The sequence below is a fragment of the Micromonospora sp. NBRC 110038 genome, assembly GCF_020884815.1.
GTDB lineage: Bacteria > Actinomycetota > Actinomycetes > Mycobacteriales > Micromonosporaceae > Micromonospora > Micromonospora haikouensis.
The window spans coordinates 1-57671 of the sequence record NZ_BBOL01000008.1 but is presented as its reverse complement, the minus strand read 5'-3'; the positions used below and the strand labels follow the sequence as shown (position 1 = coordinate 57671).

Annotated in this window: 40 protein-coding genes and 1 pseudogene (1 of these 41 running past the window's edge); 32 read left to right on the top strand and 9 right to left on the bottom strand. The window is 74.4% G+C overall.

Annotated elements, in window-relative coordinates; translation table 11 throughout:
* The 8 genes and pseudogenes from LPU61_RS24475 to LPU61_RS24435 all read left to right on the top strand — a co-directional run.
* On the top strand, positions 1-4739 hold the 3' portion of the coding sequence (locus tag LPU61_RS24475) for an SDR family NAD(P)-dependent oxidoreductase (protein WP_255700204.1). Its footprint begins 4459 nt before the window's first position; only the last 4739 of its 9198 coding nucleotides appear in the window; its start codon lies off the left edge, out of view; the stop codon is at positions 4737-4739.
* 37 nt (positions 4740-4776) lie between these two features.
* Positions 4777-11181, top strand: a complete 6405-nt coding sequence (locus tag LPU61_RS24465; protein ID WP_229406277.1) for a type I polyketide synthase — start codon at positions 4777-4779, stop codon at positions 11179-11181.
* Positions 11178-12299: a DNA alkylation repair protein gene (locus LPU61_RS24460; protein WP_043963496.1), complete on the top strand. Its 1122-nt coding sequence runs from the start codon at positions 11178-11180 to the stop codon at positions 12297-12299. Before LPU61_RS24465 ends, LPU61_RS24460 begins: the two co-directional genes overlap by 4 nt.
* Positions 12296-16258: a bifunctional SDR family oxidoreductase/pyridoxal phosphate-dependent aminotransferase family protein gene (locus LPU61_RS24455; protein WP_229406276.1), complete on the top strand. Its 3963-nt coding sequence runs from the start codon at positions 12296-12298 to the stop codon at positions 16256-16258. The genes LPU61_RS24460 and LPU61_RS24455 overlap by 4 nt, the downstream gene beginning before the upstream one ends.
* A 96-nt stretch (positions 16259-16354) precedes the next feature.
* Entirely contained in the window at positions 16355-16660 is a 306-nt protein-coding gene (locus LPU61_RS24450) for a hypothetical protein (RefSeq protein ID WP_229406275.1), read from the top strand.
* Positions 16661-16757: 97 nt separating this feature from the next.
* On the top strand, positions 16758-17855 hold the full coding sequence (locus tag LPU61_RS24445) for a class II histone deacetylase (RefSeq protein ID WP_043963499.1): 1098 nt from the start codon (positions 16758-16760) through the stop codon (positions 17853-17855).
* 14 nt (positions 17856-17869) lie between these two features.
* Positions 17870-18604, top strand: a pseudogene (locus tag LPU61_RS24440) (thioesterase II family protein); the annotation flags it as partial.
* Between the two features lie 154 nt (positions 18605-18758).
* The gene (locus LPU61_RS24435) at positions 18759-20210 is read left to right on the top strand and encodes an MFS transporter (protein ID WP_199486080.1); all 1452 of its coding nucleotides are present in this window, start codon (positions 18759-18761) and stop codon (positions 20208-20210) included.
* A 39-nt stretch (positions 20211-20249) separates the two neighbouring features.
* Here LPU61_RS24435 and LPU61_RS24430 read toward each other — a convergent pair whose 3' ends face one another.
* Both LPU61_RS24430 and LPU61_RS24425 read right to left on the bottom strand, forming a co-directional pair.
* Complete coding sequence (locus tag LPU61_RS24430; RefSeq protein WP_229406274.1) at positions 20250-21197, bottom strand: family 43 glycosylhydrolase; 948 nt, start codon at positions 21195-21197, stop codon at positions 20250-20252.
* 66 nt (positions 21198-21263) lie between these two features.
* On the bottom strand, positions 21264-22319 hold the full coding sequence (locus LPU61_RS24425) for a LacI family DNA-binding transcriptional regulator (RefSeq protein ID WP_043963502.1): 1056 nt from the start codon (positions 22317-22319) through the stop codon (positions 21264-21266).
* Between the two features lie 359 nt (positions 22320-22678).
* Here LPU61_RS24425 and LPU61_RS24420 point away from each other — a divergent pair, with 359 nt between their 5' ends.
* The 5 genes from LPU61_RS24420 (at position 22679) to LPU61_RS24400 (ending at position 27827) form a co-directional block, all read left to right on the top strand.
* Complete coding sequence (locus LPU61_RS24420; RefSeq protein WP_043963503.1) at positions 22679-24040, top strand: ABC transporter substrate-binding protein; 1362 nt, start codon at positions 22679-22681, stop codon at positions 24038-24040.
* Positions 24037-24996, top strand: coding sequence for a carbohydrate ABC transporter permease (locus tag LPU61_RS24415; protein ID WP_229406273.1), 960 nt, complete (start codon positions 24037-24039; stop codon positions 24994-24996). Before LPU61_RS24420 ends, LPU61_RS24415 begins: the two co-directional genes overlap by 4 nt.
* Positions 24993-25820, top strand: a complete 828-nt coding sequence (locus LPU61_RS24410; protein ID WP_043963505.1) for a carbohydrate ABC transporter permease — start codon at positions 24993-24995, stop codon at positions 25818-25820. Before LPU61_RS24415 ends, LPU61_RS24410 begins: the two co-directional genes overlap by 4 nt.
* Positions 25821-25823: 3 nt before the next feature.
* On the top strand, positions 25824-26981 hold the full coding sequence (locus LPU61_RS24405) for a serine hydrolase domain-containing protein (RefSeq protein WP_229406272.1): 1158 nt from the start codon (positions 25824-25826) through the stop codon (positions 26979-26981).
* Between the two features lie 123 nt (positions 26982-27104).
* On the top strand, positions 27105-27827 hold the full coding sequence (locus LPU61_RS24400) for a hypothetical protein (RefSeq protein WP_229406271.1): 723 nt from the start codon (positions 27105-27107) through the stop codon (positions 27825-27827).
* 49 nt (positions 27828-27876) lie between these two features.
* On the opposite strand, the gene LPU61_RS24395 is transcribed toward LPU61_RS24400, so the two are convergent.
* Positions 27877-28437 (bottom strand): hypothetical protein, encoded by a 561-nt coding sequence (locus tag LPU61_RS24395; protein WP_229406270.1) that lies wholly within the window; start codon positions 28435-28437, stop codon positions 27877-27879.
* A 209-nt stretch (positions 28438-28646) separates the two neighbouring features.
* Between LPU61_RS24395 and LPU61_RS24390 the strand changes: the two genes are divergently transcribed.
* From LPU61_RS24390 to LPU61_RS24360, 7 genes are all read left to right on the top strand, one after another.
* Positions 28647-29909, top strand: coding sequence for an efflux RND transporter periplasmic adaptor subunit (locus tag LPU61_RS24390; RefSeq protein WP_229406269.1), 1263 nt, complete (start codon positions 28647-28649; stop codon positions 29907-29909).
* A 70-nt stretch (positions 29910-29979) separates the two neighbouring features.
* Complete coding sequence (locus LPU61_RS24385) at positions 29980-30744, top strand: response regulator transcription factor (RefSeq protein ID WP_043964726.1); 765 nt, start codon at positions 29980-29982, stop codon at positions 30742-30744.
* Complete coding sequence (locus LPU61_RS24380; RefSeq protein ID WP_229406268.1) at positions 30741-32360, top strand: cell wall metabolism sensor histidine kinase WalK; 1620 nt, start codon at positions 30741-30743, stop codon at positions 32358-32360. The genes LPU61_RS24385 and LPU61_RS24380 overlap by 4 nt, the downstream gene beginning before the upstream one ends.
* 46 nt (positions 32361-32406) lie before the next feature.
* The gene (locus LPU61_RS24375; protein ID WP_229406267.1) at positions 32407-33642 is read left to right on the top strand and encodes an efflux RND transporter periplasmic adaptor subunit; all 1236 of its coding nucleotides are present in this window, start codon (positions 32407-32409) and stop codon (positions 33640-33642) included.
* The gene (locus tag LPU61_RS24370; RefSeq protein WP_043963511.1) at positions 33642-34382 is read left to right on the top strand and encodes an ABC transporter ATP-binding protein; all 741 of its coding nucleotides are present in this window, start codon (positions 33642-33644) and stop codon (positions 34380-34382) included. The genes LPU61_RS24375 and LPU61_RS24370 overlap by 1 nt, the downstream gene beginning before the upstream one ends.
* Positions 34379-35572, top strand: coding sequence for an ABC transporter permease (locus LPU61_RS24365; RefSeq protein WP_229406266.1), 1194 nt, complete (start codon positions 34379-34381; stop codon positions 35570-35572). The genes LPU61_RS24370 and LPU61_RS24365 overlap by 4 nt, the downstream gene beginning before the upstream one ends.
* A 30-nt stretch (positions 35573-35602) precedes the next feature.
* Positions 35603-36205, top strand: coding sequence for a hypothetical protein (locus tag LPU61_RS24360; RefSeq protein WP_229406265.1), 603 nt, complete (start codon positions 35603-35605; stop codon positions 36203-36205).
* A 100-nt stretch (positions 36206-36305) separates the two neighbouring features.
* Here LPU61_RS24360 and LPU61_RS24355 read toward each other — a convergent pair whose 3' ends face one another.
* On the bottom strand, positions 36306-38420 hold the full coding sequence (locus tag LPU61_RS24355) for a cellulase family glycosylhydrolase (RefSeq protein WP_374199711.1): 2115 nt from the start codon (positions 38418-38420) through the stop codon (positions 36306-36308).
* 212 nt (positions 38421-38632) lie between these two features.
* Between LPU61_RS24355 and LPU61_RS24350 the strand changes: the two genes are divergently transcribed.
* From LPU61_RS24350 to LPU61_RS24330, 5 genes are all read left to right on the top strand, one after another.
* On the top strand, positions 38633-39382 hold the full coding sequence (locus LPU61_RS24350) for a YdcF family protein (RefSeq protein WP_229406264.1): 750 nt from the start codon (positions 38633-38635) through the stop codon (positions 39380-39382).
* Positions 39379-40089: a glycosyltransferase family 2 protein gene (locus LPU61_RS24345; RefSeq protein WP_043964734.1), complete on the top strand. Its 711-nt coding sequence runs from the start codon at positions 39379-39381 to the stop codon at positions 40087-40089. The genes LPU61_RS24350 and LPU61_RS24345 overlap by 4 nt, the downstream gene beginning before the upstream one ends.
* Before the next feature lie 109 nt (positions 40090-40198).
* Positions 40199-41776, top strand: a complete 1578-nt coding sequence (locus tag LPU61_RS24340) for a Na+/H+ antiporter (RefSeq protein WP_229406263.1) — start codon at positions 40199-40201, stop codon at positions 41774-41776.
* A gap of 215 nt (positions 41777-41991) precedes the next feature.
* Positions 41992-42930 carry an SCO2521 family protein gene (locus tag LPU61_RS24335; RefSeq protein ID WP_229406262.1) on the top strand — a complete coding sequence of 313 codons (939 nt, stop codon included), beginning with the start codon at positions 41992-41994 and terminating at the stop codon, positions 42928-42930.
* On the top strand, positions 42927-43793 hold the full coding sequence (locus LPU61_RS24330) for a hypothetical protein (protein WP_043963515.1): 867 nt from the start codon (positions 42927-42929) through the stop codon (positions 43791-43793). The genes LPU61_RS24335 and LPU61_RS24330 overlap by 4 nt, the downstream gene beginning before the upstream one ends.
* Here LPU61_RS24330 and LPU61_RS24325 read toward each other — a convergent pair.
* The 5 genes from LPU61_RS24325 to LPU61_RS24305 all read right to left on the bottom strand — a co-directional run bounded on the left by LPU61_RS24325 (position 43778) and on the right by LPU61_RS24305 (position 49652).
* A complete protein-coding gene (locus LPU61_RS24325; RefSeq protein ID WP_229406261.1) occupies positions 43778-44773 on the bottom strand; it encodes an SCO2522 family protein in 996 nt (331 codons plus the stop codon). The two genes, LPU61_RS24330 and LPU61_RS24325, sit on opposite strands and share 16 nt — an antisense overlap.
* Positions 44770-45687 (bottom strand): SCO2523 family variant P-loop protein, encoded by a 918-nt coding sequence (locus LPU61_RS24320; RefSeq protein ID WP_229406260.1) that lies wholly within the window; start codon positions 45685-45687, stop codon positions 44770-44772. Before LPU61_RS24320 ends, LPU61_RS24325 begins: the two co-directional genes overlap by 4 nt.
* Positions 45688-45690: 3 nt before the next feature.
* Positions 45691-47520, bottom strand: a complete 1830-nt coding sequence (locus tag LPU61_RS24315) for an SCO2524 family protein (protein ID WP_229406259.1) — start codon at positions 47518-47520, stop codon at positions 45691-45693.
* Between the two features lie 73 nt (positions 47521-47593).
* Positions 47594-48622: an ABC transporter ATP-binding protein gene (locus LPU61_RS24310; protein WP_043963518.1), complete on the bottom strand. Its 1029-nt coding sequence runs from the start codon at positions 48620-48622 to the stop codon at positions 47594-47596.
* On the bottom strand, positions 48606-49652 hold the full coding sequence (locus LPU61_RS24305; RefSeq protein WP_082106344.1) for an ABC transporter ATP-binding protein: 1047 nt from the start codon (positions 49650-49652) through the stop codon (positions 48606-48608). Before LPU61_RS24305 ends, LPU61_RS24310 begins: the two co-directional genes overlap by 17 nt.
* Before the next feature lie 180 nt (positions 49653-49832).
* Between LPU61_RS24305 and LPU61_RS24300 the strand changes: the two genes are divergently transcribed.
* From LPU61_RS24300 to LPU61_RS24270, 7 genes are read left to right on the top strand one after another with little or no spacing between them, the layout of a single operon-like run.
* Positions 49833-51041 (top strand): dipeptidase, encoded by a 1209-nt coding sequence (locus LPU61_RS24300; RefSeq protein WP_043963519.1) that lies wholly within the window; start codon positions 49833-49835, stop codon positions 51039-51041.
* A complete protein-coding gene (locus LPU61_RS24295; protein ID WP_043963520.1) occupies positions 51041-52630 on the top strand; it encodes an ABC transporter substrate-binding protein in 1590 nt (529 codons plus the stop codon). Before LPU61_RS24300 ends, LPU61_RS24295 begins: the two co-directional genes overlap by 1 nt.
* Positions 52631-52634: 4 nt before the next feature.
* Entirely contained in the window at positions 52635-53600 is a 966-nt protein-coding gene (locus tag LPU61_RS24290; RefSeq protein ID WP_043963521.1) for an ABC transporter permease, read from the top strand.
* Positions 53597-54478, top strand: a complete 882-nt coding sequence (locus LPU61_RS24285) for an ABC transporter permease (protein WP_052503808.1) — start codon at positions 53597-53599, stop codon at positions 54476-54478. Before LPU61_RS24290 ends, LPU61_RS24285 begins: the two co-directional genes overlap by 4 nt.
* 1 nt (position 54479) lies before the next feature.
* Positions 54480-55649 carry a Xaa-Pro peptidase family protein gene (locus LPU61_RS24280; protein WP_229406257.1) on the top strand — a complete coding sequence of 390 codons (1170 nt, stop codon included), beginning with the start codon at positions 54480-54482 and terminating at the stop codon, positions 55647-55649.
* A 32-nt stretch (positions 55650-55681) separates the two neighbouring features.
* Positions 55682-56533, top strand: a complete 852-nt coding sequence (locus tag LPU61_RS24275; RefSeq protein WP_043963522.1) for an alpha/beta fold hydrolase — start codon at positions 55682-55684, stop codon at positions 56531-56533.
* Complete coding sequence (locus LPU61_RS24270) at positions 56517-57497, top strand: Lrp/AsnC family transcriptional regulator (RefSeq protein WP_229406256.1); 981 nt, start codon at positions 56517-56519, stop codon at positions 57495-57497. Before LPU61_RS24275 ends, LPU61_RS24270 begins: the two co-directional genes overlap by 17 nt.
* Positions 57498-57671 lie beyond the last annotated feature (174 nt).

Sequence of the window (57671 nt, the reverse complement as noted above, 5' to 3'; positions counted from 1 at the left end):
CTGCCCAGCCGGGCCCCGCCGGCCCGCCCCGCCCCGCCGCGCCCGACGACCGCGTCCTGGACCGGCTGCTGGGCGCGCACCGCGTCTTCGGCGAGGAGACGCTGCCGGCCGCGTTCCTCGTCGCCAGCGGCTTCGCCCGCGCCGCCGTCCTGCACCGGCTCGCGTTCACCGCGCGGGGCACCGGCCGGCACCGGCTCACCAGCGACCCCTCCGGCGACACGACCACCTTCTCCTACGGCGGGCGGCCCGTCGGCCATCTCACCGTGGGCGCGGCCGACCCGTCCGACCCCGCCCCGGAGCCGGTGGCGCTGGACGCCCTGCGCGCCGGCTACCCGCGCACGCTCGACCCCGCCGGCCTGTACGCGTGGTTCGCCGCCAAGCACGTCGACTTCGGCGCCCCGCTGCGCGTCGTCGGCCACGTCGCGTACGGCACCACCGGCGTACTCACCCAGGTCGACCTCGCCGACGCGGACCCGGGCGTCCGGGCGGTGGCCGCCCTCGACGCGGCGTTGCAGACCATGGCGGTGCTGACCCTGGCCGACCCGGCCGCCTCCACGCTCACCTACCTGCCGGTCTCGATCGGCCGGGCGGTGCGCTGGGGCGACCCGGCCGGCACCCGACACGTCCACCTGCGCCTCGCCGGGCAGGACGCCGACGGCAGCCGGCGGGCCAGCGCCACCCTCCTGGACGCCGACGGCCGGGCCCTGGTCCTCCTCGACGACGTGGTGTACCGGCCCGTCGCGGCGGGCGCGCCCGACCCGGGCCGGGTGACCTCGCCGGCCGGCACCCCCACGCCCGACCGGGTTCCGCCGGCCGGCGGGACCGCCGCCGGCCCACCGCCGTCCCGCCCCCACGGCGGCCCCCGCCTGCCGGAGGAGACGGTGGTCGACCTGGTCCGCGCGGTGCTGCGGGACCCGCAGGTCAGCGCGACGAGCCCGCTCGCCGCCGCCGGCATCGACTCCATGCTGGCCACCATGGTCGCCGCCGAGGTGCAGGACCGCCTGGGGGCGACGCTCAGCCCGGTCGACGTGCTCCAGGCGCGTGACTGCCGGGCCCTCACCGCCGTGGTGGCGTCCCTCCTGCCCGACGAGCCCCCTGCGCCGCCGGCCCCCGACGCTCCGTCCACCCCCGACGCCGCCCCCACCGGCTCGGACGCGGCGACCGGCGACGACGCCCACGACATGGCGATCGTCGGCGTCGCCTGCGCACTGCCCGGCGCCACGGACCCCGAGGGCTTCTGGTCCCTGCTCGCGGGCGGGGGCAGCGGCGTCGGCCCGGCACCCGCCTTCCGCTGGCCCGCCGACGGCGACCCCGACGGCACCCCGGTGGGCGGCTTCCTCGCGCAGATCGACGAGTTCGACGCCCGGTTCTTCGACTTCTTCGCCAAGCAGGCGGAGGTGCTCGACCCGCAGGTCCGCTGGCTGCTGCGCACCGCCTGGGAGGCGCTGGAGTCCGCCGGGATCGCCCCGCTGTCCACGCCCACCTCGACCGGCGTCTTCGTCGGCGCCAGCTACCAGCACTACAAGGACTACAACATCCCGCCGGAGCTGGACGCCGCCGCCGGCCTCGGCAACCACAACGCCTTCCTGGCCAATCGGGTGAGTTACTTCCTGGATCTGTCGGGTCCGAGCATGACGATCGACACGTTGTGTTCGTCGTCGTTGGTGGCGTTGCACACGGCGGTGCGTAGCATCCGCAGCGGCGAGTGCGACCAGGCCATCGTCGCCGGCGTACGCCTCGCGATGTCCCCCCTGCACTACACCGCGATGCGGAACCTGCGGGCCCTGTCCCCGACGGGTGCGTCGCGGGCGTTCGACGCGTCGGCGGACGGGTTCGTGCCGGGTGAGGGTGTGGTCACGGTGGTGGTCAAGCCCCTGGCGGACGCGGTGCGGGACGGGGATCGGATCCGTGGGGTGATCCGGGGTACGGCCGTGAACCACGGTGGTCGTACGAGCGGGTTGACCGTGCCGAGCAGTGCCGCGCAGCGGGAGGTGATCGTGGCGGCGTTGCGGGATGCGGGGGTGGGTCCGGACGGGATCGGTCTGGTGGAGGCGCACGGCACCGGGACGAGTCTGGGTGATCCGATCGAGGTGGAGGGTTTGACGCGGGCGTGGCGGGAGTTCACGTCGCGGACGCAGTTCTGTGCGATTGGTTCGGTGAAGTCGAACATCGGTCATCTGGAGCCGGCTGCTGGGTTGGCTGGTGTGGTGAAGGTGTTGTTGGCGTTCGAGCGGGAGCAGATTCCGCCGACGCTGCACGTCAACCGGCCGAACGACCACATCCGGTTCGAGGAGTCGCCGTTCTACGTGGCCGACCAGGTCGTCGCGTGGCCCCGGACAACAGGTTCGCCGCGGCGGGGTGCGGTGTCGGCGTTCGGGATGGGTGGGGTCAACGCCCACGTGATCCTGGAGGAGCCGCCCGTCGCCGCCCCGCGCGAGCCGGTGCCGCCGCGCTCGCACCTGGTCCGGGTCTCCGCCGCCAGCGAGGACGCGGTGCGCCAGCTCGCCGCCGCGTACGCCGAGGTGTTCGCCGCCTCCGACGACGACCGGCGGACCGCCGACCTCTGCCACACCGCGAACGTCGGCCGCTCCTTGCTCGACTACCAGAGCGCGGTCACCGGCCCCACCGGCCCGGCCCTCGCCGAGCGGCTCCGGGCCGTAGCCGACGGCCGGCTCCCGGTGGCCCGCGTCGACGCCGCCCTGGCCGCCGACGTGCCGCCGGCCGCCCCGGACGGACCGCCGGACGCCTGGCACGAGGCGCTGGCCGACCTGGCCCGGCGCGGCCACCCCGGCATCGACTGGGCGGCGCTGTCCGCGCCGGGTTCCCGCATCGTCGCGCTGCCCACCTACCCGTTCGCCCGGGGCCGCTACTGGCACACCCGCAGCACCCCGGCGACGGTGGCGGCCCCGTCGCCCACCGTGCCGCAGCCCGCCGCGACGGCGTCGGCGTCGCCCGACGCGCCCGCAGCCGCCACCGCCGCCGCGCCCGAGGCGCTGTGCACGCGGTGGCGGGCCACCGCGCCCCTCACCGGCGGGTCGGCGTACGGCGTCACCGTCCGGGTGGTCGCCGCCGACCGGGCCACCGAGGGCCTCGTCTCCGCCGCGCTGTCCGCCCAGGGCGCCGACATCGCCGCCCCCGGGGCGCCCGCCCGCGCCCTCGTCGTGGTCGCCGCCGCCCCCGTGTCCGCCGCCACCGAACCGGACCTGCGCGGCTTCTGGGAGCAGCTCCGCGAGGTCACGGCGGCCCTCCCGCCGCAGGCGAAGGTGGTCTGGGTCGAGCACCGCTCGGCCCCGGTCGACGAGGCCGACCGGGCCCTGCTGGACCCGGAGGCCGCCGCGCGGGCGTTCACCGTCCGGGCCGCCGCTGCCGAGCACCGGTTCGCCGTCGCGGCCCTCGACCTCGACGCGGGCGACCCGGCCGAGACCCGCGCTCGGCAGATCGCCGCCGAGTTCGCCGCGCTGCGCCCCGGCGTCAACACCGCCGTCGCCTACCGGCGGGGAATCCGGTACGCCCCGGAGCAGGTCCCGGCCGCACCCGGCCCGGCCACCCCGCTGGACGGCGACGGGTACCACCTCGTCACCGGTGGGCTCGGCGCGATCGGCCGGCGGCTGGTCGCGCACCTGGTGCGCGGCGGCGCGCGGAACGTCGGCATCGTCGGCCGGTCGCCGGCCGACCCCGGTGCCGAGGCGTTCCTGGCGCAGGTGCGGCTGCACGCCGAGGTCGACTACCTGCGGTGCGACGTCGCCGACGCCGCCGCCCTGACCGACGCCGCCGCGTCCTTCGGCCGCCGGTGGGGCCGGCTGCTCGGCGTGGTGCACTGCTCCGGCGGGGTCAACCCGTTCGGGTCGCTGCGCCGCCGGCCCTGGTCGGAGGCGGCCCGGGTGACCGCGCCGAAGGTCGCCGGCTCCCGCAACGTGGTGCGGCTGGCCCGATCCCAGGGCGCGGGCCACGTCGCCCTGGTCTCCTCGATCGCCGGCGCGCTGCCGCACGCCGGCCGGGGGCTGGTGGACTACGCCCTGGCCAACGCCTACCAGTTGGCGCTGGCCGAGCAGTCCGGCGACGACGGCACGACGGTGACCGCACACGCCTGGCCGAACTGGGTCGGCATCGGCATGGAGGCCGACGACTCCGTCGCCGCCGGGCACTCGATCACCCTCGACGAGGCGCTGACCGGCTTCACCGCGCACCTGCGCACGGGCGGGGGAGTCGTGTTTCCCGGCACCGCCGCGCCCGACAGCGCGCCGCCGCCCGCGCCGACGACGGCACCCGCCGCACCGGTGGCGCCGGCCGCCACGGTGCCGGCCGGGCCCGCCCCGGCGGCACCGCCCGCGCGACCCGTCGCGGAGCCCGCGCTGGCCGCCGCGCCCGGCCTTGCCTACACGCTGGTGCGCGACGCCTTCGTCGACGTGCTCGGCGAGGACCCGGGCGACTGCCCCCTGCCGGACCTGGGCCTGGACTCGCTGGTCATCGTCGACCTGACCAACGCCATCGAACGGCTCGGCGGGATCACCGTCGACCCGTCCCTGGTGATGCGGGCCCGCACCATGGCCGACCTCGCGGCCCGGCTGCCCGGCCCCGCCGGCGCGCCGCCCGCCGCGCCCCAGGAGGCGGCCGGGCCCGCCACGCCCGACGCGCCGCCGCCGGCGCCCGACGCGGGCGGGCAACCCGCCGCGCCGGCCCCGGACCTCGGCGCGCTGCTGCGGCCCCTGCTCGTCCACGGCCAGCAGCAGGGCCACTGACATGCCCACCGAGCGGGACGGAAGGAGCGACGCGACCATGACGGACAATCGGATCGCGGTGATCGGCATGGCCGTACGGCTTCCCGGCGCCGAGGACGTGACCGACCTGCGGTGGATGCTGACCCACGACTCGGTCGAGGTCGACGAGGTCCCGCCCAGCCGCTGGGCCCGCGACCTCTACCTCGGCGAAGGCGACCACCAGGGCACCCACCACCGGGGAGCGTTCCTGCAGGACCCGTTCTCCTTCGACCACGAGGCGTTCGGGCTCACCGCCGCCGACGCCGTCCTGCTCGACCCGCAGCAGCGGGTCATGCTGGAGGTCGGGGCCCGCGCCCTGGAGGACGCCGGATACCTGGCCGCCCGGCGGCGGCTCGACGCGGGCGTCTTCGTCGGCGCCCGGATGAACTCCTACGGCTTCGACCACGGCCGCGGCGTCGCCCCCGCCGGCCGGGCCGGTGCCCCGGTTGCCGGCCCGCCGGTCCCGGCCGCCCTCTGGGGCCGCTCCCAGAACTTCGTCGCGGCGTGGCTGTCCGACCGGCTCGACCTCGCCGGCCCCAGCCTCGTCGTCGACACCGCCTGCTCGTCGTCGCTGACGGCGGTCTGGCTGGCCTGCCAGAGCCTCGCCGCCGGCAGCTGCGAGATCGCCGTGGTCGGCGCGGTGGACCTGCTGGTCGACCCGCTGACGTTCGTGCTGCTCTCCCGCACCGGCGCGCTCTCCCCGGACGGGCTGTGCCAGACCTTCGACGAGAAGGCCAACGGGTACGTCCCCGGGGAGGGCGCCGTCGCCCTGGTGCTCAAGCCGATGGCGGCGGCCGTCGCCGACGGCGACGTGATCCTCGGGGCGATCACCGGCACCGGCGTCAACAACGACGGCCGCACCATGGGGGTGACCACCCCCAACCTGGAGGCCCAGGTCGAGCTGCTCACCCGCGTCTACGACCGGGTCGACCCCGCGACCGTCCAGTACGTCGAGACCCACGGCACCGGCACCGCCATCGGCGACCCGATCGAGGTGCGGGCGCTCACCGAGGTGTTCGGCCGGCACGGCGTCGCCCGGGGCAGCGTCGCGCTGGGCTCCCTGAAGCGGCGCATCGGGCACCTGCACTCGGCGTCCGGCCTGGCCGGGCTCGCCAAGATCGTCCTCTGCCTGCGGGACGGGGTGGTGCCCGGCGTGCCGGTGCCCGCCGTCAACCCGCGCCTGCGGCTGGACGCCAGCCCCTTCCACCTGCCGCCGCGCGCCGAGCCCTGGCCGGCGGCACCGACCCGCCGGGCCGCGGTGAGCGGCTTCGGCTTCGGCGGCACCAACGCGCACGTCGTCGCCGAGGCGGCCGGCACGCCCGCCGCCCCGGCCGGTGCCGAGCGCGCCGCCGAGGTGCTGCCCCTGTCCGCCGACAGCCCGGACGGCCTGCGCGAGTTGGCCGCGCAGTGGCTGGAGTTCCTGCCGACGACCGCCGACGACCTCCCCGACGTGCTGGCCACCGCCCGGCTCGGACGCCCCCACCGCGCCGCGCGGTGCGCCGTCGCCGGCACCGACGCCGCCAGCCTCGCCGCAGCCCTGCGGGCCCGTCTGCTCGCCGCCGACGCCCCGCTCGGCGAGACCCCCCGGCGGCGGCCCGCCGTCACCGTGCGCCCGGCCGCCGCGCCGGCCCCGCCGGCCTGGCTGCTCGCGCTCACCGGATCCGTGCCGGCGGTACGGGAGATCGTCGGCCGGTTCGAGGCCGCCGTCGGCAGCCCCGTGACGACGTTCTCCGGCCCGCTGCTGCGGATCTGCGCCGGGGTCGTGCTGGCCGTGGCGCTGCGCGACACCGGCGTCCCCGAGCAGGCGGTGGACCTGCCGCCCGGCTGGGCGCCGATCGCCGACTTCGCGCACGGGCGTACCACGCTGGAGCAGGCGCTGAGCGCGGTCCTGACCGGCCCGGCCGCGACCACCGACGACCCGGCCGCCGCCGATCCAGCCGCCGGCACCGACGGCGACGCCGGCCCGGAGCTGTGCGCCCGCCTGGCCGACGCCGCCGACGAGCGCGACGTCGCCGCGCTGCTCGCCACCGTCGCGGCGGAACTGTACGAGGCCGGCGCGGACGTCGACTGGGCCACGTTCCAGGGGCCGGCCGGGTGGCGCAAGCGGCTGCTGCCCGCCGCACAGGCCCGGGGGCCCGCGCTGGACCTGCGGGAGCCCCTTCGCTCCGCCGAGCCCGGCGGCCCGACCACCCTGGACGCCGACGAGGGCCCGGCCGGGTACGCCTTCTCCCGGGTCTTCGGGGCGGGCGAGACGCCCATCGCCCAGCACTCCGTGTACCGCCGGATCATGCTGCCCGGCGTCGCCTGGTTCGACTTCCTGCGCCAGGGCGCGCAGCTGCGCGGCGACGCGTTCCACGGGGTGCGGGACGTGCTGTTCCACCGGCCGCTGATCCCCACCGGCGCGCACCGCGTGCTCTGCCGGGTCGACGGGCAGGGCCGGTTCACCGTCGCCGACGCCGACGGCGCGCCCTTCGTCACCGGCCGGTACGCCCCACAGCCCGACCCGGCCCCGGCCACCGAGCCGCTGCCGGAGCTGCTCGCCGCCTGCTCGCGGCTGCACGCCGGCTCCACGGTCTACCGGTGGCTGCGCCGCATCGGCTACCACCACGGCCGGTACTACCGCAACATCTCCTGGGTGGCCGGCCTCGCGGGCGGGGGCACGCTCGCCCGCATCGAGGGCGGCCGGCAGCGCGGGCTGAACCCGCCGGACGTCCAGCTCTTCCCGGGCCTGCTGGACAGCGTCACCATCGCCGCCATCGACCCGGACAACCCCGTCTTCGGCACCGAGCACGCGTCCGCGTTCATCCCGCTGTCGGTGGACCGGGTGAGCGTGCACGGCCAGCTCGACGACGCCGCCTACGTCCGCACCGAGGTCTCCTTCTGGAACGAGGAGGCGTGCCGGGTCACCCAGGTCGTCCTCGACGCGCGGGGCGTGCCCCTGCTGACCTTCGGCGACATCTCGTCGAAGCGGGTGCCCGTGCTCGCGTTCAGCGACCAGCCGCCGGCCCCCGCCGCGCCCCGCCCGGCCCCGACCGCCGTCGCGCCCGCCCCGGCCCCGGTCGCGGCGGCCCGGCCTCCGGTACCCCCGGCCCCGGCCGTCCCGGCCGGGCGGCCCACACCGGCCGAGGCCGCGCAGCCCACCGCGGCTCCGGTCGCTCCGACCGCCGCCCCCGCACCGCCCCCGGTGCCGCAGCCGGCGGCGCTTCCCGGCGGTGTCGCGTCGGCGTCGCCCGTCGCGCGGGCGCTCGCCTGGTTCCTGGCCCTGTCCGGCACGGACGCCGAGCACGCCGACACCGAGTTCCTCTCGGCCGGCTTCGACTCGGTCGGCCTGGTCGGGCTGAGCGACCGACTGTCCCGGGAACACGGCCTGTCGCTCTATCCGACCGTCTTCTTCGAGTATCCGACGCCCCGCAGCTTCGCCCACCACCTCGTCGACGAGGCCCCCGACTTCGTTGCCTCGCTGGCGGCACCGCCGGCGGGCCCGGCGGGTCCGGCGACCGCCCCCGATCCGACCCCGGAGCCACCCGTCGCCCCGCCCCCGGCCGCCGCCACCGCCCCGCCTCCCGGGTCGACCGAGGCCCCCGAGCCGGCCGAGGCCCCCCGGTCGGTCGAGGCCCCCGAGCCGGTCGCGGCGACGCCGCCGGCCGTGACCGCCGGGCCGCCGCCGGTCACCACCCCGCCCCAGGCCGTCGACCACGCGCAGGCCGCCGAGCGTACGGACACCGGGCGCGACATCGCCGTCGTCGGCGCCGCGATCCGGGTGCCCACCGCCGACGACCTCGACGGGTACTGGTCCCTGCTGGCCGAGGGGCGCGACACCGTCCGCACCCTGCCCGACGGCCGCTGGCAGCGCGCCGAGGAGGGCCCCGTCCCGCAGGCGTCCTTCCTGGACCGGGTCGACGAGTTCGACCCCGTGCCGTTCCGGATCTCCGCCCGGGAGGCGCCGCTGATCGACCCGCAGGCCCGCATCGTGTACGAGACCATCTGGGAGGCACTGGAGGACGCCGGCCGGATGGGGCGGGGCGACCGGGAGAACCGGATCGGCCTGTGGATCGCCTACAGCCACGACCACTACCACGAGGAGCGGTCCCGGCACGGGGTGCCCGACGGCCGCGGCCTCGGCCTGGAGGCGATGATCCCGAACCGGCTGTCGTACCTGATGGACTGGCACGGGCCCAGCGTCGTGGTCAACACCCTGTGCTCGTCGTCGCTGGTGGCCCTGCACACGGCGCTGCAGCACCTGCGGGCCGGCGACATCGACACGGCGGTCATCGGCGGCGTGCACGCCGCGATCAGCCCCGAGTACTTCCGCTCCATGCAGGACCTGCGGGCCCTGTCGCCCACCTTCCGCTGCCGCGCGTTCGACGTCGACGCCGACGGCTTCGTGCCCGGCGAGGGCGCGGTCGCGGTCGTGCTCCGTCGCCGTGCCGACGCCGAGCGGGACGCCGACCGGATCCGGGGCCTGATCAAGGGCGCGGCGGTCAACCACGGCGGCCGGACCACCCGCTACTCCGCCCCGAGCCCCGCCGGGCAACGCGACGTCATCGTGGCGGCGTTGCGGGATGCGGGGGTGGGTCCGGACGGGATCGGTCTGGTGGAGGCCCACGGCACGGGCACGAGTCTGGGTGATCCGATTGAGGTCGAAGGTTTGACGCGGGCGTGGCGGGAGTTCACGTCGCGGACGCAGTTCTGTGCGATTGGTTCGGTGAAGTCGAACATTGGTCATCTGGAGCCGGCTGCTGGGTTGGCTGGTGTGGTGAAGGTGTTGTTGGCGTTCGAGCGGGAGCTGATTCCGCCGACGTTGCATGTGGAGCGGCCGAACGACCACATCCGGTTCGAGGAGTCGCCGTTCTTCGTGGCCGACCAGGTCGTCGCGTGGCCCCGGACAACGGGTGTGCCGCGGCGGGGTGCGGTGTCGGCGTTCGGGATGGGTGGGGTGAATGCCCACGTGATCCTGGAGGAGCCGCCGGTTGTCGCTGGGCGTGAGGTGGTTCCGCAGGAGTCGTTTGTGGTGAAGGTGTCGGCGTCGAGTGAGGAGGGTGTGCGGCGTTTGGCGGGTGACTATGCGCGGGTGTTGTCGGGTGTGGAGAGGAGCGGTGTGGGGGATTTCGGATTTACGGCGAATGTGGGTCGGGCGTCGCATCGGTTCCGGGTGGCGGTGTCGGGTGTGGATGGCGCGGGTGTGGTGGAGGGTTTGTCGGCGGTGGCGGTGGGTGATCGGCCGGTGGGTCGGTTGGTGAATGCGGCGCCGGTGTCGGTGTTCATGTTTTCGGGTCAGGGTTCGCAGTATGCGGGGATGGCTCGGGGTTTGTATGGGGTGGAGCCGGTGTTCCGGGCGGCGCTGGATGAGTGCGCGGAGTTGGTGTCGCCGGCGGGTGTGCCGTTGCTGGACTTGTTGTTCGGTGACCGGGGTCAGGAGTTGGTGCAGACGCGGTTCGCGCAGGTGGGGATCGTGGCGGTGCAGGTGGGGTTGGTGCGGCTGTTGGAGTCGTGGGGGATCCGGCCGGGGCTGGTGGTCGGTCATTCGGTGGGCGAGTTGACGGCTGGGTGGGCGGCGGGGGTGTTCGGGCTGGCCGACGTGTTGGGGCTGGCGGTGGCGCGGGGCTCGTTGATGCAGGAGCAGCGTTCGGGTGGGGCGATGGCGGCGGTGTTCGCTGGTGTGGGCGACGTCGAAGAGGCGGTGGGGTCGGGGTCGTTTCCGGGGTTGGAGGTGGCGGCGTGGAACGGGCCGCGGAGTGTGACGGTGTCGGGTCCGGTCGAGGCGGTGGACGCGTTCTGCGCGGATTCCGGGTTGCGGTGTCAACGGTTGGTGGTGAGTCACGCGTTCCATTCGGAGGCGATGACGGGTGCGGTCGAGCCGTTCGCGGAGGCGGTGTCGCGGGTGGCGGTGTCCGCGCCGCGGATCGGTTTTGCGTCGTCGATTTCGGGTGGGTGGCATGACGCGGGTTCGGTGGCGGATGCGGGGTTGTGGGGTGGGGGGATTCGGGGGCCGGTGTTGTTCGAGCGGGCGTTGGGGTTGGTGGGTGCGGCGGGTGGTGGGGTGTTCTGGGAGATCGGTGCTCATCCGGTGTTGACGGGGTTGGGTCGGCAGGTGTTGCCGGATCCGGGGTTGGTGTGGTTGTCGACGTTGCGTCGGGAGAAGTCGGATCAGGCGCAGGTGCATGCGGCGGTGGCGGAGTTCTACAGCCGTGGCCTGGGTGAGGTGGATTGGGTGGGGGTGCACGCCGGTAAGGGGCACCGCACGACGACCATTCCCACCTACCCCTTCGAACGCCGGACGTACTGGGTCCCCAATGGACGAGACGAGTCGAGAATCGTCGCGACGAGCCGTCCCGCTTCCTTGAGGGAGGAAACACGCAAACCTAAGATCCACCTCTACCCGCCCGCTGAGGGAATCTCTGTCGTGAAGGACCGGATGCAATGACTGGCGAATACGGACTCAAGCGCCACTTCAACGGTGACGCCGCCCGCCTCATCGGCGGGAAGATCCGCGAGGTCCACCCGGAGTTCGACGTCGAGGACTACGCCGTCGAGGTCGAACGGCGGATCCCCGGAAAGGAGCTGAAGGACCGCGTCCTCGTCCTGGCGGAGGGGCTGCGCAGCCGGCTCCCACAGGACTACCCCGAGAGCGTGCGCATCCTCGTGTCGATCCTCGGCGACGAGCTCGCCGAGGGGGAGGGGATGTTCAACGTCAGCTGGTACCTCATGCCGGTGGCCCGGTTCGTCGAGGAGTACGGCCTGGACCACCCGGAGGTGTCCCTCGACGCCCTCGTCGAGATCACCAAGCGGCACACCGCCGAGTACGCCATCCGCCCGTACATCGAGCAGCACTACGACCTGACGATGAAGCGGATGGCCGACTGGGCGCGCGACCCCAGCCACAACGTGCGCCGCATGGCCAGCGAGGGCACCCGTCCCCGCCTGCCCTGGGCGCGCACGCTCACCATGTTCGTCAAGGACCCGCAGCCCGTCCTGGAGATCCTCGAACCGCTGCGCAGCGACCCGTCGGAGTACGTCCGCAAGTCCGTGGCGAACAACCTCAACGACATCTCCAAGGACGCGCCCGACGTCGCGTTGGCCACCGCGCTGCGCTGGCAGCAGGAGAGCCCGACGCCGGAGACCGCCTGGATCGTCCGGCACGCGCTGCGCACCCTGGTCAAGAAGGGCAACCAGGAGGCGCTCGCGATCGTCGGCGTCACCGGCGGCGAGCACATCCGCGTGCCGTCGATGCGGCTGTCGCCCCGGTCGTTGACCCTCGGCGAGTCGACCCTCATCCGACTCGACGTCGAGAACACCGACAGCCGCCGGCACACCGTCGCCGTCGACTACGTCGTGCACCACGTGCGCAAGAACGGCCAGAGCATCCCGAAGGTCTTCAAGCTCACCACCCTCGAGCTGGCCCCCGGGGAGCGCCGGACGGTGGAGAAGTCCCACCCGGTGCGGGAGGTCTCCACCCGGCGCTACTACCCCGGCGAGCACCTCGTCGACATCCAGGTCAACGGCCAGGTCCTGGCCACCGACAGATTCGACCTGCGGCTGTGAGCGCCCACCGGAGCCCGCTGACCGCCGACGACCCGGTGCTGCGCGACCACCGGATCGGCGGGACGCCCGTGCTGGCCGCGGCGGCGCAGGTCGACGCCATGCTCACCGCCTGCGACGCGGCGCGGCCCGGCGGGAGCTGGAGCCTGGAACAGGTCGCGTTCCTCGCGCCGCTGCGGGTGCCGCCCGGCACGACCGTCGAGGTCGAGACCACGCTGACCGACGACGGGGAGTGCGCGCTCGGCTCGTGGGAGCCGGGCGCGTCCAGCCCGACGCCGCACAGCCGCGCCCGGGCCACCCGCTCCGCGCTGCCGCCCCCGCACTACCTGGACGTGGCCCAGCTGCGCGCCGGCTGCGTCGACGAGGTGCCGCTGGCCGCCGTCGCCGACTGGCGGCGGGGCAGCGGCATCGAGTACGGCCCGACCTTCCACGCCATCCGCGCCGCCCACCGGGGGCCGGGCCGGATGCTGGCCCTGCTCCGCGCGTCCGGGGGGCTGACCGACCCGCACCTCGTCCCCCCGGCGCTGCTCGACAGCGTCTTCCAGTGCCTCGGGATGCTCGACGACGGCACCGCCGGGGGGTGCCTGCCCTGGTACGTGGGGCGGGTCACCGTCCGGCGGCGGGTCACCGGCACCGTCCTGGCGCTGGTCGAGCGCACCGACCCGCAGGGCGCGTCCGGCGGCGCGGTGCGCGGGCGGGCCACCGTCTGCAACCAGCAGGGCGAGGTGCTGCTCGAACTGGACGGGATCATCCTGAAGGCGCCGGGGCGGGCCGGCGGATCCGACCGCCCGGCGGGGGCGCTGGCCCGGCACCGGCCGGTCCCCGCCGGGTCGGTCACCGCCGTGGCCTGGCAGCCGGTCACCCCGACCCCGGAGCCGGAGCCGACCGGCGGCCACACCTGGCTGGTGTCGCGCGAGCTGTCCGCCGGGTCGCCCGACGACGGGCCCGTGCTGCTCGACCCGACGGACCTGCACGACGAGCACGTCGACCGGGCGCGCGCACAGACCCCGCCGGCCGAGGTGGTCTACGTCGCGCCGCGCGGGGTGCGCGACGCCGACGAGGCCGCCGCCGTCCTGCGGGGCGTGTTCACCCTGGTCCGGCGGCTCGCCGCGCAGCCGCCGATGCCGGCGCTCACGATCGTCACCAACGCCGCCCATCAGGTCACCGGCGAGGAGCCGGTCGAGCCGGTGCAGACCGCGCTGTGGGGGCTGGCGCGCACCCTGCGCATCGAGCACCCGCAGGTCCGCGTACGCCTGGTCGACCTCGGCCTCGGCGGTGCCACGCCCCCGCCGACGCTCGACGAGGTACGCCACGGCGAGGCGGAGCTGGCCTGGCGCGACGGCACCTGGTACGCCCCGGCGCACCCGGCGGTCGACGCCACCCCGGGCGAGCCGGCGGGCCGGGCGGTCGGCGGCCGGTTCCTGATCACCGGCGGGCTGGGCGGCATCGGCCTGCACGTGGCGGAGTCCCTGGCCGGCGCGGGCTGCGCCCACCTCACGCTGGTGGGCCGGACGGTGCCGACGCAGGGGCCGGCGCGGGACCGGTTGGACAAGCTCGCCGCCGCCTGCGACCTGCGGGTCCTCGCCGCCGACGTGCGCGACCTGCCGGAGGCGCTGGCCGACGCGGAGCCGTTCGACGGCGTCTTCCACGCCGCCGGCGTCCTGCGCGACGGGCTGGCGCGCAGCCTGTCGCCCGAGCGCGTCGACGAGGTGTTCGCCCCGAAGATCGGCGGGGTGCACGCGCTCGACGCGGCGTTCGGCGCGCGGGCGCGCCCCGGGTACGTGGTGCTGTTCTCCTCGATCTCGGCGACGCACGGCAACCTCGGCCAGAGCTCGTACGCCTGCGCCAACGCCTACCTCGACGGCTACGCCGCCCGCCGCCGGGCGGAAGGGGAGGCCTGGTACAGCCTCGGCTGGGGCCTGTGGGCCGTCGGCATGGGGGAGCGGGTCGCCGACGCGGCGGCGGCGCGCGGCATCCCGGCGCTGCACGCCGACGACGGCGTCGCGCTCCTGCGGCACACCCTCGGGCTGCCGCCCGGCAACTACGTCCTGTCCGCAGTCGACACCCCGAAGGACGACGAGATGACGACCCCTGTGACCTCTCCCGACACCCGGCTGTGGCCGGAGCTGTCGGCGATCCTGAAGCGGACCCTGCACGTCGCCGAGGTGTCGCCCGAGGACAACCTGCTGGACCTGGGGCTGGACTCGATGATGGCGGTCGAGGTATCCGCCGCGCTGGCCGGCGCGGGCGTCGAGATCGACCCGGCCACCTTCTTCGACCACCCCGGCGTCGGCGCGCTGCTGCGGCACCTGGAGGGGCTCCCGCGCGCCGCCGCCACGGCAGCGCCCGCGTCGCCCGTCGCGCCCCCGGCGGCCGGGCCCGCCGGGCCGCCCGCGCCCGTCGCCGTACCCCCGGTGGTGGCCGCGTCGCCCGCGGCCGTCGCGTCGGGCGGGCCGGCGGCGCACCGGTTCGTGCCGGACTGGGACCGGTTCCGCGACGGCGACGCCGTCGTGCGCCGCCCGGCCGAGCGTCCCGCCGAGCCGGCGGCGAACGGACGGCCCCCGGCGGCGAACGGGCGGCCCGCCGCCGCGCAGCCCCCGGCGGCGGCGAACGGGCGGCCCGTGCCCGCCCCCGCCGCCGGCCCCCGCCCGGCCCCGGCCGGGCCCCCGCCCGCCGCGCCCCGGCCCGCCGGTCCGCCGGGCGTCGCCGCCCCCCTCGGCGGGGCGGTTCCCCGCCGCACCCTGCCCGGCCGGCTCGCCGACCGCCCCGACGGCACGTTCCTCGACCGGCGCATCGACGCGCTGTCGGTGGACGACCGGCTCGTCATCGCGCGGGACGACTACTTCTACGAGCCGGTCATCGAGGAGTCCAAGGGCGCCTGGATCAAGTTCGACGGCCGGTGGTTCCTCAACTTCGCCTCCTACAGCTACCTGGGGCTCATCGGCCACGACTACATCAACCACCAGGCGCAGCGCGCCCTGGAACGGCACGGCACCGGCGCGCACGGGGTCCGGCTGCTCGCCGGCACCCTGCACCTGCACCGCGAGTTGGAGCTGGCGATCGCGCGGTTCGTCGGCGCCGAGGACGCCATCGTCTACACCAGCGGCTACATGGCCAACGTGGCGACGGTCGGCGCGCTGGTCGGGCCGGGCGACGTGGTCATCGGCGACGTCTACAACCACGCGAGCATCCTCGACGGCTACCGGCTGTCCGGCGCGACCGTCATCACGTACGCCCACAACGACCTGGCCGACCTGGAGCGGGCCCTGCGCCGGGCGGGCGACGCCGGCAAGCTGGTCGTCACCGACGCGGTGTTCAGCATGGACGGCGACGTCGCCGACCTGCCCGGCATCCTGGAGCTCTGCGAGCGCCACGACGCCCCGCTGATGGTCGACGAGGCGCACAGCCTCGGCGTGCTGGGCGCCACCGGCCGGGGCATCACCGAGCACTTCGGCATCGACCCGGCCCGGATCGCGGTGAAGATGGGCACCCTGTCCAAGACGGTGCCGAGCACCGGCGGCTACGTGGCGGGCTCCAGCGACCTGATCTTCGCTCTGAAGAACAACGCCCGGGGCTGGATGTTCTCCGCCGCCGGCACCCCGATGCAGGTGGCCGCCGCGCGGGCGGCCGTCGAGGTCATGGAGGCGGCCCCGCACCTCACCGGCGAGCTGCGGGCCCGCACCGACCGGTACCGCGCGCAGCTGCGCGCCCTCGGCTTCGACACCCTCGGCAGCGTGACGCCCGTGGTGCCGATCATCTGCGCCAGCGCCGGCCAGGCCCAGGAGATGGCCCGGCTCTGCCAGCACGAGGGCATCTTCGTCCAACCCATCGTCTATCCCACCGTGCCCAAGGCGCTGCCGCGCCTGCGGACCATCGTCAACCTCAGCCACTCCGTCGACGACCTCGACCACGCCGTCGCCGTCTTCGCCGACGCCGGCCGGCGGGTCGGGCTCATCGCCTGAGGGCAGCCGGGAGCGTTCCGGTCGCGACACCACCCGTGTAGCCGGCCGCCCGCAGCGGGCGGCCGGCGGAAGAAACCCCGTCGAGAGGAGACCACAGTGAGCGACATCGACAGCAGGGCGTTCTTCGGTGCCGTCCTGAAGGCCATCGCCTGCACCCGCAACCACAACCCGGACGAGTCCGGCTATGCCGAGGGCGTGCTCGCGCCCACGGCCCGTATCCGCGAGTTCGAGAAGGAGCTGGGCGACCGGCCGCTCGGCCCCGCCGAGGTGGACCAGGTCCTCGCCTGGCTCGACTCCACGTTCCGGACCAAGCACACCCCGGCCGAGGAGCGGGAGCACTACCTGCGGCGCGTCGCCGAGGTGACCGGACAGATCCGGACCCAGGCGGCCGTCGCCGCGTAACCGGTCGCCCTCCCCGAGCGGGCCGCGGCGTCGACACCCCCCCGTCGGCGTCGCGGCCCCGACCACCCCTTTGACCCGAGCGCCAAGGACGTCGCACATGCCGAATCTCGCCTGGTACAGCCACGAGGTCTGCTTCTGGCACGACCCCGGCCAGGGGTCGGGCTACCTGCCGGTCGGCCCGGGCATCGAACCCCTGCGCCAGTTCGCCGTCGACCCCGACCTGCGCCGCGCCGAGGGACTGGTGCGGATGGCCGGGGTTCTGGACCACTACACCCAGGTCACCCCCGCACCGGCCGGCGACGACGACCTGCTGCTCGTGCACACCCGCGAGCACGTCGACCGCGTCGAGGCCGCCTCCGCGCTCGGTGCCGGCGACGCCGGGGTGTACGCGCACGTCAACCACCACAGCGCCCACGCCGCCCGGGTGGCCGTGGGCGCCTGCGTGCAGGCCACCGAAGCCGTGCTCGACGGGCGGCACGACCGGGCGTACTGCCTCGTCCGGCCGCCCGGGCACCACGCCGAGCCCGACCGGGCGATGGCCCTCTGCCTCTACAACAACGTGGCGATCGCCGCGCGGGCGGCCCAGCGGCACGGCGTACGCCGGGTGCTGGTGCTCGACTGGGACGTGCACCACGGCAACGGCATCCAGCGCACCTTCTACACCGACCCGGACGTCCTCTACGTCTCGATCCACCAGGAGGGGCTGTTCCCGCCCGCCTCGGGCCTGGTCACCGAGACGGGGGAGGGGGCGGGGGCGGGGCGCACCCTCAACGTGCCGCTGCCGGCCGGCTCGGGGCACGAGGCGTACCTGGCGGCGCTGACCCGGCTGGTCGAGCCGGCGGCCCGCGCCTTCGGCCCGGAGCTGATCCTCGTGGCGGCCGGCCTCGACGCGGGCGGCCACGACCCGATGGGCCGGATGATGTGCACCAGCCGAACCTTCCACGCCATGACGGCCCGGATGTGCGCCCTCGCCGACGAGCTGACCGGCGGGCGGATCGTCCTGGCCCACGAGGGCGGCTACTCGGCGTGGTACCAGCCGACCCTGGTGCTGGCCGTCGCGTCGGCGCTCGCGGGCCTGCCGGAGCCGCCCGATCCCTTCCTGCACTCGCTGGAGCACCTGCCGGGGCAGCGTCTGCGACCGCACCAGAACCGCGTGCTCGCCCACCTCGAAACCCACCATCCGTTGCTGGCGTGAGGACGACGCAGACGATGAACCCCTGGTTGCTGAAGGTGGGTGGCCGGCCGCGTCCGGCGGCCGCCGGCGCGGAGCCGGACGCCCCGTGGGCGCGGCTGGTGGCGCTGCCGCACGCCGGCGGCTGGCCCTCGGCGTTCCGGTCCTGGACGCGGGTCGTCCCCGCCGGGGTCGAGTTCCTGGTCGCCCAGCTGCCCGGCCGGGGCCTGCGCGCCGCCGAGCCGCCGCTGCGGCGGGTCGAGCCGCTCGTCGACGGCCTCGCCCGGGCGCTCGCCGAGCGGGAGCCCCTGCCGTACGCGATCGTCGGGCACAGCTTCGGCAGCGTGCTCGGCTACGAGCTGACCCGGGCGATGGAGCGGGCGGGACTGCCGCCGCGGCACCTCGTCGTGTCGGCCCGGCAGCCGCCCTGCTTCCCCAGCGAACCGCCGTACGGGCACCGGCGCACCGACGCCGAGCTGCTGGAACACCTGGTGGACATCGGCGGCATCGCCCCCGACCTGCTGCACCGGGCGGACCTCGTGCGACCCGCGCTGGCCGCGATCCGCGCCGACCTGGAGGCCATGGAGACCTACGAGCGGCCGGCAACCGGCACCGGCGTGCCGATCCTGTCGTTGGGCGCGGCGGACGACCCGATCGTCGTCGCCGACCGGCTGCACCTGTGGTCGCTGGAGACGACGGGGCCCTTCGCCCGCCGGATGTTCACCGGCGGCCACTTCTACCTGTACGAGCCATACGTCGCCGAGGCGGTGGTCACGCACCTGACGACCCACTGTTTCCCCCGTCCGGCGACACATCAAGAAAGGATCCACATTGAGCACCACGATCGAACCGCAGCACCGGGCGGGCCCCCGGGAATGGCTCGGCCTGGCAGTGCTGGCGCTGCCGACGCTCCTGCTCTCCATCGACATGAGCGTCCTGCACCTCGCGGTGCCGCACATCAGCGAGAGCCTGTTGCCCAGCGCCCCGCAGATGCTGTGGATCATCGACATCTACGGCTTCATGATCGCCGGGTTCCTGGTCACCATGGGGACCCTCGGTGACCGGATCGGCCGGCGGCGGCTGCTGCTGATCGGTGCCGCCGCGTTCGGCGTGGCCTCCGTGGTCGCCGCGTACGCCGACACACCGGCCATGCTGATCGCCTCGCGCGCCGCCCTGGGCGTCGCCGGGGCCACCCTGATGCCCTCCACCCTCGCGCTGATCAGCAACATGTTCCAGGACGCGCGCCAGCGGGGCGTCGCCATCGCGGTCTGGGTCACCATGTTCTCCGTCGGTGTCGCGCTCGGCCCCGTCGTCGGGGGCGCGCTGCTGGAGTACTTCTGGTGGGGCTCGGTGTTCCTGCTCAACGTGCCGATCATGGCCGTGCTGCTGGTGGCCGGGCCGCGGCTGCTGCCGGAGTACCGGGACGCCGACGCCGGCCGGCTCGACCTGGCCAGCGTGGCGTTGTCCCTGGCCGCGATCCTGCCGATCATCTACGGCCTGAAGGAGCTGGCCAAGGACGACGCGGGCCCGCTGCCGCTGCTCGCCGTCGTCGCCGGCCTGGTCGTCGGGGTGTTCTTCGTCCGCCGGCAGCGTGCCCTGGCCAGCCCGCTGATCGACCTGCGGCTGTTCCGCAACCGCCCGCTGGCCACGGCCCTCGTGGCGATGCTGTTCAGCATGCTCATCGCCGGCGGGACGTACCTGTTCGTGACGCAGTACCTGCAACTCGTCGTCGGGCTCTCGCCGCTGCGGGCCGGGCTCTGGCTGCTGCCGGCGGCGCTCGCGTTGATCGTCACGTCCATGCTGTCGCCGGTGCTGGCGGGGAAGATCGCGCCGGCCCGGGTGGTGGCCGCCGGCCTGGCGGTCTCGGCGGTCGGGCACCTGATGCTCGCCCTGCTCGACAGCCAGGGCGGCCTCACCCAGCTGGTGGTCGGCTTCCTGCTCGTCTACGCCGGTGGCGGCCCGCTCATCGCGTTGGGCACCGACATCGTCGTCGGGTCGGCGCCCCCCGAGCAGGCGGGCTCCGCGTCCGCCGTGTCGGAGACCAGCACCGAGCTGGGCATGGCGCTCGGCGTCGCCGTGCTCGGCAGCGTCGGCGCGATCGTCTACCGCAGCCAGTTCACCGCCCCCGAGGGCTCGGCCGCGGGCGACACCCTTGCCGCGGCCGTCGCCGCGGCGCAGCAGTTGCCCGGCGACGCGGGCGCGGCGCTACTGGCCGCCGCCCGGGACGCCTTCACCGGCGGGCTCAACCTCGTCGGGGCGATCAGCACCGTGATCACGGTCCTGCTCGCGGTGGCGGTGCTGACCATGGTCCGTGACCGCCCGGCCGGCGACGCCGAGGCCGGCGCGGACGACGCCGTGCCGGCGCAGGCGGCCTCCTGACGGCCGGCCGTCCCGGCGGGTCACCGCCCGCCGGGACGGCTACCGCCCGGTGGCAGCCGTCCCGGCGGGTGACGGGTCGGCCTCCGGGAGGCGGAACGGCACGGGGTCGGTGAGTTCACCGACGAACGCGCCGTCGACCCGGTCGAGGAAGCCGATGAGCGCCCACCCCCGGTCGCCGTCGCAGACCAGGCGGGGCGCGTACAGGTGCGGGTGCGGGACGGGGCGCGCGGCGGCCACGTCCCAGGGGCCGCGCACGCTCGGTGCGTCCGCCACCCAGATCCGGTGGTCGCGCAGGCGCGGGTCCGCGACGGCGTTGGTGCAGAACAGCAGGAGGGGCCGGCCGTCGACGACGGCGACCTGCGGCACCTCGAGGTGACCGAACCCGGCGGGCGCGGACAGCGGCGGCCGGACGGTCCAGGTGACCAGGTCGGGCGAGGTGGCGTGCCCGATGACGCCCCGGCCGCCCGCCGGGCCCCGGTTGGCGCGGGCGGTGACGAGCATGTGCCAGCCGTCGCCGTCGGGGTCGGCGAAGACCCAGGGGTCGCGCCAGGCCTGCTCGTACCACGCGTCCCGGTCGAGCAGCTCGTACCAGGTCGGGTCGGCCTCCACGACGGGGCCGTCGCCGTGCCGGTGCCAGGTGGTCAGGTCGTCGGAGACGGCCAGGCCGACGCGCTGGACGAGGCCGCCCTCGGCGCGTCCGACGCCGGTGTAGTACAGGTGCCACCGCCCGTCGGGGCCGCGGAGGGTGCAGCCGGTCCAGGTGGCCAGGTCGTCCCAGGCGGGCGCGTCGGCGGGCACGAGCGCGTCGGGGAGCAGGGTCCAGGAGCGCAGGTCGGTGGAGACGGCGTGGCCGATCGACGCCCGGTGGTGGCGGCGCTCGGGGTCGTGCAGGGCCCGGGAGGCGCGCAGGAAGAACACGTGCCACCGGCCGTCGTCGTCCTGGACGTACCAGCTGTCCCACACCCAGTGGTCCGGCAATCGCAGCATGGCCGGCAACCTACCAGTGAATCGGTTTAGCAACCACCTCGGCCGGCGGTGGCGGCGCTCGCCGGCCTACGCCGGGGGCCGCCGGGGCGCCGGGACGTCGGCGGCCGGCGCGGCGACGGACCGGCGGCGACGCAGCGGCATGGGGACGTACGACGGCCCGGCCGCGCCCCCGTCGAGCACGAGCTCCACGGCGCGGCGACCCATCCGCTCGTGCGGCAGGGCGGCGGTGGTCAGGCCGGGGCGCAGCCAGGCGGCGATGGGATCGTCGTCGAACGAGACGACGGAGATGTCGTCGGGGATGGCCAGGCCGGCCTCGCCGAGCGCCTGGTACGCCCCGAACGCCAGCCGGTCGTTCATGCAGACGACCGCCGTCGGCCGGGGCGAGCGGGACAGCAGGGTGCGCATGGCGGCGTACCCGTGCTCCGGCAGCCACTCCGCGCAGAAGCACTCGGCGAGCAGGCCGACGTCGGCCGCGGCGAGGGCGGCGCGGATCCCGCGCAGGCGGGCCGGCGCGGCGATGGAGACCTCCGGATCACCCTCCTTGAGGCGGTTGCGGCCGATCAACGCGATGCGGTCGCGGTGGCCGTGTGCGAGCAGGGCCTCGGTGACGGCGACCGCCGCCTGCTCGTCGTCCGGCAGCACGCAGGGCAGCTCGTCCGGGCTGACGGCGTTGAGCAGCACCACCGGGCCGCCGAGGATGGCGGGGGGCACCGTGAGCCGGCGGGTGGCCATCGCCGCGTAGACGACGCCGTCGACTTGGCGGTCGAGCATCGCCTCGATGGCGTACCGCTCGAACGCCGCGTCGCCCTGGGTCTCGGTGATCAGCAGCACGTGGTCCCGTTCCCGGGCGGCGTCCAGCGCGCCCCGGATCAGGTCGCCGGCGAACCGGGTGGTGGCGACGATGTCGGAGACGAACGCGATGGTGGCCGTCTTGCGGGTGCGCAGGCTGCGCGCGGCCATGTTGGGCCGGTACCCGAGCTCCTCGGCGGCGGCGAAGACGCGTTGGTGGGCCTCGGCGGACAGCCGGGTCCCCTCCCGCCCGTTGAGCACCATCGAGGCGGCCGTCTTCGACAGTCCGGCCAGCCGCGCGACATCGGCCAGGGTTGCTCTGTTGCGGCCCATGACTCCTCCGAATCACCGCGACGCGTCCGGCGCCGCCACGTCACATCATCATGCGCGGGTCACGAGGGCCACCCCGGCGGGTGGGTGACGGGCCGCGGGACATGTGAACCGGCCGTTTCCGAGTCGTTGCGAACTCGTCCTTGACAGGTTCGGAGCACCGCGCGCATGCTCTGCTAAATCATTTTAGCTACGCCGTTTGGTCGTGCGGAAGGGCACCTCGACCCTCCCCGTGATCATGTCGACCGGCTCGGTCGCGACCCGCAGGGCGGGTCGCCCGGTCCCGGCACGACACGGTCGGGGCCGGTGCGCGCCGGCCCGCCGGGCGGCGTGACGCGGCGTGACATCAAGGAGTGGTTGACGTGCCGGATTTCTCGACCAGGTTCTCGCGGCGCGGCCTGGCACTGCTGGTGCCGGCCCTGGCCGCCGGCCTGGTGATGAGCGCGTGTAGCGCACCAGGGTCGGACCAGCCGTCGTCGACCGGGTCCGACGCACCCGTCAGCACCGAACTCGGCACCGGGCCGATCACCCTGGAGCTGTACGCGGAGACCGGCTTCCCGCTGGTCAAGGCGCTGGCCGACGAGTTCACCAAGCAGCACCCGAATGTGAAGTTCAACATCCGCGAGGACCAGTTCACGGTGATCACGGAGAACGCGCCCCGGGTGCTCGCCTCGGACAACGCGCCCGACATCATCCGCCTGCCCACCATGGTCGACCTGGTCAAGGACGACCTGCTGAAGAACCTCGACCCCTACGTCGCGGCCTACGGCTGGGACAAGTTCCCCGCCTCGCAGCTCGTCCAGCTCCGGCTGGCCGACGGCGGCAAGGTGCGCGGCTCGGGCTCGCTGTACGGGCTGGGCCTCGGCTACAGCGTGACCGGGGTGTTCTACAACAAGAAGCTGGCCCAGCAGGTCGGCATGACCGAGCCCCCGGCCACCGTCGCCGAGTTCGAGGAGCTGCTGGCCAAGGCCAAGGCCGCCGGCGTGCAGCCGATCGTGCAGTTCAACAAGAACACCGCGGGCATCAACTTCCCGCACCAGGCGTTGCAGAACCAGTTCGGCGACCCCGCCCAGATCGCGGACTGGATCTTCCAGAAGCCCGGCGCCACCTTCGACACCCCCGCCGCGCTGAAGGCCACCGAGACCATCCAGCGGTGGGCCAAGGCGGGCTACTTCACCAAGGACGCCAACGCCCTGGACTACGCCACCATGGTCGGCGACTTCTCCAAGGGCGGCGGCCTGTTCATGTTCAACGGTGACTGGGAGTCGGGCAACCTCGACAAGAACATGGCCGGCAACGCGGGCTTCTTCCTGTTCCCGACCGAGGCCGCCGGCGGCAAGCACGTGGCGATGTCCGCGCCGAACACCTTCGGCATCGGTGCCCGGGCCAAGAACCCGGACGCCGCCGCGTACTTCCTGAACTGGGCGCACACCGACGCCAAGGCCCGGGAGATCTCCGTGAAGGTCGGCGGCTCCAGCCCCGGCGGCCCCGCCGACCTGCCCCTGCCGCCCGTCGCCGAGGGCACCGTGCTGGCCGAGACGCTCAAGGCGTCGCAGCAGCTCGGCGCGGAGAACGGCGCGGTCGACTTCACCGCGAACGCCACCGGCGGCATCTTCGCCGCGGCGATCACCCCCGAGCTGCAGAAGCTGATCGCCGGGCAGCAGACCCCCGAGGGGTACGTGAAGGCGGTCCAGGCCGAGTACGAGAAGGAACTGTCCCGATGACCGCTGCCGTCGGCGGCACCGCCGCCGGTGTCCCGGCCGGCGGCGCGGACCGGCAGTCACCCGTGCGGCCCCGCCGGAGGCGGCGGGGCCGCGCGGCCGGGTGGCTCGGCTGGCTGTGGGTCCTGCCGGCCCTGCTCATGTACGGGTTCTTCGTGCTGCGTCCGCTGCTGCTCACGATGCAGTACTCGCTGTACCGCTGGAACGGCATCGGCCAGGCCGAGTGGGTCGGGCTGACCAACTACCTGACCGTGTTCACCGACAGCGACCTGTTGAAGATCATCGGGAACGCGTTCGTCCTGATCGTCTTCTTCAGCTTCGTCCCGGTCGCCCTCGGGCTGCTGGTCGCCAGCCTCGTGCGCCGGATGAGCGGCGGCGCGTTCGGCACCGTGGTGCGTACCGTGCTGTTCCTGCCGCAGGTGATCCCCCTCGTCGCGGCCGGCATCGCGTGGAGCTGGCTGCTGTCCACCGACGGCCTGGTCAACCAGGTGCTGCGGGCGGTCGGCCTGGGCGGGGTCACCCGGGCCTGGCTCGGCGAGTTCGACACGGCGCTGCCCGCCGTGGGCGTGATCGGCACCTGGGTGATGCTCGGCCTGTGCACGATCCTGCTCGTCACCGGCATGAGCAAGATCGACCCGGCGCTGTACGAGGCGGCCCGCATCGACGGCGCCGGACCGGTGCGGGAGTTCTTCGCCGTCACCCTGCCGAGCCTGCGCCAGGAGGTCGGCGTCTGCCTGACCGTGACCATCATCGCCGCCCTGGCCAGCTTCGACATCGTCTACATCTCCACCAGCGGCGGCCCCGGCATCCAGACCACCGTGCCCGGGCTGGAGATCTACCGGCTCGCCTTCTCCCAGCGGCAGGTCGGGCTGGCCTCCGCGCTGGCGGTGGTGCTCATGGTGCTGGTGCTGGCCTGCGTGCTGCCGATCCAGCGGCTGACCCGGGAGGACAAGGCATGAACCTCACCAGCCGCAGCGAGCGACTGACCGGCCGGATCTTCCTGATCGCGCTGGTCGTCGTCACGCTGCTGCCGTTTTTGAGCATGCTGTCGGCGGCCTTGCAGCCGCGCGGCACCGTCCCCACCGGACTGGCCTGGCCGGCGGACCCGCAGTGGGGCAACTTCGCCGACGCGTTCACCGCCGCCAACATGGGCGCGCTGCTGCGCTCCAGCCTGCTGATCGTCGTCGGGGTCGTGCCGATCGGCGTGGTCATCGCCACGATGGCCGGCTTCGGGCTGGGACACCTGCGGGTGCCCGGCGGCCGGATCGCCTTCGGCCTGCTCCTGCTCGGCCTGACCCTGCCGTTCGAGGCCGTGGTCACCCCGCTGTACTACCAGATGCGCGACCTCGGCCTGCTCAACACCCGGTGGGCGATCATCCTGCCGCTGATCGGCCTGTACATGCCGTTCTCGGTGTTCTGGATGCGGGCGCACTTCGCCACCGTGCCCAAGGAACTCTCCGAGGCGGCGCGGGTCGACGGCAGCAACACCTGGCAGTTGTTCTGGCGCGTCCACGTGCCGCTGGCCCGGCCCGCCATCGCGTCGCTGACCATCCTGCTGTTCCTGTGGACCTGGAACCAGTTCCTGCTCGCCATCGTGCTCGTCGACGACGCCACGAAACGCACCATGGCCGGCGCGCTCGGGGCGTTCCAGGGGCAGTGGGGGACGGATCTGGTGCTGCTGTGCGCCGGCTCCCTGCTCATCCTCACCCCCACCCTCATCGTGTTCCTGATCTTCCAACGCCAGTTCATCAAGGCCCTCATCCAGGGATCGCTGAAGGGATAGCGCGTGACGACGCCTGCACCGGTCCACGGCGACGCCGACGAGGGCTTCGGCCCGGTCGTCGACGTCTTCCGGGACAACTTCACCGCGCGCGGCGACGTGGGCGCCGCGGTCGCCCTCTACGTGCGGGGCCGCAAGGTCGTCGACCTGTACGGCGGGCTCGCCGACCCGCGCTCCGGCCGCCCGTGGGCCGCCGACACCCCGGCGGTCGTCTTCTCCTGCACCAAGGGGATCCTGGCGGTCTGCGCGTACCTGCTGGTGCAGCAGGGCCGCCTCGACCTGGACGCCCCCGTCACCCGGTACTGGCCCGAGTTCGGCCAGCACGGCAAGGACGGGATCCCGGTGCGCTGGCTGTTCACCCACCAGGCCGGCCTGCCGGCCCTGGACCGGCCGCTGACCCGCGCGGACGTGGTCGCCTGGACGCCGGTGATCGAGGCGATCGAGGCGCAGCCGCCGCTCTGGCCGCCGGGCACCGCGCACAGCTACCACGCGATGACCTACGGCTGGCTGGTCGGCGAGGTGATCCGCCGGGTCACCGGGCAACTGCCCGGCGCGTTCTTCCGCGCCGCGCTCGCCGACCCGCTCGGCCTGCGTACCTGGATCGGCCTTCCCGACGCCGAGCGTGCCGCGGTGGCCTGGATGCTGGCACCGCCGGCCGGCGCGGTGCCGGCCCCGGACCCGGTCGCCGAGCGGGGGCTGACCATGAACGGCGCCTATCCCTTTCCGGCCGACGACGAGGGCCTGGTCAGCTTCAACGACCCGGTCATCCAGGCTGCCGGGATCCCGGGGGCCGGCGCGGTCAGCACCGCCGAGGGCCTGGCCCGGCTCTACGCCGCCGCCGTGTCCGACGTCGGCAGCGGCCCACGCCTGCTCACCGCCGCGTCGGTCGACGACGCGACCACGCCCCGGGTCTGGGGCCAGCAGCGCTACGGGCCGCCGGACGGGGGGCAGCGCTGGGGGACCGGCTTCCTGCTGGACTCCCCGCCGGCCCGGCCGCTGCTGGGCGCACGCAGCTTCGGCCACGACGGCGCGGGCGGCCACGTGGCCTTCGGCGACGACGCCCACGAGGTGGGCTTCGCGTACGTGGTCAACCAGATGGGCGGGGTGGACGACGAGCGGGGCGACCGGCTGGTCGCCGCCGTGCGCCGGTGCCTGGAGGGCTGACCCTGCACCGGGTACGGCGATGCGGACGCCGTCCGGCCCGATCCGTCGCCCCCCGCCGATCCCGTCGGGTGCCGGGCGGCGGGTCGGCCCGGACGGGGCGGCCGCGAGGTCCACAATGGCGCGATGAGCGTGGGGGAGGGTGGGCCGGCCGCCCTGGACTACTACCTGGTCCATCCGGGCCCGGCCGGCGGTGAGCCGCGCGGCCGGCCGGAGGGCGTGGTCGTCGAGGAGTTCGTGTTCGCGGCGGACCACTCGGCGGTGCGCCTGCACAGCGCCGCGTGGACCCCGCAGGACGGCGGCTGGTGGAGCTCGGCGGACTTCAGCCGGACCATGCGCCTCGACGCCGCCCTGCGCAGCCGGGTCGTCGCCGTGCCCCGCCGCGCGGCGGCGGCCACCTATCGCGAGCTCGGCGGCGGCGAGCTGCCCGACGAGGCGACGCTGCGTGGCCACTTCCACGACTCGACCCCGTTGGCCACGGCACCGCTGCCGCTGGCACCCGGCCGTAGCGCGGCCGGGTTCGCCGAGACCCGGGTCTACCGGGTCCTGTTCGCCGACGCGCTGGGGCCGGACGGCCTGGCGCACCTGCGCGCCACGTGGCGGATGACCGTCACGGGCGACGCGGCCGACCCCGCGGCCCGGGTGCTCGGCGTCGCCCGCCGGCGCGTCGGCGACGACGCGTTCACCTGGCACCTGCGCCGCATCGGCGCGGGCGGGCCGTGGTGCCTGGACCTGACCGCCGAGCTGGCCGGCGGGCGGGACGACACCGTCCGGCCGATGCTGCGGGAGCTGACCACCACGCTGCGGATGGCCGGGCTGCTGCCCGTCACCGTCGAACGCTTCTCCTGACCGCCCGGCGGGGGCGCGCCGGGCGGTCAGGAGGCCGGGACGCGGCGGCTCAGGACGCCGGTGACGGACTGACCGCCGCGCACGCGGCCAGCGCCTCGGTCGTCTTCGGGTCGCCGGAGTCGATGTCGGCGGGGTCGACGCCCCGGTTGCTCAGGCAGGTGCGGTAGGCGGCGCGGCGACCGTCGTCCTGCCCACCCCCCGGCGCGCCGGAGCCACCCGGCCGGGCGCCCGGGCCGCCACTGGGCCGCACCGAGGCGCACGCCTGCTGCGCCTTCTCCCACGTGGCCTCGTCGACGCCGTCGGGGCGTCCCATGCCCGGTCCGCCGCGTCCCGCGCCCGCCGAGGCGTCCGGTCGGGCCGAGGGACGCGCGCTGGGGAAGTCGGACGGCCGGGCCGTCGGGAAGCCGGACGGCCGCGCGCCGCCCGAGGGCAGGGTGACGCCGTTGTCCTGCAGGCAGTCCCGGTAGGCGGCGAAGGCGTTCTGGCCGCCCTGCCCGTTGTCGCCGGTCGGGGCCGCCGCGTCGTCCGTGCCGGCGCATGCGGTCGACAGCGCCAACGCGACGACGGTCAGCGCGGTCGCGAGCAGCCGGCCTCTTCCAGACAACGACATGGGAAACTCCTCAACCTTCTCCGGGGCCCGTCCAGGTAACCGGGCCCACCTCACCGGCCGCTCGGTCCCGGCTCGGAGTTGCCTCGGAGTCCGCGCCGCACCACGGCGACGGCTCGTCGGCGCGGCAACCCGCCGGGCCGGGGCGTTCCCAGGCAACTCCGAGCTGAGGCCGAGCCGGTGCCGAGCCGTGGTGGGCAGACTGGCCGCCCATGGGAGACGGCCTGAACCGACGGTGGCGCACCCGGCGTGCTCGTCGGGTCGTGGCGGGCGGCGCCGCCCTGCTCCTGCTCGTGGCCGGCGGCGCGTGGCTGCTGACCACGAGCGCCGATCCGACGCCCGCCCGCCCGGCTACCGTGGCCGTCGACCGGGGCCCCGTCGCCGTCGAGGTGGCCACCTCGGGCACCGTGGTGCCGGCGACCACCCGCGCCCTGGGCTTCTCCGTCGTCGGCACGGTGCAGACCATCTCGGTGCGGCCGGGCGACGTGGTGCGGGCGGGACAGCGGTTGGCCGCGGTCGCCGACGACGACGCCGCGACGGCCGCCGAGGCGGTGGACGAGGCCGAGGATGACCTGACCGAGGCGCGGGACGCGCTCGCCCGGGCCCGCGAGGACACGGCCGACGGGGCGGCGGACTGCCCGACCGGTGCCGGCGTACGACCGGTCGCCCTGCGCTCGGCCACCGCGACCGCGCCGACTCCCGGTGCCTCCGCCAGCTCCGCGACCGCCTCCCCGGCGCCGACGGCCACCAGGTCGACGCCCGCGCCGACGGCCACCGGCGGCCGGTCGGCCCGCCCGTCCGCGTCCGGCCCGATCACGCCCGCCCCGGGCGGCACCTGCGCCGGCGGCGGCGCGGCCGGCGCCGCCGCCGACCCGATCCTGCAGGCGCAGCGCCGGGTCAACCAGGCCGAGGCGAGTCTCGCCGAGGCGCGGGAGACGCTGGCCGGCACCACGATCACCGCGCCGATCGCCGGCACCGTCCTGTCCGTCGCCGGGAAGGTGGGCAGCGAGGTCGGCCGGGGCAGCACCTTCATCACCCTCGCCGACACGTTCGCGATGCAGGTCGAGGCCAGGTTCCCCGAGGCCGACGCCGTGGCCCTGGCCGTCGGGCAGCAGGCGACGCTCACCCTCCCCGACCGACCCGACCGCACCTTCCCGGCGACCGTCGTCCAGGTCGACCCGGTCGGCGTCAGCGACGGCAGCCTGGTCCGCTACGGCGTCGTGCTCTCCTTCACCGAGGCGCCGCAGGACCTGCTCGTCGGGCAGAGCGCCGCGGTGACCGTCGAGACCGCGGCGGTGGCGGACGCGGTACGGGTGCCGTCTACGGCCGTACGCGACGTCGCCGGCGGGACCGGCACCGTCCGCGTCGGCGTCGAGGGCACGCCGCGCACCGTCACCGTCGGGCTGCGGGGTGGCCGGTTCACCGAGGTGACCTCCGGCCTCACCGCCGGTGAGCTGGTGCTCCGCTCCTGGTGACAGCGGGGACACAGCTTCCGCACAGGGCGCGTGGAGCAGCCTCCGGTAGGCAGTGGTGGTGCGAACCGACATTCTCCGGCCACCCACCGGACGGGCCGCCACGGCCGTCGACGGCGCCTGCGCCGCGCGGGTCCTCGTGGTCGACGACGAACCGAACATCTCCACGCTGCTCGCGGTCACCCTGGGGCTCGTCTCGTACGAGACCCGGGTGGCCGCCAGCGGCCGGGCGGCGCTGGCCCTGGTCGAGGAGTTCGACCCGCACCTCGTGGTCCTCGACGTGATGCTGCCCGACGTGGACGGCTTCGAGGTCGCCCGCCGGCTGCGCGCGGCCGGCCGGCCGGTGCCGGTGCTCTTCCTCACCGCGCGGGACACCGTCGAGGACCGGGTGACCGGGCTGGTCGTCGGCGCGGACGACTACGTGGCCAAGCCGTTCAGCCTCGAGGAGGTGGTGCTGCGCATCCGGGCCATCCTGCGGCGCAGCCACCCGGAGCAGCCCGTGGCCGCGCCGCCCGTGCCCCCGCCCCCGGCCGTCCTGCGCTACGCCGACCTGGAACTCGACGACGACGCGCACGAGGTGCGCCGGGCCGGTCGTCCGGTCGACCTGTCGCCGACGGAGTTCCGGCTGCTGCGCTACCTGCTCACCAACGCCGGCCGGGTGGTCAGCAAGGCGCAGATCCTCGACCGGGTCTGGAACTACGACTTCGGCGGGGACGGGCGCATCGTCGAGTCCTACGTCTACTACCTGCGTCGCAAGATCGACAAGCTCGGGCCGCCGCTGATCCACACCGTGCGCGGCGTGGGTTACACGCTGCGGCTGCCGCGCGGCGACGAGTGAGCCGGCGGCCGATCCGCCCCTGGGCGCACTGGACGCTGCGGTCCCGGCTGGTCCTCCTCGTCGGAATCCTCGCCACGCTGGCCCTGCTGGGGGCGAACGCCGCCGGGCTGGTGCTGCTGCGCGGATACCTGGTGCAGCGGGTCGACCAGCAGCTCACCGGGCTGGCCCGCCCCTTCACCGACGCCCCGCGCGCCGCCTCCGGGTTCCCGGCCGGGGGCGCGACCACCGGTGGGCCGCGCAACCCCGGCCGGTTCGCGCGCCTCGGGCCGGACCAGTTGGTCGTCCACTACCGGGCCGACGGCACCCGGGACCCCGACCGCAGCAGCACGCCGTCGGCCGCCGCGCCCGATCCCGGCCCGCTGGCCGAGGTGGCGGCGCGGGCCCGGACCGGCCGCCCGTACACCGTGGCCGGCGACGGGGGCGCGTGGCGGCTGCTGGCGGTCCCGGTCGGCGACGGCGGGGAGGTCGTGGTGCTCGGCGCGTCCCTGGCCGAGGCGGAGCGGACCGTCGACCGGCTCGTGGTGATCGACGTCGCGGTGACCGGCAGCGTCCTGATCGTGCTGGGCCTGCTCGCCGCCTTCGTGGTCCGCCTCGGGCTGAGCCCGTTGACCAGGATGGAACGCGTCGTCGCGGGCATCACCGGCGGCGACCTGGCCCGCCGGCTGCACGACACCGACCCGCACACCGAGCCCGGCCGCCTCGGCGCGGCGGTGAACCTCATGCTGGACCGGATCGGCACGGAGATGACCGCCCGCGCCGCGGCCGACCGCCGGCTGCGCCAGTTCGTCGCCGACGCCTCGCACGAGCTGCGCACCCCGCTGACCTCGATCCGGGGCTTCGCCGAGCTGTACCGCCGGGGCGGCGCCCCGCCCGGACCGGCCCTGGACGAGGCGATGGGCCGGATCGAGGCCGAGGCCGCCCGGATGGGGGTGCTCGTCGAGGACCTGCTGCTGCTCGCCCGGCTGGACCGGCACCGCGCCCCGGTGCTGCGCCCGGTCGACGTGCTGGAGGTCGCCGCCGACACCATCCGCGACGCGCACGCCCGGGCCCCGGGACGGCGGGTCCGGCTGACCACGCTCACCGAGGACGACGAGACGTTCGAGCCGCCGACCGTGCTCGGCGACGAGCACCGGCTGCGCCAGGTCGCGGCGAACCTGGTCGGCAACGCCATGCAGCACACCGGGCCGGGGGCGCGGGTGACCGTCCGCATCGGCCGGCTGCCCGCCGCCGTGGCCGGCCCGCCGCCCGCGCCGGCCCGGGGCGGCGTGGTGGTCCGGTCCGGGCCGGCGCCCGCACCGCCCACCGGCGGTCTGGCCGTGCTGGAGGTGCACGACGACGGCCCGGGCATCCCCGCCGAGCACGCCACCCGGGTCTTCGAGCGGCTCTACCGGGCCGATGCGAGCCGGGGCCGGGGCGACGGCGGCGGCTCCGGGCTCGGCCTGTCCATCGCGGCGTCGATCGTGCACGCCCACGGCGGCTGGATCGAGCTGCACAGCGGCCCCGGGGCGGGCACCGCCTTCCGCGTACTGCTGCCCGTCGCCGGCTCCCCGGCGGAGGGCGACCGGCCGGCGCGGCCGGTCCCCGACGCGCCGCCGCCGACTCCGAGCCAGCTATGAGGTGACGTCGAAGATCCTCCGAGGCAGGGCCGCCAGGATCCCCTCCATGCGTGCACGCCTGCCGGCGGCCCTGCGCCGGCCCACCGTGGCGGTCAACGCCGTCCTGACCCTGATGCTGGTCGGCGGCGGCACCTGGGCCTGGCTGTCCGTGCGCGGCGACGCGTCGGCGCGGGCCGGGACGACCGGCGGCACCCGGACGGTCCAGGTCTCCCGGGGCACGGTGACCGCGACGGTCACGGCGGACGGCTCGCTGGAGAGCGCCGCCACCGCCACCGCCACCTTCGCCACGGCCGGGACGGTCACCTCGGTCGCGGTGACCGTCGGTCAGAAGGTACGCAAGGGGCAGCTGCTCGCCGAGGTCGACCCGGCCGACGCCCGACGCGACCTCAAGGTGGCCCGGGCGAACCTGGACGCCGCCGAGGACGCGCTGGACCGGGCGCGGGACGCCGGCTCCGACACCTCCACGGCGGAGAACGAGGTGACCCAGGCCGAGCTGGCCGTCGACGAGGCCGAGGCCGCGGTGGAGGGCACCCGGCTCACCGCGCCGATGGCCGGCACCGTGGTCGCCGTCAACGGCACCGTCGGCGGCCCGTCCGGCGGCTCGTCGGGTTCCGGCTCCTCGGGCTCGGGTTCGTCGGGTTCGTCGGGCTCCGGTTCGTCCGGGGCCGCCTCCGGCGGGTCGTCCGGCGGCACCTCGTCCGGCTTCGTCGACCTCGCCGACCTGTCGAAGCTCCAGGTCACCGCCGCGGTCGCCGAGGCCGACGCCACCCGGCTCGAGGCCGGCCAGCCGGCCACCGTCACCTGGAACGCCCTGGACGGGGCCACCGCCACCGGCGAGCTGCGGGCGATCGACCCCCAGGCCACCACCGCCAACGGCGTGGTCACCTACGGGGTCACCCTCGACGTGGCCGACCTGCCCACCGGGGCCAGGCCGGGGCAGACCGTGCGGGTGGCCGTCGTGACCGGCACGGCCGAGAACGTGCTGCTGGTCAACTCGGCCGCGGTGACCGGCAGCGGCGACCGGCGGATCGTCACCGTGCTCACCGACACCGGCCAGGAGACCCGGCGGGTGCAGGTCGGCCTGGCCGGCGACCGGGCGTACGAGATCACCTCCGGGCTCACCGAGGGCGAGCGGGTCGTGCTGCCCGAGACCAGCACCTCCGGCACCAGCGGCGGCCTGACCGGCGGCGGGGGCCGCTTCCCCGGCGGCGGAGGCTTCCCCGGCGGCGGTTTCCCCGCCGGGGGACAGGGCGGCCCCCGGGCCGGCACCGGGACCCGCTGATGGAGCCCCGGACCACGCCGCGCCGTCCGGTCCTGGACGTCCGCGCGCTGACCAAGGTGTACGGCGAGGGCCCCGCCGCCGTCCACGCGCTGCGCGGGGTGTCGTTGACGGTGGACGCCGGCGACTACGTGGCGATCATGGGATCCTCCGGGTCCGGCAAGTCCACCCTGATGAACATCATCGGCTGCCTCGACGCGCCCTCCGGCGGCAGCTACCTGCTCGACGGCGTCGACGTCGGTCGCCTGGCGGACCGCCAGCTCGCCCTCGTGCGCAACCGGCTCATCGGGTTCGTCTTCCAGGCGTTCAACCTCATCCCCCGCACCAGCGCGGTGGCCAACGTCGAGCTGCCGCTGGCGTACGCGGGCGTGCGGGCGGGGCAGCGGCGGCGGCGGGCGCTCGCCGCGCTGGACGCGGTGGGGCTGGCCGACCGCGCCGACCACCACCCCAATCAGCTCTCCGGCGGGCAGCAGCAACGCGTCGCGGTGGCCCGCGCGCTGGTCACCGAGCCCGCGCTGGTGCTCGCCGACGAGCCCACCGGCAACCTGGACAGCCGCTCCACCGAGGACATCCTGGCGGTGTTCGACCAGCTCAACGCCGCTGGCAGGACGATCGTGCTGATCACCCACGAGCCGGAGGTCGGCGACCGCGCCCGGCGGCTGATCCGGCTCCTCGACGGCCGGGTCCGCTCCGACGAGCGCCAGGACCGCACGGGCCGGCACGCGGCGGTGGCCGGCCGATGACCGTCACCGAGACGATCCGGTTCGCCCTGCGCGGCGTGGCCGCCAACAAGCTGCGCTCGGCGCTGACCATGCTGGGCATCCTCATCGGCGTCGCCGCGGTGATCCTGCTGGTGGCCGTCGGCAACGGGTCGGCGCAGGCCGTCACCAGCCGGATCGAGGCGCTGGGCACCAACACCCTCACCGTGACCGGCACCAACCGCGGCTCGGGGCCGGGCGGCCTGACCGTCGAGGTCGCCGACGCGCTCGCCGACCCGGTGCTCGCCCCCGGCGTCCGTTCGGTGTCCCCGCTGGCGACCACCTCCACCACGGTGACCTACGAGGGCGCCGACCACGAGGTCGCCCAGTTCGTGGGCACCCGGCCGGGCTGGTTCGCCGCGTCCAACTCGCCGGTGGCCGCGGGGGCCGCGTTCACCGCCGACGACGAGGCGCAGGCCCGCCGGGTGGTCGTCATCGGGCAGACCGTCGCCGACGAGCTGTTCGCCGGCCTCGACCCGGTCGGCCGGCAGGTCACCGCCGGTGGGGCCCTGTTCACGGTGGTCGGGGTGCTCGCGCCGAAGTCCTCGACCGGCTTCCAGGACGCCAACGACACCGCCGTCGCGCCGCTGAGCGCCGTGCGGGAGGTGCTCACCGGGTACGGGCCGATCAGCTCGATCCTCGTCGAGGCGGCCGACCCGGGCGAGGTGGACGCCGTGCAGGCCCAGATCTCCACGGTGCTCGCCCAGCGGCTGCCCACCACCGGTTCGGCCAGCGCGCCGTACCGGATCCAGAACGCCGCGCAGCTGTTGCAGACCCAGACCGAGACGGCCGACACCTTCACCACCCTGCTCGGCGCGGTCGCCGCGATCAGCCTCCTGGTCGGCGGCATCGGGATCACCAACATCATGCTCGTGACCGTCACCGAACGGACGCGGGAGATCGGCATCCGCAAGGCGCTCGGTGCCCGTCGCCGGACGGTGCTGACCCAGTTCCTGATCGAGGCGACCCTGCTGAGCCTCCTCGGCGGGGCGCTCGGGGTGGCCGCCGCGCTGCTCGGCTCCCGGTTCACCATCGTCGGTGTCCGGCCCGTGATCGTGCCCAGCTCCGTCGCGCTGGCCCTCGGCGTCTCCATCGCGATCGGACTCTTCTTCGGCGGGCTGCCGGCGGCGCGGGCGGCCCGGCTGCGCCCCATCGACGCCCTGCGCTACGAGTAGGCCAGCGTGCCCGACAGGCAAGGATCAGACATGGACAACAGCGACACCGTCGTCTTCGCCCGGGTCGGCGGCGCCACGGCGCCGGGCGGGCCGGCGGAGCCGGACGACGACCGCAGCGCCGCGTCGCCGGCCGTGGCGGCGGAACCCGACGACGGCCTCACCGCCGCGCTGGCCGCCGCCGCCCCGCGCCGGTGGTGGAACCGGGGCACCCTGGTCCTGGGCGCGCTCGTGCTCGTCGTCGCCGGCTTCGGCGGCGGGGTGCAGGTGCAACAGCGGTGGGGCGAGCCGGCGGCGGGCGCCGCGGTCCCGTCCTGGCCGTTCCCGGCGGGTCTGGCCAACGGGGCGGCCGGCTCGGGACGCGGCCAGGGCCCCGGCGACCAGCCGAGCGCCGCCGCGACCGGCGCGACGGCGGGCACCACCACCGGCACGGTGACGCTGGTCGACGGCGACACCCTCTACGTCGAGACCGTTGACGGCACCGTGGTCACGGTCCGCACCACCGACGACACGGCCGTGCGGACCACCCGGGCCAGCAAGCTGACGGCGATCAAGCGCGGCCAGAAGGTGACCGTGCAGGGCGGCGCGCTGACGGACAACGCCATGACCGCCACCTCCGTCACCGCCGGCGGCTGAGCCGCGGCTCCTGCGGCCCGTGGCGGTCGACGCGCGCGGGCCCGGTCCCGCCCACGGCGTTCGTGGGCGGGACCGGGCCCGCGGTGTCCGTGCGATCGTCTCAGGCGGTGGTGCCGGTGACGGTGCTGCCCGAGCGGGTCACCTTGTACGTGACCTTCTCGCCGCTCCAGAAGTGGAAGGTGAGCGTGACCGGGGCGTTGTCGGTGACCGCGGCGAAGAAGTCCGAGGTCAGGGCGATGGAGTTGCCGGTGTAGTCGGGCTGGAACGTGACGTCGAACTCCTTGAACGACGTCCAGTCGTGCGGGCCGGCGTTGCTGCCGTCGGCGTACTTCGCCTCCATGGTGGCGAGCTGGTCGCCCCGGAACTGGGTCGGAATGGTGAACGCGCTGGTGGTGCCGGTGGCGTTGCCCAGGACCGGCCGGTCGTAGGTGATGATGTTGATGCGCCACGGCACGCCCGCGGAGAACCGCGCGTGCAGGGTCGCGTTGACCCCGTACGCCCGGCTGCCGGTCAGCCGGGTCAGCGCGGCCGCCGTCAGGGTGAGCTGGCTGCCGCTGACGGTGTAGTCGGTGCCCTGGACCAGGTCGGTGCTGCCCTGCCGCAGGCCCTGGAACGTGGTGCCGTTGAGGTTCAGGGTGAGCGTCTTGGCGCTGATGGCGCTGGACTTCGAGTTGAACACCAGGTCCGACGACGCGGTGCCGGAGCGGGTGGTCCAGCTCGACTTGATCTGGGCGATCAGCTCCGGGTCGCTCCACTGGAACGAGGTCCGGCCGAGGTGCTGCCCGTTGTCCCACAGCATGGTGGTGAGCTTCCTGGCCCGCGCGTAGTGGCCGAAGTACTCGAAGAACTTCAGCTTCTCGCCCTGCTCGATGGTGCCGGTGTGCCGGTCGAAGCCGAGCAGGCCGTACTCGCCGACGATGACGGGGATGCCCTTGGCGACGAAGGCGTCGTACACCCGGTCGAAGGAGTCGGTGAGGTCCTTCTGGGTGGTGGCGTCGAAGTGGGTGCCCCCGGCGACGTTCACGCTGAAGGGCCAGTAGCCGTAGTAGTGGACGGTCGCGATGAGGTTGCGGTCGTTCAGCGCGTTGAACGTGGCGACCAGCTCGTCGATGCGGGCCTGCTCCGACGACGTGTGCAGGGTGGGCAGCACCAGCAGGCGGGTGGCGTTGTTGCCGCCGGAGGCGCGCACGATGCGGTGGAACGACGTGTTGAGCTCGGCCAGCAGGGTGGCGTTCTGGGCGTCGCCGGAGCTGCCGGTGAACTGCGGCTCGTTGACGCTCTCGAACACCAGTTTCGGCGACGAGCCGCGGAACGTGCTCGCCAGCTGGGTCCAGATGGCGTTGTACTTGGCCAGCACGGTGGTCCGGTCGGTGGGCATGGTGTTGATCCACTGCCACGAGTCGTGGTGAATGTTGATCATCACGTAGAGGTCGTCGGCGAGCGCCCAGTCGACCACCTCCTTGACCCGGTTCAGGTACGCCGCCTCGATCGGGTAGTTGGGCGCGCCGCCCAGGTGCGCGCTCCAGGTGACCGGGATGCGGACGCTCTTGAAGCCCTGCGCCTTCACGTTGTCCAGCAGCGCCTCGGTGATGCGCGGGTTGCCCCAGGCGGTCTCGTCGGCGCCGACGGCGTCGAGCGAGTTGCCGAGGTTCCAGCCGGGCTGCATCGCGGCCACGGCCGCCATCGCGTCGCCGGCCGGCGGGGGCGTCGTGGGCGGGGGAGTGGTCGGCGGCGGCGTGGTGGGGGGCGCGCTGGTCGGCGGGGCCGTGGTCGGGCCGACGCCGCCGGTGCAGGCGACCCCGTTTAGCGCGAAGGAGGTGGGGCTCGGGTTCGTGCCGGACCACGAGCCGTTGAAGCCGAACGAGACCGACGCGTTGGTGGCGATGGCGGCGTTGTAGCCGACGTTGGCGGCGGTGACGTCGTCGCCGGCGGCGGTGACGGTGGCGTTCCACGCCTGGGTCACCCGCTGCCCGGCGGGGAATGTCCAGGTCAGGCGCCAGCCGTTGATCGCGTCGCCGAGGTTGGTCACGCTCACGTTCGCGCCGAACCCGCCCTGCCACTGGCTGCTGACCTGGTAGGTCACCGCGCAGCCCGCCGCCGCCTGCGCGGTGCCCGCGACCAGGACGCCGACGGCGGCCAGCAGCATCGTGACCGCGCTGGTGAACGCGCCGACCCGCCATCGGGTCCGTCGGGTGGTGCCTCGTGTGCCGATCATGACACTCCTTGCCGGGAAGATGCCGCCGCATGATGGGGGTGGGCAGGGCGTCGGGAACGCGCACGTGACGCCCGCCGGACGGGCAGATTAAGTTTGCAACCCAAACTTTGTCAATCGGTGAGCGGCTATGCCGCAGGTGGCCCGACGCCTGGCTAGGCTTGCCCGGTACGTCGCAGAGGGGAGGGCACCTGCCGCCGACCGCCACCGTGCTCGTGGTCCTCGGGCGCGGCGTGCTGCCCGCCGCCGGGGGGACCTGGGCGCTCACCCCGGCCAGCCTCGCGCGGGTCCGGGCCGCCCGCGACTACGTTGCCGCCAACGAGGCGGCCTTCGCGGCCGCCGCCCAGCGGGGCCGGCGGCCGAGGATCGTGTTCACCGGCGGCTGGGCCGAGGCCGCCGAGGGGGCCGCCCCGCCACCGGCCGGGTGGCGCGAGGCCGACCTGATGCTCCGCGAGGCGCTCGCGGCCGGCCTCGACCGGCACGCCGACCTGCGCACTGAGACCCGCTCACGCAGCACCCTGGAGAACCTCCTGCGCACCGCCGCCGACGGGCTGCTCGCCGGCCATGCCTTCGACCGGCACCACCCGCTGGGCATCGTCTCGCACACCTGGCACCTGCCCCGGGTCCGCTACCTCGCCCGCCGGGCGCTCGGGCTGCGCGGCGGGGCGCTGCTCGACGTGCCCGCCACCGGTGGGGAACCCGCGCCCGGTTGGTGGCCGGAGGGTGCCGTACGCGTCGCGTGCCGGCTGTGGTTCCTCGGCGTCCGCGACCCGGCGGGCCTGCTGCGCCGCGAGCGGACGATGGTCGCGCTGCTGCGGCGGGCCCGCCGCGGCACCCGCCGGGGCCCGCCGGGCGGGCGGCCCCCCGCCCGGCGGCCGACGGGAGGTGACGCGGACGCGCCGACGGGGTACAGGACCGTCGCCGGCGGATCGACCGCCGTCACGAAGAACAGGCGGACCCCATGATCGTCCTCGTGCCGGTGTACGAGCCGGGACAGCGGCTGCCCGACCTCCTCGGCGAGCTGCGCGACGCCGCCCCCGACGTGCCCGTCGTCGTGGTGGACGACGGCAGCTCCCCGGCCTCGGACCCGGTCCTCGACGCGGCGCGCCGGCTCGGCGGCGACGTCCTGCGCCACGGGTCCAACCGGGGCAAGGGCACGGCCCTGAAGACCGGATTCCGGCACGTCGCCCGGGCCTATCCCGGGCACGACGTGGTCTGCGCCGACGCCGACGGGCAGCATCGGGTCGCCGACATCCTGCGCGTCGCCCGCGCCCTGCCCGGCGGCGACGGCGCGATCGTGCTGGGGGTACGCCGGTTCGACGGCACGGTGCCGCTGCGCAGCAGGATCGGCAACGGCGTCACCGGGCTGCTGTTCCGGGCCGCCACCGGCGTCGGGGTCCACGACACCCAGACCGGCCTGCGGGCGTACCCGCGCGGCCTGCTCGACTGGCTGCTCGCGGTGCCCGGCGAACGCTTCGAGTACGAGATGAACGTCCTGCTCCACGCGGCACGCGACGGCCACCCGGTCCGGCAGACCGTCGTCGCCACCACCTACCTGGCGGACAACGCGTCCTCGCACTTCGGGGCGCTGCGCGACTCCGCCCGGATCTACCTGCCGCTGCTGCGCTTCGCCGCGTCGGCGCTGCTCGCCCCGTCCCGTCCCCGCCGATAGGCCCGTTCGCCCCTCCTGCCCGCGCCCGCCGTAGAACCATGTGGGGGCGGGCCGGCGCGCCTACCGACGCGGTGCGGCCGCACCGGCCGTACGACGTGGAGGGGTCGACGTGGAGGGGCTCGTCCTGATCGTGGTGCTGGCGGCCACCGTGCTCGTCGGCACCACCATCGGCGGGCGCTACCGGGTCGCCCCGCCGGTCCTGCTCATCGGGATGGGCGCGCTGCTGGCGCTCGCCCCGCCGCTGTCGGACGTGGTGCTCGAACCGGACGTGGTGCTGCTGCTGTTCCTGCCCGCGATCCTCTACCGGGAGAGCCTCACCATCAGCCTGCGGGAGATCCGCGCCAACCTGACCGTCATCGCCCTGCTCGCCGTGGGGCTGGTCGCGGTCACGATGGTGACGGTGGCGCTGGTCGCCCAGGCGGTCGGCGTCGAGGGGCCGGCGGCCTGGGTGCTGGGGGCGGTGCTGGCCCCGACCGACGCCGCCGCGGTCGCCGGCCTGGCCAAGCGGATGCCCCGCCGGTTCCTCACCGTCCTGCGCGCGGAGAGCCTGATCAACGACGGCACCGCGCTCGTCCTGTTCGCCGTCGCGCTCGGCCTGATCACCGGCGGGGCGCCGCCGGGGGCTCTGCCGCTCGTCGAGCGCGTCGGCGGGTCGTTCCTCGGCGGCGTCGCGGCCGGGCTGGCGATCGGGGTGGTGGTCGTACTGATCCGCCGCCGCCTCGACGACCCGCTGCGCGAGGGCGCGCTCAGCGTGCTCACGCCGTTCGTCGCGTTCCTGGCCGCCGAGGAACTGCACGCCAGCGGGGTGCTCGCGGTGGTGGTCGCCGGCCTGGTGCTCTCCTTCGCCGGTCCCCGGGTGATCCGGGCACCCTCCCGGGTGCTGGCCTACGCCTTCTGGGACCTCACCACCTTCCTGATCAACGGGGGCCTGTTCGTGCTGCTCGGGATGCAGATCCCCCGGGCGCTGCGTGGGGTCACCAGCACGTCGGTGGGTCAGGCGCTGCTCATCGCGGTGCTGGTCGCCGGCACCGTCCTGGCGACCCGGATGGCCTGGCTGCACCTGTCGGCGTACCTGCTGCGACTCGTCGACCGCCGTAGGTCGCAACGGGCCCTGCGGGTCGGCTGGCGGATCCGCACGGCCGCCGGGTGGGCCGGCTTCCGCGGCGCGGTGTCGCTGGCCGCGGCCCTCGCGGTGCCGCTGACCACCCCGGCCGGGGAACCCGTCCACGAGCGGGACCTGATCATCTTCTGCACGGCGCTGGTGATCGTCATGATCATGCTGGTGCAGGGCACCACCCTCCCGCTCGTGGTCCGCTGGGCGGGCCTCGTCGGCGACCAGCAGCGCGCCGACGAGGTGCGGATGGCCCGCCTGCGGGCCACCGAGGCCGGGCTGGCGGCGCTGCCGGAGGTCGCCGACGGGCTGGGCGTGCACCGGGACGTCGCCGACCGGATCCGCGTCGACTACCAGGACCACCTCGACGACATCCGCGCCGCCGAGCAGGGCGAAGCCGCCGAGCAGGCCCGCGACCTGGAGCGCCGGCTGCGGCTGGCGGTCCTGGACCGCAAGCGGCGCGAGATCACCCGGCTGCGCAACGCCAACGAGATCGACGACACGGTGCTGCGCGAGCTGCAGGCCGCGCTCGACATCGAGGAGATCCGCCTGCTGGGCCCGCCCACGCCCGAGTGACCGGTCCGGCCCCGACGCCGCGGGCCTCGGCGGAGCGGCCGGACGGTGCGCCGCGGCAGCCGGCGGGCCGGTCGGCGCGCGCGGCGGGCGACGGCCGCTACTGCTGGATCTGCCCGTGATCCCGCCCGCCGGGTGAGCCGCCGGGTTGCGGAGATGGTCCACGATGGAGCATATCCGGGCACACGCGGGTTCGCGGGTTCGAGGGACGCATCGACGTGGACACCACCGGGCCAGGGGCCCCACTGCTGATCGGCGAGGTCCACACCGGCCTCCTGCAGCACTCCACCGCGCTTCCCGCCAGCTCGGTGGCCCGGGTCCTGCGCCTGCGCCCCGGGGAACGGGTCGGGACCATGGACCGGCCGATCCGGTACGCCGTCTCCCCGTCCCTGCTCACGGGAGTGGACTGCCGGTTCGGCGGCGCGTCGGGCAGCACCCGGGTGGTCGGGGCCGTGTCGTCCCGCTCCACCGTCACCGGCGGCCACGTCGTGCAGGCGTCCTCGTTCGCGCGGATCGCGCCCGGCGGCCGGGGACGGCGTGCGGTGTGGTCGCACTACCTGGCCCGCCCCGGCGTGCTGGAGCCGCTGGGGGGCCGGCTCGCGGACCGGGCGGACGAGGACTTCCTCGCCAGCGAACAGCCGGGCGGGGGCCTCGACCTGGGCGCGATCAACACCCGGCTGATGGACGTGGTCCAGTCCGCCGGCCTGGACCGGCGCGCGCCGTTCCGGGTCCCGCGCACGCGGCTGCGCTGGACCGCCCGCCACACCACCACCGCGCACATCGACTTCGGGGTGGAGGAGGGGCACCTGCGTTCGCTGCGCCTCGGCCTGGTCCCCGCCGACGGCGACCCGTGGGACGAGGTCAGGTCCTTCTGCGAGGACGTCGCCCTGCACGACTGGCTGCTCACCGGCCTGCTCCATCTGATCGACAAGGCCGTCGGCGTGGACGGCGCGGACGCGGTGCGGCGGCTGCGCCCGGTCGTCGACCACCTCCTGCACCTGTGGATGCCGGCGGCGCGCCCGGACCGGACCACCGCGCCGCTGTGGGCGAGCCTGGACCGTCAGGTGGGATTCAGCCGGCAGTGGGACAGCTGCGCCACCTGGGTCCGCGACCGGGTGGGCCTCGCCTCCCTGCACCGGCCGGGCGGGCCCCGATGAGCGGGCTGTCGGGCCTGCGCGAGGCATGGGCGCAGACCGGCCGGCCGGTGCGGGTCGCCTCCCTGGGCATGTGGTCCGCCGGCGGGCTCGGCACGGTCGTGGGGGTGGTCGGCGACCAGCTCGGCTGGTGGGACGACCGGCCGTTCCTCACCAACCTGATGTCCTCGCTCGTCGGCGCGCTGTTCGGCATTCCGCTGGCGCTCATCGTGCTCCGCCGGGTCACCGCGGTGGAGGGGCGCCGCACCGAGCGTGCCGAGGCACTGCACGTCGCCCGCGTCACGGCCGAGCGACTGGCCGCCGACCTCGCACCGCTGTGCCCCGACCGGCGGCTGGCCGAGCGGGCCGCCGGCATCCTGCGGCGGCTCGACGACGAGCTGTTGGCCGGGCTGGCCGACCATCGGTTCGGGCCCGCCCTGGCCGAGGCGCTCACCGTGTGGACCGAAGCGGTCGGCCTGTGCGGCGCGGGGCTGCTCGGCGGCCCGCCGGCCAGGGACGTGCTACGGGATGCGGAGGCCACCTGGCGGCACCTGCGCAGGGACGTCGCCCCCCGGCTGCGCGCGCACGGCGTCTCGTGGCCCTCCCGGGCGACCGCCGACCGCGTCGATCGGCTGCTCGCCGACGTCGACGCGTTCCTGCGGGACGACCCGGGCGAGGTCCACCACCTCGCGGAAGCCGCCCGGATGACCCTCAGCGAACGCAGCATCGACCCGCTCGTGGCCATCTACGCCGACGAGTACGCGGTGCTCGGCGGCATCCGCGAGCAGGTGGGATCGCTGTCGGCGGGGGTGGCCGCCGTCGTCGCGCTGCTGGCGGCGGTGGACCAGCTCGGCCCCGACCTGCCGGCCCCTCACAGAAACACGTAGCGGAGCCGGTCGACGGGGTACCCGGGCAGGGCCAACCCCTCGCCGGCGGCGCGGTCGCGTACCTGCCGCGCCGCCGCCGGGTCCACGGCGACCTGGTCGAGGATCGTCCGGACCGCCGTCTCGACCGGCAGGAAACCGCCCGGCAGGACCGACAACGTCCGGTACGCGCAGAACGGCGCGGGCCGGTCGCCGAGCTGGACCACGGCGGGCAGCTCCGCCCAGGTGTCCGGGAAGGCGCCGCGCCACGGTCGGGGCTGCGCGACGGGACGCCCGGCGTCGCGCAGCAGCCCGAGCCGAAGCAGCTGCCACACCCCCGCGAGGAACGCGCACGACCAGGTACGCACTCCGTCGCGCTCGTCCCACAGCTCGACGTCGACGAAGACGGAGTGCCGCCGGGGGACGTTCTGCCGCGGCGGGGTCCACTGTGCACCCGGCGACATCGCCTGGCCGGCCTCGGCGGCCTCCCCGGGACCCGACCGTTGCCCGTTTGACAGCCAGCCGGCGACCAAGGGCGGCGGTCGCGTCCCGTTCGTGCCGGGGGTCGGCTCGCAGACCAGGCTGCCCGCCACGATCGCGGCGGGCGAGACGTCCCCGAGCTGTGCGCACGCGGACTCGCGTGCCAGGTAGTCGATCGCGACGCCGTGCTCCTCGGCGGCCCGCAGCAGGGGCGGCAGGACCTCGCGGGGCGGGCCCGGCGCGGCGAGGTAGTCGTCCACCAGGTAGCACGTGCTCACCCGGGGGGCGGCGTTGGCGCCTCGCCGCTCGGACTCGGCCGCCGCCCGGAACCAGGGAGCCACCGTGGCGAACAGCTCCCGGTACCGGTCCGCGCCCTCGGCGTAGTCGGCCTGGTAGAGGTGGCCCAGCTCCACGGAGAGCCGGGCCAGCGGCACGGCCTCCACCCGGCGACGGGCGCCGGCCTGCTCGAAACGCACCTCCGCCGGCCCGGCCGGCTCCGGCGCGTTCGGCCCGGGCGCGGTCACAGGCGTTCCCACGACTCGGCATCGGTCACCGCGCGGGCCAGCCGGTCGAACGCCTCGATCGTCGCCTGGTTGGCGATTCCCCGGCCCCAGACGTCGTTGTCGGAGATGATCTGCTCGCGCCACTGCAACAGCGGCTCCAACGGCGCGCTGCCCAGCAGCGTGGTACGCCCCATGCGGTTGCGGCTGGCCAGCTCCTGGAGATCCTGGTTGCAGTCCCGCAGCCACGCGATCTGCCCCGGACGCAGGCCGGCGAGCTCGGCGGAGTCCAGGTCGACGACGGCGGTGCGGACGTACCTGATCGAGTCCAGCAGGGCCGCGCGGTCGTGCCCGAGCGCCTCCCCCGTGTCCGCGAGGCCGTGCCGGCCGTGGACGAGCCCGGCGGCGGCGAGGATGTGCTGGCGGGTCCACCGGTGGAAGACCAGCCACCGCACCGGCACCGCCGCCAGGGCAGGCCGCGCGGTGACGGCGAGCGCGAGCTGGGTCGCGTACGATCGGCCGGCGCTCAGGTCGACCAGGCAGACGTCGAACTCCTCCTCCAGCCGCAACAGCAGGTCGGCGCACCGCTGGACCGTCTGGGGGTCGATGGGGAACTCGCCACCGCCCTCGTCGCCGGGGAACAGCACCAGCTGGCCTGTTCCGGCCGTCCGGGTGCGCAGCCCGGGTCGCTCGCTCTCGGTCCACACGTCCACCCGGTGCGGGCTGGCCGCCGAGCCGGTCAGGTAGCTGTGCAGCCCCCCGGACGGCGTGCCGCGCCCGACGGAGTCGACCTGGAAGATCGTGCCCACCGTCGGGGAGCCGAAGTCGAAGTCGAGGTAGCAGACGTCGACGCCGGTCAGGGCCCACCGGTAGAGGATGTTGCAGCCGGTGACGGACCGGCCGGTTCCGCCCTTGTCGGAGGCTGCGAAGACCAGCACGGCCTACTCCACGTCCTGGCGCGCCGCGGCCAGCTGGTCCAGCTCCTGCAGCACACGGGTGGCGAGGGCCGCGGCCGTGCCGGGCCGGGTGTCGATGATCCGCCGGGCGCGCTCCAGGCCGGCCTGGACGGCCTGGAGGTGCTGACGCATCGCCGGGCCGGCGGTGTCGGCCCCGTTCAACAGCTCCTGGCTGAACAGGTGCTCCGCCTCCAGCAGCAGGTCCTCCCCGTAGGCGACGAGCCGCTCGCTGCGCAGCGGCGGCCCGCCCGTCAGCCTCGCCGCCGCCACCAGGCACTCGACCACCCGCTCGGTGTACCGCCACGACGGCAGGTCGTGCCGGTCGTCGACGAAGGGGTACACGTTGACGGCCTGGTCCCACAGGTTGCGCGCCGGCCCGTCGCTGATGCGGCGGCGCGACAGGTGGTCCCACACCTCGTCGGCCTGTCGCAGCAGCTCGCCCCGCAGGCCCGGGTCCCGCATCAGGCCGGCCAGGCCGAGCATGCGCTTGAGCAGCAGCGGGGAGAAGTCGGTGCACGGCCACAGCAGCCGGCCCGGGCCGGCCTCCTCGCTGCCGACGAGGGAGATGAGCACCCCGGGGGAGTGCAGGGCGACCGCCGGATCGCGTTCGAAGGGCCGGCGGACGATCCGGGCCCGCCCGGCCAGCTCGTCGAGCACCCGGGCCACCCGGCCCAGCTCGGTGTCGGGGGAGCGTTGCTGGATGAGGTCCTGCACGGTCATCGCGGTCACCAGGAGGCTGAAGTAGTCGGACTCCTGGTTGTCGGTCGTGCGCCACGGGATGTCCTCCAGTGGCCAGCGCGCGGTGCCGAAGCTGGCCACGGTGGACCAGTAGCGTTGGGTGATGTCCCAGCGCAGTTGCAGCGCCCGGGCGAGGCGCTCCTGCTCCTCGGTCAGCAGGCCGAGGATCCGGGTCCGCTCGGAGAACAGCTCCTCGATCCCGTTCAGGGCGGCGAGGGAGAAGTAGAGGTAGGGCGCGGCCTCGGCGACGCCGGGCCGCTGGACGCCGATCTCCTCGCCGACGTCCACCATGGGGGCGTCCCTGATGACGCCCCAGGACCAGCCGCACTCGAACAGCCGGCCGGGGTGGTCCAGCGTGTCGTTGACGTCGGGCGCGGCGATCCGGACGCCCCGCAGCGCGGCCCGGACGTCGGCCAGCCCCTGCCACAGGCTCTCGACGACCATCCGGTCGGGCAGCCCCGTCTGGTTGACGGTGCGGATCAGCGTCCGGCCGGCCGGCGAGTCGGCCTCGAACGCGTACACGGCGAAGCTGCGCAGCAGCCCGACCATCGCGGCCGTCAGCCGCCGGCTCGCGTGCTCCTCCAGCTCGTCGATCTCGGAGCGAAGCTGGGCCCGGGTCACGACGGTGCGGAAGACCCGGGCGAAGCCGATCGCCGCGAGCGACAGCCGCACCGACATGGTGTACGAGTCGACGATGTCCATGCCGGCCTGCTCGGCGCTGACCTTGTCGGACCCGGCGACGTGGAAGTAGCCCGCGCCGGAGAAGACCGGGGTGCCGTCGAGATCCGTGTACCGCTGCAGGTACTCGCTGAGGACGCGGACGAGCAGGCGGGGGACCCCGATCGAGTCGCCGAGGTCGGCCAGCGCCCGCAGCGCGTCGTCGGAGGTCGCATCCGGCCGTTCCAGAACGAAACGCGAATCGGTCGTGGCGGGCAGCATCAGGCAGAGCAACTGCTCGGCGTCGCTGATCGAGTTGGAACCGTCGCGCCCTCCCCACACCCAGGTGCCGTCGCGGTAGCACAGCCGCGCCGTCGCCCGCCAGATCTCCAGCAGCTGCTGCCGAGGTTGCATCCTCATGGGCGTAGGGACACCTCCTCGCCGGCCGCCATCCGGGTCCCGCCTCCCAGCATGGGGCACCGGCGCAAGGCCGTCAGGCCCGGGCCGGCACGCCGCCCGCGCCCTCCCGCAGCGCCAGGTCGGAGAAGTGGCAGGCGACCTCACGGTCGGCGTCGCCCGGCGTCGGGCCGAGCACGGGCTGCACCTGCCCGCACTGCTGCCGGGCCAGCCGGCAGCGGGTGTGGAACCGGCAGCCCGGCGGCGGGTCGGACGGGCTGGGCGGGTCACCGGCGAGCACGATGCGCCGGCTGCCGCCGCGCCGGCCCGTGGGATCGACCACGGGGGAGGCGGACAGCAGCGCCTGGGTGTACGGGTGGGCCGGCCGGGAGTAGACGGTCTCGGTGTCGCCGATCTCGGCCAGCCGCCCGAGGTACATGACGGCGGTGCGGTCGGCGACGTGCCGCACCACGGACAGGTCGTGGGCGATGAACACCAGGGCGATGTTCATCCGGCGTTGCAGGTCCCGCAGCAGGTTGACCACCTGCGCCTGCACGCTGACGTCGAGGGCGGAGACGGGCTCGTCGCAGACGAGGATCTCCGGTTCCAGGGCGAGGGCGCGGGCGATGCCGATGCGCTGGCGCTGCCCGCCGGAGAACTGGTGCGGGTAGCGGTGCATCAGCTCCGGCGCGAGCCCGACGAGGCCGAGCAGCTCGGCGACCCGGTCGGAGCGGGCCTGCCGGTCGCCGCGGCCGTGCACCACGAGGGGCTCGGCGATCAGGTCGCGCACGCACATGCGCGGGTCCAGCGAGGTGTACGGGTCCTGGAAGACCATCTGCACCTGGCGGCGCAGCAGCCGCCGGTCGCGCCCCCGCACGCCGGTGATGTCGCGTCCCCGCACCACGATGCTGCCCGAGTCGGGGCGTTCCAGGCCGACCAGCATCCGGGCCAGGGTGGACTTGCCGCACCCGGACTCCCCGACGACGCCGAGGGATTCCCCGGCGTGCAGCCGGATGCTCACCCCGTCGACGGCGCTGACCCGGGTGCGGCCGAGCCCGGCCCGGCCGGTGGTGAACGTCTTGTGCAGGTCCGTGGCGACCAGGACGGGTTCAGCCGGTGACGACATGCGACAGCTCCTCGGTGCGGTGGCAGGCGGCGGCGCGGCCGTCGATGACCCTCAGCGCGGGGCGCTCGGTGCGGCACCGCTCGACGACCCGGTCGCAGCGGGGGTGGAACGCGCACCCGGGCGGCTTGCGGGTCGGGTTGGGCGGGGTGCCGGGGATGGCGTACAGGTCGTCGCCGCGCTGGTGGGCCTGGGGCACGGAGCGCAGCAGGGCGTCGGTGTACGGGTGGGCGGGCGCGCCGAGGACCTCGGCGGTGGTGCCGGTCTCCACGACCCGCCCGGCGTACATGACCACGACCCGGTCGGCGACCTCGGAGACGACGCCGAGGTCGTGGGTGATCAGCAGGATGCCGATGCCGAGATCCCGGCGCAGCCCGTTGAGCAGCTCCAGGATCTGGGCCTGGACGGTGACGTCGAGGGCGGTGGTCGGCTCGTCGGCGATGATCAGCTCGGGGCGCAGGGCGATTGCCATCGCGATGAGGATGCGCTGGCGCATCCCGCCGGAGAACTGGTGCGGGTACTCGTCGACCCGGCGGTCCGGGGCGGGGATGCCGACCTGGGCGAGCAGGTCGACGGCGGCGGCGCGGGCCTGCCGGCGGGACGCGCCGCGATGGGTACGGAACAACTCGCCGAGCTGGTCGCCGATGCTGAGCACCGGGTTGAGGGCGGACAGCGCGTCCTGGAAGACCATGCTCATCCGGTTGCCGCGCACGGCCCGGCGCCCGGCCTCGGTGAGCGTGGTGAGGTCGGTGCCGCCGAGCGCGACGCGGTCGGCCTCGACGCGCACGGTCGGCGGGTGCAGCCCCATGATCGCCTTCGCGGTGACCGACTTGCCGGAGCCCGACTCGCCGAGCAGCGCGACGAGTTCGCCGGCGGCGACGTCGAGGTCGACGTCCACGGCGGCGGGCACGTCGCCGCGCCGGGTGGCGAAGGTCACGGACAGCCCGCGTACCGACAGGGCCTGTCCTCCTCCGTCCGGTGGGGCGGTGGTTGGGGCGTCTGGCTGATTCACCGCGAGCCTCCAGCTACGCATAACGGACGCCCGTGCCGGTAATCCCCGCTGCAACGGCTGTCCGTGCCTGTTCCTGAACTGCATCTTGACTTCCGTGCCGAATCATTGCAACCCTCTAATCGGTCGCGCCGGTTCTGGGCGCCGACCCCGGCGGCCGCGCCTCTTCTTCGCGGGCCGCGAATCTGAAGGGACCCCACGCGGATGCTTGAACAGGCGAAGCGCTACACCGGCTACACGGCGTACGACTACCTGGAGGCCGGCAAGGACTTCAAGAAGTTCCGGTACGCCGAGCAGATCGGCCGGGTGCCGGCCTACGCCGGCCTCGACCTCTCCGACAGCCAGCGGGAACGCACGCAGCGGCTGCTGCGCGACGAGATCGTCATCTCGCTGCACGACCACGTCCAGGTCTTCCCCGAGGACATGGGCCAGCTCCGCGAGCACATCCGGGCCGGCCGCGAACCCACCGGCTACCTCGGCCTGTCCCGCTCGGGCATGACCGCCGTGTTCGACAACGGCATGGACGGCACCTGCTGCATCTCCAGCGACGCCGGCTGGAAGTACACCGACGTCCTGTTCGACCTCGGCGTGCGGATGGCCGACATCGCCCACCAGGACTACGTGATCAAGGCCGAGTCGCTCAAGGACATCTACCACGCCCACGAGACCGGCCGGCTCGCGCACGTGTTCGCCCTGGAAGCCGCCACCATGATCGAGAACGAGGTCGACCGCCTCGACGTGCTCTACGGCTTCGGCGTCCGGCAGATCGGCATCGCCTACTCCGAGGCCAACATGCTCGGCGGCGGCCTCAAGGAGCGCGGCGACGGCGGCCTGACCTACTTCGGCGAGCGGGCCGTCGAACGGATGAACAAGCTCGGCCTGGCCATCGACATCTCCCACTCCGGCGACCGCACCGCCATGGACGTGATCCAGAAGTCCACCAAGCCGGTCTTCATCACCCACTGCGGCTCCCGCGAGGTGTGGCCGACCAACCGGATGAAGCCCGACGCGGTCATCCGCGCCTGCGCCGAGCGCGGCGGAGTGCTCGGCCTGGAGGCCGCCCCGCACACCACCCTGTCCCCGGCCCACCCCCGGCACAGCCTGGAGTCGGTCATGGACCACTTCGTCCACGCGGTCGACCTCATCGGCATCGACCACGTGGCCTTCGGCCCCGACACCCTCTTCGGCGACCACGTCGGGCTGCACGACGCCTTCGCGGCCAACCTGTCCACCAAGGAGGCCCACGGCCGGGTCGAGTACCCCAAGGTCGAGTACGTCGACGGCCTGGAGAACCCCGCCGAGTGCTTCTACAACATCATCGGATGGCTCGTGGCCCACGACTACTCCGACGACGAGATCCGCAAGGTCATCGGTGGCAACACCATCCGCGTCCTCGAGGAGGTCTGGGTCTGATGCGTCTCCGCCTACCCCTCGTCGCCGTCACCGCGTTCGCCGCGGTGGTCGCGACGGCAGCCTGCAGCCCCAGCGCGCCGAGCGACTCGGCCGCCCAGGGCGGCGACAAGAACGCCACCCTCACCATCGCCACCACCACCGACGTGGTCAACTTCAACCCGCTGCTGGGCAACAGCCGCACCGACGGCTGGATCACCAACCTGATGTACCCGCGGCTGCTCACCATCGACGCCAACGGCGCCAAGCAGCCGTACCTGGCCGCCGACCGCGGCTACAGCGACCCCACCACCGGCTTCTACGAGCTGCGCGGCGACATGAAGTGGAGCGACGGCACCGCCGTCAGCGCCGCCGACGTCGCGTACACCATCAACACGATCATGACGAAGAAGCCCGCCGGCAACGTCGTCTACGGCCAGCTCGCCAACGTCGAGTCCGCCTCCGCCCCGACGGCCACCCGGGTCGAGCTGAAGCTCAAGCGGCCCGACGCCACCGTCGTCGACGAGGTCGGCTTCTGGATGAACGTCGTGCCCAAGCACGTCTTCGAGAAGGCCCCCGACGCGGGCACCTTCGCCAACAACAGCGACTGGGTCAGCGCCGGGCCGTTCAAGCTCACCACCGTCGCCAAGGGCCAGAGCTACACCCTGGAGCGGGTCACCCCGTACCCGATGGCCCCCGCCGGCACCCCCAACGTGGCGAAGGTCGTCTACCGGGTCTACCCCGACGTCAACACCGAGATCCTCGCGCTGCGCAACGGCGACGTGGACCTCATCGCCAACGCCCTGCCCCCGGCCCAGGTCAAGACCCTCCAGTCGACCCCCGGGGTCAAGGTCCAGGAGGTCCCCGGCCTCGGGTACGCCCACATGACCTACAACATGACCCGCAAGCCCCTGGACAACCTCAAGGTGCGGCAGGCCCTCGCCCACGCCGTCGACTACGAGGCCATCCGCTCCGTCGTGCTCCAGGGCCAGGCGGTCACCACCGGCTCCAGCCCCATCCCGCCGGTGCTCAAGGACTTCGTCAAGCCCGACCTCAAGGAGTACGCCTTCGACCCGGCGCTGGCCCGCAAGCTGGTCACCGAGTCCGGCGTCGGCACCCTGCGCCCGCTGACGATGATCTACTCGCTGCAGGACGCCGTCACCTCGCAGTGGGCGCAGCTGGTCAAGGACAACGCCGCCCAGGCCGGCATCACCATCGAGCTGCAGGGCATGGACCGCAACACCTACCTGGCCAAGACCGCCGCCGGCGAGTACGACATCTACGCCGGCAACTTCGCCATCATGGACGACCCGGCGACCAACATGGCCCTGACGTTCCTGCCCGACGGCGCCATCAACTACACCAAGGTCGACGACCCGGCGCTGAGCGCGCTGATCACCAAGGCCACCGCGACCACCGACAAGGCCGCCCAGAAGGAACTGATCTGGCAGGCCGCCACCCTCGTGCACGACAACGTCTACGACAACGTCATGTACATGCAGAACCTGTACGTCGCCCACAGCGACAAGTGGGACGGCTTCGTGGTCAAGCCCAGCGAGCTGCTGTCGGTGGTCGACCCGCAGTCCCTGGCGAACGCGCGGAAGGTCGGCTGAGCACATGCCACCGGTTGTCGGCTTCGTCGCGCGGCGGCTCGGACGGGCGGTCCTGACGCTGTGGTTCGCCACCACGATCACCTTCCTGCTGCTGCGGCTGCTGCCCGGCAACCCGGCGCTCGCCGTCGCCACCCCCAACATGACCCCGCAGACCCAGGCGATCCTGCTGCGCCAGTACGGCCTCGACGAGCCCCTGCTCGTCCAGTACGGCAAGTACCTGTGGCAGCTCGTCCAGGGCAACCTCGGGGTCTCCATCACCCAGTCCGTTCCGGTGACCGACGTGCTGCTGGAACGCCTCCCGTGGACCCTGCTGCTCACCGGGTCCTCCCTGCTGGTGACGGTCGCCGTCGGCATCCCCCTCGGGGTGCTGGCGGCGACCCGCCCCCGCGGGCTGCTCGACCGGCTCGTGCAGGTCGGCGGCGTCGTCGGCCAGTCGGTCTTCGTGCCCAGCGTCGCGATCGCGCTGCTGTTCCTGTTCGGCCTGCAACTGCGGTGGCTGCCCATCGGCGGTGCGTACAGCCCCGGCGTCTACGGCGGGCAGTGGTACCTCGACGTCGCGGCCCACCTGGTGCTGCCCTGCGTCAGCCTGGTCCTGGTGCAGCTCGGCTCCTACGTGCTGACCCTGCGGGCCACCCTCATCGACTCCCTCGGCGAGGACTACTGCGTCCTGGCCACCGCCAAGGGCCTGCCCCACCGCAAGGTGGTGTGGAAGCACGCCCTGCGCAACGCGCTGCTGCCCACCACCACCCTGGTCGGCCTGCAACTGGGCTTCCTCGTCGGCGGCGCGGTGCTCACCGAGACCGTCTTCGCCTACCCGGGCATCGGCCGGGGCATCTACGAGGCGGTCACCCAGCTCGACTACCCCGTCCTGCAGGGCGCGTTCGTCCTGCTCGCCGCGACCGTCGTGCTCGCCAACGTGCTCACCGACCTGGCGTACGGCCTGCTCGACCCGAGAGTGAGGACCCAGTGACCGCCGCCGGCATCGCCCTCGACCAGGTCGTCGCCGACCAGCCGACCGCCGCGAGCGCCACCTGGACGGCGTTCCGCCGCAACCCGCTGGGCCTGGTCTCCCTCGCCGTGCTCGCCGCCCTCGTCGTCGTCGCGGTCGCCGCCCCGCTCATCGCCGACTATCCCGGCGGCTACGGCCCGGCGGTGCTCACCCCGCCGTCCGGGCAGCACTGGTTCGGCACCGACAACCTCGGCCGCGACATCTTCGCCGAGGTCGTCTGGGGCACCCGGATCAGCATGCTCGTCGCCGCGCTCTCCTCCGCCCTGGCCATCGTCATCGGCGTGCTCGTCGCGGTGCTCGGCGCGTACTTCCCGAAGGTCGACACCCTGGTCGGCACGGTCGTCGACCTGGCCCTGTCGCTGCCGGTGCTGCCCCTGATGATCCTCGTCGCCGCCCTGGCCGGGCCCAGCCTCGCCACCGTGGTCGTGGTCATCGCCCTGTTCTCCTGGCCGGAGGTGGCCCGCGTGGTCCGCTCCCAGGCCCTGGCCGTGGTCCGGCTGCCCTACATCGACGCCGCCCGGCTCACCGGCGGCTCCTGGCTGTGGATCATCCGCCGGCACCTGGTGCCCGCCGTCGCCCCCGTCATCGTGGTGTCGGTCGTGCTCACCGCCTCCCGGGCCGTGCTGTCGGCCGCCGGCCTGGCCTTCCTCGGCCTCGGCGACCCCAACAGCTGGTCGTGGGGCCGGATCCTCTACGAGGCCCAGCAGTCCGGCGCGATGTCCAGCGCCTGGTGGACCACCCTGTTCCCCTCGCTGGCGATGCTCGCCCTCGTCGTGTCCGCCACCCTCATCTCCATCGCCTACAACGACGCCCGCAACCCACGCACCCGGGAGAACTGACGTGCTGTCGACCCAACGGCTCCCCGTGGACTTCTACCGCTCGGTGCAGGACGACGTGCGCGCCGCCGCCGACCGCGCCGGCCTGGCCGCCGTCCTCACCGACCACCCCGACGACGTCGCCTACCTCACCGGCTTCTTCCACCACCCCTGCGAACGACCGGTGGCCGTGCTGCTGCCCGTCGACGGACCCACCCGGCTGCTGCTGCCCGAGCTGGAACGCGAGCACGCGCAGGCCCAGCACGCCGCCGCCGAACTGGTGTCCTACCCGGAGTTCCCCGGCCGCGTCCCGCCGTTCACCCACCTGCGCGACGTCGCCGGCCGCGTCGGCCACCCCGGCAGCACCGCCGCCGCCCGCGTCGCCGAGATCGCCCGGGACCTGCCCCGCGCCGCGCTGGAGATCGCCGACGTGGTGGGCACGGCCCGGCTGCGCAAGCGGCCCGAGGAGATCGCCCTGCACGCCGAGGCCGCCCGGATCACCGACCTCATGCTGGTCGCCGGCCGCGACCTCGTCGAGCAGGCCCTCGCCGCCGGCGGCGAACTGCCGAGCGAGGCCGAGCTGGCCGCGCACGTCACCCGGGTCGGCACCGCCACGATGTACGCCGACCACGCCGACGTCGTGGTGGTGTCCCTGCTCGCCGGCGGCCTCGTCTACGCCGGCCCCAACAGCGCCCACCCGCACGGCCTGCCCTCGGGCTACCGGCTGCGCCCCGGCGACACGTTCATGCTCTCCCTCGGCTGCGCCGTCGGCGGCCGGTACGTCGAGGGGGAGCGCACGTTCCTCCTCGGCGAGCCCAGCGCCGAGCAGCGCCGCTACTACGAGGCCGTGCGTGCCGCCCAGCAGGCCGGCACCGAGTTCCTCGCCCCGGGCGTGGTCTGCGCCGACGCCAACCGGCACTGCCTCGACGTGATCCGCGACGCCGGCCTGGCCGGGTTCCTGCGCCACCGGCAGGGCCACGGCATCGGCCTCGGCATGCACGAGCCGCCCTGGCTGGAGGACGGCGACCCGACCGTGCTGGAGGAGGGCATGGTCGTCTCCAACGAGCCCGGCATCTACGTGCCCGGCCACGCCGGCTACCGCATCTCCGACTCGATGCTGATCACCGAATCCGGGGCCCGCCCCTTCACCAGCTACCCCCGTTCCCTCGACGACGTCGTCATCCCCGTCCCCTGAGCCGCCGTCCCGTCCCCTGAGGAGTGCCCGCCGTGCGACTGCCGATCAACGGAAACGAACTGGAGGTGGAGGTCTTCGGCGCCGAGGACGCTCCGCTGCTCATCGCCCACCACGGCGCGCCCGGCCTCGGCTCCCGCGCCGAGCCCCGCGCCACGTTCCGGCCGTTCGCCGACACGTTCCGCGTCCTGGTCTTCGACGCCCGCGGCAGCGGCGTCAGCGAGGGCCGGCCGCCGTTCACCCACGAGCAGTGGGTCGCCGACGTCGACGCGCTGCGGCAGTGGGCCGGCGCGGAGCGGTTCGTCCTGGCCGGCGGCTCCTACGGCGGCTTCATCGCCATGGAGTACGCGATCCGCCACCCCGAACGGCTCACCGCCCTCGTGCTGCGCGACACCTCCGCCGACCACGAGAACGAGAAGGCCGCCCGGCGTAACGCCGAGACATCCACCCGTGTGAAGATCGACCCCGACAAGCTGGACCGCATCAACACCGGACGGGTGCGTGACGATGACGACCTGCGGGACTGCTGGCGGGAGATCCTGCCGCTCTACGACCACGTCTACGATCCGGCGGCCGTCGAGGCCAAGGTCGAGGCCACGTTCTACCGCTACGAGACGCACAACCACGCGTTCGCGGTGAACCAGCCGGCGTACGACATCAAGGCCGACCTGCACCGGATCACCTGCCCGACGCTGGTGACCGTCGGTCGCGACGACTGGATCACCCCGGTGGCCAGCAGCCGGACGATCGCCGACCTGATCCCCGACGCGCGGCTGGTGGTGTTCGAGAAGTCCGGCCACTCCCCGCAGGTGGAGGAGGCCGAGCTGTGGCGCGAGACGGTACGCGACTTCCTGCGCGAGGTGGGGGCGGATGAGCAGCGGTCCTGAGCACCTGGACGAACTGGACCGGCGGATCATCCTGGCCCTGCAGGCCGACGGGCGGGCCACCTGGACCGAGATCGCCGAGCGGTGCCAGACGTCGGTGACCACCGTGGCGCGCCGCGGCCAGCAGCTGCTGCGCGACGGCATCGTCCGGGTCGCGGTGATGCCCGACGTCGAGTACCCGGGAGCGGCGGACCTGTTCGTGCTGCGCATCACCTGCGAGCCGGGCACCCAGAAGCGGGTGCTGGCCCAGCTCGCCGACCGGGCCGACCTGCGCTTCCTGGCCCTGGTCACGGGTCCGGCGGACATCATCGCCGAGCTGAGCCTGCGCCGGGGCGACTCGCTGCACGCCCGGATCGTCGAGGAGATCCAGGCGATCGAGGGCGTGCAGCGCTGCGACACCGACCTGACCCTGCACGTCTACAAGGTCTCGCACGACTGGGGCCAGCAACTCGTCGTGCCGGGCACACCCGACACCGTGGTCGAGGTGCACCAGTGCGCGCCGGGTCACTTCGACGCCGCCGACGAGAAGATCATCGACTTCATGCAGGAGGACGGCCGGGCCAGCTTCCGCGCGGTCGCCAAGGCCCTCGGCGTCGACGAGAGCACCGTGCGCCGCCGGTTCGAGGTGCTCCAGCGCCGGGGCTGCATCAGCGTGGTCACGCTGGTCTCCGCGCCGGCGCTCGGCTTCGAGTCCGAGATCATCTTCAACATCACCGTCGACCCGGCCCGCCTCGACACCCTCGCGCAGGAGCTGGGCACCCACCGGGGCGTCCGGTACGTCGCGGCCACCCTCAACCGCAACGCGCTGTTCTGCGAGGTCATCCTGCCCACCACCGACGACGTGCACGCGTTCACCACCCGCACGCTCGGCCGCCTCGACGGGGTGCAGGGCTGGACGGCCAGCATGGTGCTGCTCACCATCCGGCGGGGCTTCGTCGAGACCCCCTGGTGGCGCGACAACGTCTGAGGCGGGCATCCGGGCAGGTCGCGGGCCTTCTCCGCCAAGGAGGGGGGTCGATTTTGTGGGCCCGAGGGGACGGAGTAATGTTCTGTGCCGGCAGGGAAACGGGCGCCAGGTGGGAGACCACGGCGGACGGCCTGCCGGACCCCAGGAAGCCACCGGCGGATGCCGGGTGCAGAA

Coding starts and splice junctions, on each gene's coding strand:
- LPU61_RS24465 (WP_229406277.1), top strand. CDS start 4,777: ATGACGGACAATCGGATCGCGGTGATCGGCATGGCCGTACGGCTTCCC.
- LPU61_RS24460 (WP_043963496.1), top strand. CDS start 11,178: ATGACTGGCGAATACGGACTCAAGCGCCACTTCAACGGTGACGCCGCC.
- LPU61_RS24445 (WP_043963499.1), top strand. CDS start 16,758: ATGCCGAATCTCGCCTGGTACAGCCACGAGGTCTGCTTCTGGCACGAC.
- LPU61_RS24435 (WP_199486080.1), top strand. CDS start 18,759: ATGAGCGTCCTGCACCTCGCGGTGCCGCACATCAGCGAGAGCCTGTTG.
- LPU61_RS24430 (WP_229406274.1), bottom strand. CDS start 21,197: ATGCTGCGATTGCCGGACCACTGGGTGTGGGACAGCTGGTACGTCCAG.
- LPU61_RS24425 (WP_043963502.1), bottom strand. CDS start 22,319: ATGGGCCGCAACAGAGCAACCCTGGCCGATGTCGCGCGGCTGGCCGGA.
- LPU61_RS24415 (WP_229406273.1), top strand. CDS start 24,037: ATGACCGCTGCCGTCGGCGGCACCGCCGCCGGTGTCCCGGCCGGCGGC.
- LPU61_RS24410 (WP_043963505.1), top strand. CDS start 24,993: ATGAACCTCACCAGCCGCAGCGAGCGACTGACCGGCCGGATCTTCCTG.
- LPU61_RS24400 (WP_229406271.1), top strand. CDS start 27,105: ATGAGCGTGGGGGAGGGTGGGCCGGCCGCCCTGGACTACTACCTGGTC.
- LPU61_RS24395 (WP_229406270.1), bottom strand. CDS start 28,437: ATGTCGTTGTCTGGAAGAGGCCGGCTGCTCGCGACCGCGCTGACCGTC.
- LPU61_RS24390 (WP_229406269.1), top strand. CDS start 28,647: ATGGGAGACGGCCTGAACCGACGGTGGCGCACCCGGCGTGCTCGTCGG.
- LPU61_RS24375 (WP_229406267.1), top strand. CDS start 32,407: ATGCGTGCACGCCTGCCGGCGGCCCTGCGCCGGCCCACCGTGGCGGTC.
- LPU61_RS24370 (WP_043963511.1), top strand. CDS start 33,642: ATGGAGCCCCGGACCACGCCGCGCCGTCCGGTCCTGGACGTCCGCGCG.
- LPU61_RS24365 (WP_229406266.1), top strand. CDS start 34,379: ATGACCGTCACCGAGACGATCCGGTTCGCCCTGCGCGGCGTGGCCGCC.
- LPU61_RS24360 (WP_229406265.1), top strand. CDS start 35,603: ATGGACAACAGCGACACCGTCGTCTTCGCCCGGGTCGGCGGCGCCACG.
- LPU61_RS24355 (WP_374199711.1), bottom strand. CDS start 38,420: ATGATCGGCACACGAGGCACCACCCGACGGACCCGATGGCGGGTCGGC.
- LPU61_RS24345 (WP_043964734.1), top strand. CDS start 39,379: ATGATCGTCCTCGTGCCGGTGTACGAGCCGGGACAGCGGCTGCCCGAC.
- LPU61_RS24330 (WP_043963515.1), top strand. CDS start 42,927: ATGAGCGGGCTGTCGGGCCTGCGCGAGGCATGGGCGCAGACCGGCCGG.
- LPU61_RS24315 (WP_229406259.1), bottom strand. CDS start 47,520: ATGAGGATGCAACCTCGGCAGCAGCTGCTGGAGATCTGGCGGGCGACG.
- LPU61_RS24310 (WP_043963518.1), bottom strand. CDS start 48,622: ATGTCGTCACCGGCTGAACCCGTCCTGGTCGCCACGGACCTGCACAAG.
- LPU61_RS24305 (WP_082106344.1), bottom strand. CDS start 49,652: ATGCGTAGCTGGAGGCTCGCGGTGAATCAGCCAGACGCCCCAACCACC.
- LPU61_RS24300 (WP_043963519.1), top strand. CDS start 49,833: ATGCTTGAACAGGCGAAGCGCTACACCGGCTACACGGCGTACGACTAC.
- LPU61_RS24295 (WP_043963520.1), top strand. CDS start 51,041: ATGCGTCTCCGCCTACCCCTCGTCGCCGTCACCGCGTTCGCCGCGGTG.
- LPU61_RS24290 (WP_043963521.1), top strand. CDS start 52,635: ATGCCACCGGTTGTCGGCTTCGTCGCGCGGCGGCTCGGACGGGCGGTC.
- LPU61_RS24270 (WP_229406256.1), top strand. CDS start 56,517: ATGAGCAGCGGTCCTGAGCACCTGGACGAACTGGACCGGCGGATCATC.